The organism is Curtobacterium sp. NPDC089185, assembly GCF_040685235.1.
GTDB lineage: Bacteria > Actinomycetota > Actinomycetes > Actinomycetales > Microbacteriaceae > Curtobacterium > Curtobacterium citri.
In genome coordinates, this window is the sequence record NZ_JBFBHK010000009.1 from 55,422 (window position 1) to 111,742 (window position 56,321).

The window sequence follows — 56,321 nt, forward strand, 5'->3', positions numbered from 1 at the left end:
ATCGCGCGGAGCCGACGTGCGCCGTCGAGCACGACGACGATCTCGGGGGAGAACCGCGACCGGTTCATCCCGTTCTTCTGCCGCTCGGCCCGACGCTCGGCGAGCACCTGGGTCAGCTCGGCCAGGCGGCGACCGATCGTCTCGCCGTCGGCACCGATGAGCGCGAGCGCCTCCTGCCCACCGGTCGGCCGGAGGTGGGGGAGCCAGAGCGTCCACGCCCACGTCGGCACGTGCTGCTGCGCCGTGAGCACGACGAACTGCACCTCGCGCGGGCTCTGCGTGACCGCGAGCTGCCCGAGCACCCACCGCCCGAGCTCCCGCGGGGACTCCCCGGCCCCGGCGATGCCGAGCACGCCGACCTCGGCGAGGGGCACCGTGACGGGCACCCCGCGGGTCGTGCGCGGTTCGTGCGCCAGTCCGTCCAGGTCGCGGTCGTCGACGACCGTCACGCTCGACGGCAGGTCGCCGGTGCCGATCCGCACGTGCAGGTGGTCGCCGTCCGAGGGCCGACGCTCCCACAGCCGCCGCCCGGGGGTGGTCGCGACGACCCGCAGCGACGCGGCGTCGAGCGACGAGGTCCGCCGCTGGTCCCGCTCGTCGAGCACGGCCTGCTCGATCGCCGCCTCGAGCGCCGCGACCCGTTCCCGGTGCTCGGCGAGCTGCTTGCGGTGGCTCTTCTTGCCGGTGCGTCGCGAGCTGATGGTCTGTCCGATGACCATCATCGGCGTCATCGCCGCGAAGAGCAGGTAGAACGGCGAGTGGAAGACCGTCGCCATCACGATGCCGAACATCGCCGGCACGAACACCATGATCCACGGGATGGCCGAGCGCTGCGGGGCGACCGGCGGCTTCGGGATCCGGAAGTCGGTCTTCAAGAACGGCGGGAGCAGCCGCGGCGGCCGGTTGAAGTCGAGCTGCCCGGAGTCCGGTGGCCGGAGCAGCATCCGGTCGACCACCTCGACCGGGCGCACACTGAGCACCGTGTCGCCGAACCGCACCAGGGCCCCGGCGGGCCAGGCGGTCCACGCGTCGGTGACGGACTCGTCCTCGAGCGCCGGCACCGGCTCGTCCGCCGGGCGCGCATCGTCGTCCTCGGCCGGGGCGAGGCGGACCGTCACCGATCCGTCGAACGCGGTGCGTGCCTCCAGGCCGGGTCGTCCGTCGGCGTCGGCTCCGACCGCGGCCGCGCCGTCGTCGGCCAGCGCGATCCGGACCGTGCCCGGCGACAGCCGGCGCACGCGGCCGGCGTCGGCCCCGCCCACCACGAGCAGGTGCACGACACCGTGCTCGGGCTCCGGGCGCACCGCGCCGCCCACGTGCAGGACCGCGCCGTCGACCAGTCCGCTGCGCTCGAACGGGACGTCCCCGTCCGGCGCGTCGGCGGGCATCGGCGCACCGCCGGTCCGGCGGACGAGCGCGTCGACCACCGTCCGCATCGGCGTCCGCCCCGCGGCGTCGACGAGGACGTCCGAGGTGTCACCCGTGCCGTCGTCGACGACGGTGACGACGACCCGCATCAGGCCTCCGCCGGCACGTCGTCGCGCTGCGTCGTGTCGGCTCCCGCGGCCGGGTCGACCGGGACCGACCGGCCGAGGCCGGCCCACTGCAGCGTGCCGAGGACGTCGGAGACGTGCGTGCCGTCGCGTCGCGCCTCGATCGTCCAGCGGGCGAGCGGGTGCGGAGCCACCGCGATGCAGGCCCACCGGCCGCCCGGCCGTTCGAGCAGTCGGGCGAGTTCCCGGCCGTCCTCGCCGGAGGGCACCCGCGACACGACCAGGAGGCCCGGGGTCGCGTCCGCCGTGACCGCCGCGATCGCGTCGCGCACCGACACCGCCGTGCCCGCCCGGGTGCCCGTGCCGACGCCGAGCACGGTGGTGCCGACCGCCCAGGGGGCGGTCTGCACCTGCTCGACCAGGCGCACCAGCAGGGCCTCGCGGGCGGCCGGTTCGCCGCGGAGGGCGAGGATCCCGCCCACGCGGCGCAGGTCGACCAGCACGGTGTCGTCCCGGTCCGTGCCGAACGACACGACCGTCGCGAACTCGACCGGCGCGCCACCCGCGAGCGGCACCGCCTGGAGCGCCCACGTCGGGGCGGACCACGTGCGGCCGTCGGGCGTCGCCGTCCACGGCGCGGGCGGGGCGATCGTCGGCGAGGCGACGTCGATGCGGACGGTGGTCCCGATCGTGATGCGCACCGCGCCCGGGAACAGCACGTTCGCGGCGGCGCACGAGGCGTCCACCGCGCGCAGGACCCGGTCGACCGCCCACGCGGCCGCGGGGTCGCGACGCACCTGGTCGGCCCAGGCCAGGGCGTCCGTCGAGGCCCGGCGGCGGAGCGCGACGATCGTCGGGACCACGAGGGCCAGGGTGGCGAGGAGCACCACGACCGACATGGTCACCAGCAGGTGCGACTCCGGCGTCAGGAAGGACCAGGTCATGCGCGCGCCTCGGCGATCTCGGTGATCCGGCGCTCGAGCGGGGTCGGCTCGGCACCGGGGACGTCGGTCCAGCGGAAGGTGGTCATCACGGCGTCGAACAGCATCACCAGGGCATCGGTGAGCCGGTCGGCTGCCTCCGGGTCCTCCGGGTCCGTCCGGCTGATCGCCGAGAAGGACATGAGCACCCAGCGTCCGGGACGGTGGGGGACCGGGATCGTGTAGGTCACCTGGCGGTCGTCGACGACGGGCAGGTCGTCACCGATGCCGGGCAGCTCGGTCGCGACGTCGGCACGGCGGACGGTCTGCTCGGTGCGGGCCGCGATCCCGCCGTCGACCTCGCGCAGGCCCGTGTCGTCGGGGTCGCGCCGGGTCGGCAGGGCGTCGGCGAGCAGCTGGGCGATGACCTGCTCGGGCGCCTCCTCGCTCTCGTCGTCGACCTCGCACTCGATGATCGACACCGGCGGGGTGTACCCGTCGACCGGCTGGACCGGCATGTAGACGGCGGTCGCGCCGCTGTCGCCGGCCTCGACGACCGCGGACGTCAGGCGCTTGCGCATCTCCTGCCGGAGCGGCTCGGCCCGGTCGCGCGGCAGGTCGTCCGGCAGGGCGCGGGCGATCACAGCCCGGACGGTCTCGCCGAGCTCGGCGCGCTGGTCCTCGCCGGCCGGCAGGCGTGCCCACCCAGGCGGGACGACGACCAGGAACGATGCGGTGGGTCCGGTCATGCGTGCACCTCGTTCTCGACGGCTGCCAGGAGTTCGACGACGACCGGTGCGAACACCGGGACGAGCGCCAGGTCGGTCGTCCGCCACCGCACGTGGGTGTCGACCCCGTCCGCGCGACGCACGGCGGTGACCGTGGCCCAGATCGCCCCGGCGTCGTCGAGGTCGTAGCGGATCACGACGGGGCCCTCGCCGCCGACGTGCTCCGGCAGCTCGTCCACCGACGGGGGCTCGACCGGCAGGCCGCCGGTCGCCCCGGCCAGGTCGAGGAGCTCGGCGGTGCCGCCCTCGGACGGTCCGACGGTCACGACGACCGGCAGCGGCCAGTTGCCGGGCACCACGAGCGAGGCGACCAGGCGCTGCGCCGGGCCGAGCGCCGCGCGGTGCTCCAGCAGCGTCGCGAGGGCACCCGGCCCGTCGAGCTCCGCGGCGGACGACCGTCCGTCCTCGCGGTCCAGCCGTGCCACGGCGTCGAAGAGCTCGAGCGTCTCGGCCCGCCAGGCCGGGTCGGCCTCGTCCGGGTGCGGGACGAGGAGCCAGGTGGCGCCGTCGGTGGTGATGCTCGACGAGACGGTGGCGGTCGTCATGGTGGTCCTCCGGTCGGTTCAGCGCTGCGCGGCGGGCACGGTCGGCAGGTCGGTGACCGGGTGCTTGTGCTCGGCCACCCAGTCCGACCACGGGCGGGACTGGTCCGCACCGATGCCGATCGGACCGATCACCAGGCCGGCGATCGCGTTGCCCTTGCCCCAGGCGCTCATGAAGCCGTTCGCGCCGGCGTGGTACCACGGTGCCGCGGTGACACCCGACCGGAGCCGGTTCAGCTTCTCGAAGTCATGCAAGCGGTCGCGGGTGAACTGGAAGTCGACACCACCCAAACGCTCGCCCCAGTCCTTGAGACCACCACGGGTACCGACCTCGGTCCAGAACTGCTTCTTCACGAGCTTCGCGTCGTTCGCGATCACCTTGTGGATCTTCGTGACGTTCCACCAGTTCGGGTTGTCGGCGAACTTCGCCGCGAACGACGCCTCGGTCCCGATCCACTCCACGTCGACGGCGTCACGACGACCTCGGGCCCGTTCCAGTGCCCGCGTCGCCTTGCTGATCTGTGCCTGCAGCCCGTCGAGCTGCTTCGTGATCGTCTGTGTCTGCGCCGACGACATCGGCTGGTGCAGCCGCCGGTCGAGACTCGCGCGGTCCCGCTTCAGCGCCTGCAGCTGGTCCTTCCGGACGCCGACGGCCTCGTGCGCCTTCTTGCTCGCCCCGGTGAACTTCGAGGTCATCGCACCCTTGGTGGCCTTGATCCCGTTGCTCACCGCGGTCGAGGTGACCTTCGTGATCGCGGTCCCGAGCCCGAGCGTCAGGACGCCGACGACGGCCATCACGAGGTCGAAGACGTTGCCCTCGCCCATCGCGAACGTGGCCGCCTGCGCGATCAGGGTCATCCCCGCGGAGATCGCCCCGAGGATCGCCCCGATGCCGAGGCCCGGGATGAGGAACGCGAACACCGCCAGGACGATCCCGATGATCGTCAGGATCTTGATGAGCATGTGGATGAACTTGTACCAACCGGAGTCGTGCAGCCCGTCGCCCCACGCACCGCGCATGGTGCTCGCGGCCCGCTGACCCGCCGAGGTCAGCTGGTCGCGGGCGTCCTGCAGCTTCCGCTTCGCCGCCGCGACCGCGCCCTCGGCACCGGAGATCCGCTCGGCGCGCTTCTGACTGTCCGAGGTGTCCTCGGGGGTCGGCTCCGTGCCGGCCTGCTTGGCCGCGGCGACCGGGTCGGCCAGCCCCTGCGCCGAACCGAGGTCGCCCTTCGCGGCGATCGCGTCCTGCAGTGCCTGCCAGGAGGTGCCCATCACGGTGCCCGCCGACCGGTCGGCTTCGTCACCGACCGCGTTCGCGAACCCCTGCAGCGCCTCGCCGGCGGCCCGGTAGCGTCCGGTCATCTGCTTGAGGGAGCCCGACACGTCCTTCGCCCGCTTGCGGATGCCGTCGACGGACTCGCCCTTGCCGACGCCCTCGTCGCCGCTGCCGACCTTGTCGAGCGTGGCGGCCGTGGTCTCCATCTTCTCCGCCATGTCGCGGTAGAAGGCCGCGAGCTCGAGCACCTTCGCCGGCTGCGTCGAGATCGGGTCGCCGGCCTCGTCGAGCGCGGCCCAGTCGCCTGCGCGGCCCGCCATCAGGCCGTCTCCTCGTGCGACTGCAGGCCGTCCTTCAGCTGCTGCTGCAGGTCGGTCCAGGTCTCGATCGAGTTCTGCAGGTTCTTGTCGAGCTTGTCGACGTTCTTGCGGATCTTCTCGCGGTGGAGCTTCCAGTCGCCGCTGAAGTCCGAGAAGGCGTCCTGCAGGTGGGACTCGCCGAAGACGCCGTGGTACTGGCCGTCGTCGGACTTCTGGTGTTCGAGCTCGTCGTTGATGGCGTGCACCTTCGCAGCGCTGTCACTGAGCTCCTGGCTGATCACGAGGTCAGGCACGGGTACCTCCGGGGGAGACGGGGTTCGGGAACGGGAACGCCCCGGTCGACGTCGCTGACGGGAGCGTCGACCGGGGCGCAGGACGCGCTACTTGATGGCGTTCGCGAGTTCCTGGTCGGTCTGCTGCAGCGCCTCGGCCGCCTTGTTCAGGTACATCGACATGCCCTCGAGACCCTCGATGGTCTTCGTCGCACCGTCGTTGAACTCCTGGTACGAGCTGCCGAACGCCACCGAGGACTGGTCGGTCACGTAGCCACCGGAGATGAGCGAGTCCACCAGGGCCTTCAGCTCACGCAGCTTCGAGGTGATGTCCTGCTCACCGTTCACGAGTCGGGTCGCGGCGTCCTGCATCTCGCCGTAGGTCACGTTCAAGTTGGGCATGGCCTGCTCCTGTCGTTCGTCGCGCCCCCCGGTCGAGGGACACCGGGAACGTTATTCCAGAGCGGAACGATCTCGGGGGGTACATTTCTCGACGCGGTCCAGTCGGACGTCTGCACAGTGATGTGCACATTCCAGAACATCGGCGTCGTGGCACGGCCGATCCCGAGCGGTATTCACATGCCACCGCGCGGTGGAGACCGGCGGGTATCGGCGTGTCGCGGTGCGGGAACCGGCCCGGTGTCCCCCGGAAGACGGACCGGTTCCCGGACGCACACGGCGCTCACGGCGTGGTGAGCGCTCCCGTCGCGTCCTTGTAGCCCGGCACGCGCTCCTGGTCCGTGCCCCACCCGGTCGGCTTGATGCCCTGCCCGTAGGCGAAGGTGTTCGCCCAGCTGGCGATGACGCGCCCGCCGGACGCCCAGGAGTGCCACGTCGGCGACGCGGCGATCGCGACGCCGTACTTCGACCACATCTCCTTCTGCATCTTCGTCATCTCGATCTGCCGGTCGACGCTGAGCAGCCGTTCCCACTGCCAGCCCTTGCCACCCTTGCCGAAGACGTCGGCGATCTTCGCCTTGTCCTCGTTCCACAGGGCCTTGCCCGGGTGCCACCAGTTCGGCTTCTCCTTGAAGCCGTCGACCACGTTCTTCGTCCTGGCCAGGTCGAGCTTGCCCTCGGCCGCGGTGATGTCCTTCCTGATCGTCGCCAGGCTCTCGCGCGCGTTCTTGAAGGCCGAGAAGTCCTTCGCACCGAGCGCCTCGTCGATCTTCAGGTCGCGAGCACGCTGCAGCCCCTGGAGCTTGGACAGGGTGTCCTTCTGCAGACCCACCGTGCCCTTCGCGAGCCCGGCCGTCTTGAGCGTCGACACCGCCTTCGTCAGGGCGCCCCCGACCCCGACCAGCACGAGCCCCACTGCCGAGGTGATGACGTCGAGCCACGAGCCCTCGCCCATGGCCGCGAGCGTGATGTTCGCGACGAGGGTCACCGACGCCGCGACGGCCGCCATGAAGGTCAGGATCCCGACCCCCGGGATGAGGATCGCGAGCGCCGCGAGGGCGATGCCGATGTAGGTGAAGATCTTGACGAGGATCTTCAGCAGCTTCGAGAAGAACGCCTTGATCTTGTCGCCGAGGGTGTCGTGCAGGCCGTCGTCCCAGGCCGCACGGATGGTCGATGCCGCCTGGCGTCCGGCACCGTTCAGGGTGTCGACGGCCCGTCGGAGCTTCGCGGTCGCGGCGTCGGCTCCCGCGCGGGCGTCGTCCGTCGCGCGGTGCTTCGCGTCGACGGCCCCCTGCTCGTCGGCGGTCAACGGCGGGGCGTCCTGCGCCCGACCCTGCGACGGGTCCGCCATGCTCGCGGCGCGCGATCCCGCTGCCGATGCGTCCTCCGCCTCGCGCAGCGCCGCCGCGGACTCGTCGAGTGCGGTCTCGAGCGACGGCAGGTACCCGGTCAGGGCGTCACGGATGGCGTCGTAGCGGCCGGACATCTTCTGCAGCGACGACGCGACCTCGCCGCTCTTCTTCCGGACCGCGTCGGCGGACTCGCCCTTGAACTGCGACTGGTCGCCCTCGCCGATGCGCTTCAGCACGTCGGCCTCGCTCCGGATCTCGTCCGCGATGGAGCGGTAGTAGTCGACGAGCTCGTGCACGACCTGCGTGTCGGCGACGATCGGGTCCGAGGCCTCGCCGACGAGCGCCCAGTTCCCTCCGCGGGCGGGCATCAGGCGGCCGCCCCGTCGGTCGGGTGCGACTCGGTCGTGAGCTTGTCGTGCAGGTCCTGCTCGAGGGCCGACCAGTGCTCGACGGACTTCTGCATCTTGTCGTGCAGGTCCTTCACGGCGCCCTTCATCTTGTTGCGGTGGATCTTCCAGTCGCCGGAGAAGTCGTGCATCGCCTTCTGCACGTCGTGCTGCCCGTAGACCTCGGTCAGGGCGCGGTCGTCCGACTTCTGGTGCTCGAGCTCGTCCGAGATGTGCTGCAACTTGGTGGCCGAGTCCTCGAGGACGGCCTTGGTGATGATGAGGTCTGCCATGGGTGCTCCCGATCGCTGCCCGTCCGGTGGTCCGGTGGAAGGTGGGACGGGCGGCCCGCGAGGGGGCCGCCCGTCGTCCGGAGCGGTCGGGGACCGACCGCCCGGTGTCCCGCGCTACTTGATGGCGTTCGCGAGTTCCTGGTCGGTCTGCTGCAGCGCCTCGGCCGCCTTGTTGAGGTACATCGACATGCCCTCGAGCCCCTCGATGGTCTTCGTCGCACCGTCGTTGAACTCCTGGTACGAGCTGCCGAACGCCACCGAGGACTGGTCGGTCACGTAGCCGCCGCTGATCAGCGAGTCGACGAGGGCCTTCAGCTCACGCAGCTTCGAGGTGATGTCCTGCTCACCGTTCACGAGTCGGGTCGCGGCGTCCTGCATCTCGCCGTAGGTGACGTTCAAGTTGGGCATGTCGTGCTCCTGGTCTCGATGTCGTTCGCCTCCGGAACCGGAAGCCGAGACGACGGTACCGGCGGGGATGCCCCCGAACGGGGGTGTTCGAGGGTTGTTCACCTGGAGTTCCGCAGCACGCGTCGGCGATGAACTCGACGTGCACACCCGACCGTCCGGCGGACGCGACCCGCGGGCACGACGAAGGGCGGGCCTCCCGGAGGAGACCCGCCCTTCGACGGTGGTGGCGCTGCCCTACTTGGCGGCGACGACCTGGAGGGAGATCACGGCGGTGATGTCCTCGCGCAGGCGGACGGTGGCCTCGTGGTCACCGACGGTCTTGATGGTCGCGGGGACCTCGACCTTGCGCTTGTCGAGCGAGCCGACGCCCTGCGCCTGGACGGCGTCGGCGACGTCGCCCGGACGGACGGAGCCGAACAGACGACCGTCCTTGCCGGCCTTGACGGTCAGCTTGATGGTCGCGTTCTCGAGCTTCATCTTGAGGTCCTGCGCCTCTTCGATGGTGGCGAGTTCGCGAGCGGCACGGGCCGCACGGATCGACTCGACCTGCTTCTCGCCGCCCTTGGACCACGCGACGGCGAAGCCCTGGGGGATGAGGTAGTTGCGGGCGTAGCCGTTCTTGACGTCGACGACGTCACCGGCGGAACCGAGGCCGGAGACCTCGTGGGTGAGGATGAGCTTCGACATGGGAAGTCCTCCGATCAGCGGCCGGAGCCGGCGTAGGGGAGGAGCGCCATCTCACGGGCGTTCTTCACGGCACGGGCGATGAGGCGCTGCTCCTGGACGGAGACGCCGGTGATGCGACGGGCGCGGATCTTGCCACGCTCCGAGATGAACTTGCGCAGGGTCGCGACGTCCTTGTAGTCGATGACGCCGACCTTGATCGACTTCGCGGGAGCGGCGTTCTTGCCGCCCTTGCCGCGAGGCTTCCGGCGGTCGCCGGTGCTCTTTCCAGCCATTGTGATTCCTTAGAGAAGAAGAAGTTGTGTGTCCGTCAGACCGCTGAGGATCAGAACGGGGTCTCGTCGTCGTACGAGCCACCGGGCTGGCTCCACACGTCGTTCGACTGTGCGTTGCCACCCTGCTGGCCGCCCTGGGGCGACCACGGTGCGTCCGACTGACCGCCGCCGCTGTTGTTGCTGTTGCCGTTCCAGCCGCCGCCGTTGCCGCCCTGGCCACCGGAGGCGTTGCCGCCACCGACCTGGCCACGACCGCCACCGGAGCCACCCGCGGCACGGGTGACCTGTGCGGTCGCGTAGCGGAGCGACGGGCCGATCTCGTCGACCTCGAGCTCGATGCTCGTGCGCTGCTGGCCCTCACGGTCCTGGTAGGAGCGCTGACGCAGACGGCCCTGCGCCATGACGCGCATGCCCTTCGTCAGCGAGCCCGCCACGTGCTCGGCGAACTCGCGCCACACGCTCGCCCGGAGGAACAGCGCGTCGCCGTCCTTCCACTCGTTCGCCTGACGGTCGAACGTGCGAGGGGTGGATGCGATGGTGAAGTTCGCCACCGCGAGCCCGTTCTGCGTGTAGCGCAGCTCGGGGTCCGCGGTGAGGTTGCCCACCACCGTGATGACGGTTTCGCCGGCCATGAGCTACTCGGCGGTCGCGGTCGCGTTGGCGGCCTTGCGGGCCGCACGGGCCTCGTCGCGCTGCTTCTGGGCGGCGACCTGGGCGATCGCCTCCTCTGCGCGGAGGACCTTCGTGCGGAGCACGGCCTCGGAGAGACCGAGCTGACGGTCGAGCTCCTTGGCGGCCTCGGGGCTCGAGGTGAAGTCGACGACGGCGTAGATGCCCTCGGACTTCTTCGCGATCTCGTAGGCCAGGCGACGACGGCCCCAGACGTCCACGTTGTCGACGGTGCCACCGTCGTTGCGGATGACCGCGAGGAACTTGTCCAGGCTGGGAGCGACGGTGCGCTCGTCGATCTCGGGGTCGAGGATCGCCATCAGTTCGTACTGGTGCATGCGGAACCCACCTCCTTTGGTCTCGGCGGCTCCGGGCGGTTCCCGGAGCAGGAGGGTTGATGCATGTGTCCGGACACGCAGGAGCGCGTGGACAACCCCACTAGCCTAGCTCACGGCCTGGAGGCGCGCCACCGGCTGTGCAGAGCGGCTCCGGCCCGCCAGGCGGTCGCGTTCGACCCGGCGATCGCGGGCTGTCAGGCGGTCGCGTCGCGTTCGGCCCACCAGGCGCGCAGGCGGGCCTCGGCCTCGTCCGCGCCGAGGGGTCCCTCGTCCATCCGGACCTCGAGCAGGTACCGGTACGCCTCGCCCACGGCGCGTCCCGGCGAGATGTCGAGGATCCGCATGATGTCGTCACCCGTCAGGTCCGGCCTGATCGCGTCGAGCTCCTCCTGGTCGGCCAGGGTCGTGATGCGCGCCTCGAGGTCGTCGTACGCGAAGCCCAGCCGGTCGGCCTTCCGCCGGTTCCGGGTGGTCACGTCGGAGCGGGTCAGCTCGTGGAGCCGTTCGAGCAGGGGACCGGCGTCCCGCACGTACCGGCGCACGGCCGAGTCGGTCCAGGCGCCCTCGGTGTAGCCGAAGAACCGCAGGTGCAGCTCGATCAGGCGGGCGACCGCGGCGATGGTGTCGTTGTCGAAGCGCAGCGCCCGGAGTCGCTTCTTCGCGAGCTTCGACCCGACCAGGTCGTGGTGGTGGAAGCTCACCGCCCCGCCGGGCTCGAGCTTCCGGGTGGCCGGCTTGCCGATGTCGTGCAGGAGCGCCGCGAGCCGCAGCACCGTGTCGGGCGCCTCGCCCGGGTGCCGCTCGGCCTCGTACCCGATGGCCTGCTCGAGCACGGTGAGCGAGTGCTCGTAGACGTCCTTGTGGTGGTGGTGCTCGTCGATCTCGAGCCGCATCGCCGGCAGCTCCGGCAGGAACCGTTCGGCCAGGCCGGTGTCGACGAGGAGCCGGATCCCGGGGACCGGGTCCGACGTGTCGAGCAGCTTGACCAGCTCGTCCCGCACGCGCTCGGCGGAGACGATGTCGATCGAGTCGGCGAGCGCGGTCATGGCGTCACGGACCTCGTCGGACACCGTGAAGCCGAGCTGTGCGGTGAAGCGCGCGGCCCGCATCATCCGCAGCGGGTCGTCACGGAACGACACCGGTGCGGCCTGGGGCGTGTGCAGGCGCTGCGCCAGCAGGTCCTCGACGCCGCCGTGCACGTCGACGAGCTCGCGCTGGGGGAGTCGGAGCGCCATCGCGTTCACCGTGAAGTCCCGGCGGAGCAGGTCGTCCTCGATGGTGTCGCCGAACGCGACCTCGGGCTTGCGCGTCTCGCCGTCGTAGACGTCGCTGCGGTAGGTCGTGATCTCGACCTGCTCGCCGCGGATGCGTGCGGCGATCGTGCCGAACTGCCGACCGACGTCCCAGGTCGCGCTCGCGATCGGCTCGACGATCGCGAGCGTCTGCTCGGGGGTGGCGTCCGTGGTGAAGTCGAGGTCGGTCACGGGGCGGCCGAGGAAGGCGTCGCGCACCGGTCCGCCGACCAGGGCCAGCTCGTGTCCGGCGTCGGCGAACGACCGAGCGAGGAGGGCGACGGGCTCGGTGGCGGCGAGTGCGTCGAGTCGTTCGACGGCCTGGGCAACGGACTGCATGACGGACCTCATCCTCCCAGAAGACCGTCCACGAGTTCTGCACGGACCGAGCGCCCACGGGATCGTCCCCGTCTGCCCCTCGTACACTCGTGCTCGGCCGGAACCGACCCTCGGGCCTCCCTGTATGCAGATCCTCCGCTCCACGCTCGCCGCCGCAGCGACGGCCCTCGTCGCCATCGGTCTCGTCACCACGCCCGCGGCCACCGACGCCGTCCTGGCAGCCGGGACCTCGACGACGCACACCGCGGCGTCCGGCACGACCACCCGCACGGCCGAGCCGACGGCCGCCGACCAGGGTCGGACCACCGTCTCGATCGCACCGGCGCACCGCGGGATCGTCCGTCGCGACGAGGACCTCGAGCTCACCCTCACCGTCACGAACGACACGGACCGGGACGTCCCCGCGGGACGGGCCGAGCTCGACATCTTCCGGTCCGAGAGCACGCGCGACGTCCTCGCCGACTGGCTCGACGACACCAGCACGTCCGGTTACCTCGGCGCCCCGATGGACACGGTGGACGTCCCGGCGGTCCCGGCGCACCGGACGGTGACCCAGACGGTGACCATCGTGCCCGGCAACGTGGCACTCGGCGGGTACTCGTCCTTCGGGGCCCGACGCATCGCCGCCGAGTACACCGCGGGCGACACCACCGCCGTCGCACGGTCCGCCGTCACCTGGTACCCGGACTTCCAGCAGGCCCCGCTCGGCGTCTCGGTCGCGATGCCCGTCACGCTCCCCGCCACCCCCGACGGGGTCATCGGTGCGAACGCCCTGGCCGCCGCGACCTCCGTCGACGGCACGCTGCAGCAGCAGCTCGACGCGGCGGAGGACCACAACGTCGCGGTGGCGGTCGACCCGCGGATCATCGCCTCGATCCGACTCCTCGGGCAGGACGCCCCCTCGACGGCGACGGCCTGGCTCGACCGGCTCGAGGGACTCCGCAACGAGACCTTCGCCCTGCCGTGGGCCGACGCCGACGTCACCGGGCTCCGGCAAGCGGGTGCGGACGGCATCCCGGGCGTCATCTCCCTCGACCAGCAGGTCGACGAGGACCACTTCCCCGGCGCGAGCACCCCGACGCCGACCCCGATGGGCCCCACGGCCTCCGCCACCCCGGGCGACACGGCGTCGCCGTCCGACGTCCCCACCCCGACCGACGACGCCACCGCCGGCAGCACCGGCACCGAGACGGCACCGACCCTCCCCACCACCCGGGAGCTGCTCGACTTCCCCTGGTCGCTCGACGACGTCTCCTGGCCCGTCGAGGGCACCGTCGCCACCGACGACCTGCCCGCCCTGGCGAAGGCCGGCACGGACACGACGATCGTCTCGAGCGGCAACACCTCCGCCGGTCCGGACACGACCGTCGCCGCGTCGGAGCGGATCGGCGACCAGCGCGTGCTCGTCTCCGACCAGGGCATGTCCGCCCTGCTGCGCGACGCGGCCGGGGCCACCGACCAGCAGCGCTGGGACGCGGCGATGGCGGAGCTCACCGCCACCATGGCGACCGCCGCACGGGCCGGCTCCGCCACGAGCCCCGTCCTGCTGACCCTCGGGCGCGACTGGCCGAACGACTCCGCGCGGTTGGGCCAGGCGCTCGACGCCATCGAGGGCACGCCGTGGGTCGCCCCGGCCGACCTCTCGACGGCCGCGAAGGCGACCGCTGGCTCGCTCACCCTCGCGCCGGCCGACGACGGCGAGCAGCGCCTCGCGCAGCTCCGGCGCCTCGTCGCCTCCGAGCGTGACCTGATCGGCTTCGCGTCCGCCGTCGACGACCCGGTCGTGGTCACCGCCCCCGCACGCCTCGACCTGCTCGCCCTCGCCTCGAACGCCTGGCGGGTGGAGCCGGACGCGCTCGACACCGCCGTCGACGCCCAGGTGCAGGACTGGACCCGGACCACGAGCGAGGTGAGCATCCCGGACTCGAGCTCCCTGACGCTCCTCGGGGACCGCTCGTCGTTGCCGGTGTCGATCCGGAACCGGTCCGAGTACCCGGTCACGGTGCGCCTCACCGTGCAGCCGTCGAGCTCCGCCCTGCGCATCGTCCGCAACGACATCCTGGTCGAGCTCCAGCCGCAGTCCTCCACCCGTGCGACGGTCCCGGTCCGCTCCGTCGCGAACGGCAAGGTCACGCTGACGATGTCGTTGACGACACCGACCGGCGTCACGATCTCGCAGCCGTCCACCGTCGAGCTCAACGTGCAGGCGCAGTGGGAGACCGTCATCACCGCCGTCGCGGCGATCGGCCTCGTCGCGCTGTTCGGCTTCGGCATCTTCCGCAGTGTCCGGAAGCGCATCCGCCGCCGCAACGGCGAGCTCGACGACGAGGACGACGACGACCCGAACCGGCCGCTCGAGGTCCAGCCCGACGCCCCCGGTGCGCCCCGCCGGACGGGAGGCACGCCCACCGTCGCGCAGGCGGCTCCCGCCGCCGCTGCGGCCGGCACCACCACCGTGACGGCTCCCACGCGACCCGCACCGCAGCAGGCGGGTCCGCGTCCTGCGGACGCGCCCGTGCACGACGGGGGTGCGCCGCGCCTCCAGTCCGGACCGCGCGACGAACCCGTCGTCGACCCCGACCGTGAACCCGAGGAGCCGACCATCAGCACGCAGCAGCAGCCCGCCGTCGACGCGGAGCCCGCGGCCGAGCGGAACCTCGGACGGGCGAGTGCGATGCTCGCGGCGGGCACGATGCTGTCGCGCGTCCTCGGCTTCGGCAAGACGTTCGTCCTCGCGTACGCGATCGGCCAGGCCCACTCGCCGGGTGCCGACGCCTTCGCGCTCGCGAACCAGCTGCCGAACAACATCTACGCGCTCATCGCCGGCGGCCTGCTCTCCGCGGTGCTCATCCCGCAGATCGTCCGCTCCATGCAGCAGAGCCGCGACGGCGGGACGGCCTACGTCAACAAGATCGTGACGCTCGGCGCCACCGTGTTCGTCGTCATCGCGGTCGTCGCGACGCTCGTCGCGCCGTTCCTCGTCTGGCTGTACAGCCAGCAGGCCGGCGGCGACGGCAAGGGCTTCACGCCGGCCCAGACGGACCTCGCGGTGGCGTTCGCCTTCTGGTGCCTGCCGCAGATCCTCTTCTACGCGCTGTACTCGCTCCTCGGCGAGGTCCTCAACGCGAAGCAGGTCTTCGGCCCCTTCACGTGGGCACCGCTGCTGAACAACGTCATCGCGATCGCCGGTCTCGTCGTGTTCATCGCCATGTTCGGCGGCCAGGAACTGAACTCCTCGGTGGTTGCCTGGACCCCGCTGAAGATCGCGGTGCTGGCGGGCAGCGCCTCGCTCGGGGTGCTGGCACAGGCCGCGTTCCTGCCGTTCTTCTGGAAGCGCGCCGGCCTGTCGTTCCGGCCGGACTTCCGCTGGCGCGGCGTCGGGCTGAAGGCGACCGGCACGGCTGCCGGGTGGCTCTTCGCGATGATCCTCGTGACGCAGCTGGCCGGGATCGTGCAGTCGCGCGTCGCCTCGCTCGGCACGGGGGCCGCGGGCAACGCGGTGCTGCAGAACGCCTGGCTCCTGTTCATGCTGCCGCACTCGATCTTCGCGGTGTCGATCGCGACGGCGTACTTCACGCGGATGAGCCACGACGCCGAGCGCGGGGACCTGGACGCCGTGCGGCGCAACCTGTCGCTCTCGCTCCGGATCGTCGGGCTCTTCACGGTGTTCGCGACCGTGGCGCTGATCGTCGTGTCCGTGCCGTTCGGACGGATGTTCGCCGGCACCTTCGACCAGGCGCTCTCCATCGGCGCGGTGCTCCTCGCCTACATGCCCGGACTCGTGCTGTTCAGCATGCTCTTCATCATCCAGCGGGTGTTCTGGGCGATGCACGACCACCGGACCCCGTTCCTCATGCAGTGCGTGCAGTCGGTGCTGTTCGTCGTCGGCGCGCTGGCCGTCGCCACCTTCCCGCAGTCCGTGGTCGGTGTGTCGATCGCCGCGTGCACCACCCTCGCCGGCACGGCCCAGACGATCGTCGCGCTCGTCCTGGTCCGCCGCCGCCTGGACGGCATCGAGGGTCCGGTCGTCACCCGCTCGCACCTGCAGTTCGTCGTCGCCGCGCTCGTCGCGGGTGTCGCCGGTGCCGGCGTCGTGACCGCGCTCGGCGCCTTCGCGGCGGACGGGTTCGCGATGTCCGACCGCACCGGGGCCTTCGTCACCATCGTGCTCGCTGGCGCCGTCATGGCGGGCGTGTACTTCGGCGCACTCGTCGTCGCCCGCAACGGCGAGGTCTCCGGCGCGGTGTCCCTGCTCCGGAAGCGTCTCGGTCGCTGACCACCGCCTGCGCGCACACCGGATCGGCGGAATGTCCCGCCGCTACCATGGGTTGACCCGGTCAGTACGCAACGGAAGGGCACCAGGCATGCGCCAGCTCATCATCATCGGTTCCGGTCCCGCCGGGTTCACCGCCGGCATCTACGCCGCGCGCGCGGAGCTCAAGCCCCTCATCGTCGCCTCGAGCGTCGAGACCGGCGGCGAGCTCACCAAGACCACCGAGGTCGAGAACTTCCCGGGCTTCCCCGAGGGGATCCAGGGCCCGGACCTCATGATCAAGATGCAGGAACAGGCCGAGAAGTTCGGTGCCGAAGTCCTGTACGACGACGCCGTCTCGGTCGACCTGACCGGTGACGTCAAGAAGGTCACCGTCGGCTCCGGAGAGACGTACGAGGCCCTCGCGGTCATCTACGCCACGGGCTCGGCGTACCGCCACCTCGGCCTCGCCGACGAGGAACGACTCTCCGGCCACGGCGTGAGCTGGTGCGCCACGTGCGACGGCTTCTTCTTCCGCCAGAAGAACATCGCCGTCGTCGGCGGCGGTGACTCCGCGATGGAGGAGGCCACGTTCCTCACCCGCTTCGCGGACAAGGTGACGGTCATCCACCGCAAGGACTCCCTGCGGGCGTCGAAGATCATGCAGGACCGCGCGACGAACGACCCGAAGATCGAGTTCGCGTGGAACAAGGAGGTCACCGCCATCCAGGGTGACTCCGCCGTCACCGGCGTGACGCTCAAGGACACGGTCACCGGCGAGGAGTCGGAGCTCGCGCTCGACGGCCTCTTCATCGCGATCGGCAACGACCCCCGCACGCACCTGATCCACGGCCAGATCGACATCGCGCCCGAGGGCACGATCGCGGTCCAGGGTCGCTCCTCGAAGACGAACCTGCCGGGCGTCTTCGCCGCCGGTGACGTCATCGACCCGACCTACCGCCAGGCCATCACGGCCGCGGGTTCCGGCACCGTCGCGGCGCTCGACGCCGAGAAGTACCTCGCAGAGCTCGACGACGCCCTGACCGACCAGGCCGAGGGCGTCACCCCGGAGTCGCCCGCGACGATCGACGTCGAGGCCGCACGGGTCTGACCCACTCGGAATACCGCAGCGGCGCCGCCGTTGTACCCACTGAACTTCTCGAAGGAGCACACATGTCCAACGCAAAGGCCGTCACCGACGCCACCTTCTCGGACGAGGTCCTCAAGTCCGACAAGACCATCCTCGTCGACTTCTGGGCCGAGTGGTGCGGCCCGTGTCGCGCCGTCTCGCCGATCCTCGACCAGATCGCCGCGGAGCACGCCGACAAGATCGAGATCGTCAAGCTCAACGTCGACGACAACCCGCAGTCGGCCATGAACTACCAGATCACGTCGATCCCGGCGATGAAGGTGTTCAAGGGCGGCGAGGTCGTCAAGACGGTCATCGGCGCGAAGCCGAAGCCGGCGCTCGAGGCCGACCTCGCCGAGTTCCTGGCGTAGTCCACCCCAGCACCACCGGACGGCCCCGTTCTCCCCGGAGAGCGGGGCCGTCCGCCGTTCCCGGGTGCGGGCTGCACGTGGTCTCCGGTGCGGCCTGCGCGGCGTTCCCGGACGCGGGCTGCGCGTGGCAGGGCCACAGCTTCAGGATCGGCCCCCGCCTCCCACCGCGGATCCGGCAACGGATGTCGTAGTGTGGCGGGAATGTCCCACTGAACGGAGTTCACGATGACGAACGGCAACAGCCTCGACCCCTGGTACGACTCCTACGCCCAGCGCACCGCCGGGCTGAGCGCCTCCGAGGTCCGAGCCCTGTTCGCCGTCGCCTCGCGGCCCGAGGTGGTCTCGCTCGCCGGCGGCATGCCGTACGTCTCCGCGCTGCCGCGTGAGCTCGTCACCGGGTCGATCGACCGCGTGATGACCGAGGATGCCGCGATGGCGCTGCAGTACGGCGGGGGACAGGGCCTGCGCTCCCTCCGCGAGCACATCGTCGACGTGATGAGCCTCGAGGGCATCCGTGCCAGCGCCGAGGACGTCGTCGTCACCACGGGGTCGCAGCACGCGCTCGACCTCGTCACGCGGCTCTTCATCGACCCGGGCGACGTCGTCCTGGCCGAGTCGCCCTCGTACGTCGGCGCCATCGGGGTCTTCCGGTCGTACCAGGCGGAGACCGTGCACGTGACGACCGACGAGCACGGCCTGGTGCCCGAGGCGCTCCGCGAGGCCATCGCGAACCTCCGGACCCAGGGCAAGCGGATCAAGTTCCTGTACACGATCCCGAACTTCCACAACCCGGCCGGTGTCACGATGAGCCGCGAGCGGCGCATCGAGGTGCTCGACATCTGCCGCTCCAACGGCATCCTCGTGCTCGAGGACAACCCGTACGGGCTCCTCTGGTTCGACGAGCCCGCGCCGCAGGCCATCCGGTCCATCGACGACGAGGGCGTCGTGTACCTCGGGTCCTTCTCGAAGACCCTCGCTCCGGGCTTCCGCGTCGGCTGGGCCCTCGCGCCGCACGCCATCCGCGAGAAGCTCGTGCTCGCCAACGAGTCGGCCGTCCTCGCCCCGAACTCCTTCGGCCAGTACGTCGTGAACGCCTACCTGGACGCCGCGGACTGGAAGGGCCAGGTCGACACCTTCCGGGGCCTCTACGCGGAGCGCCGGGACGCCATGCTGTCCGCCTTGGGGGAGTTCCTGCCCGACCTGTCGTGGACGAAGCCGAACGGCGGCTTCTTCGTCTGGCTCACGCTGCCCGAGGCCCTCGACTCCAAGGGCATGCTGCCGCGCGCGGTGAAGGAGCTCGTCGCCTACACGCCCGGGACCGCGTTCTACGCCGACGGACGCGGCGGCGGCAACATCCGACTGTCGTTCTGCTACCCGACCCCTGAACAGATCCGTCTCGGCGTCAAGCGCCTCGCGACGGTGGTCAACGACGAGCTCGAACTGCTCGAGACGTTCGGGCACGCCACCCGGCCGAGTGCCGTCCGCGAGGCGCGCACCACGGTCGTCGCACCGCCACCGAACGTCTCCTGACCAGCACTTTCCATTGTAGTACCACCCGGAGGACCCTCGCATGGCCGAGCTCACCCGTCGTCACGTCGTCGTCGTCGCGGGAGGGATCTCGCATGAGCGGGACGTCTCCCTCCGATCCGGGCGGCGCGTCGCGGACTCGCTGACGGGGTACGGCTGGAATGTCGACCTGCGCGACGCCGACGCGACGCTGCTGCCCGCACTCCGTGACGACCGGCCCGACGTCGTGTGGCCGGCGCTGCACGGTGCCTCAGGAGAGGACGGCGCACTGCGGGGCATCCTGGAGGCGCTCGACATCCCGTTCGTCGGCTCGCGTTCGACCTCAGCCCGTCTCGCCTGGGACAAGCCCACCTCGTCGGCGCTCGTCGCTCGTACCGGCGTGCGGACGCCACGGTCCGTCACGCTGTCGCACGACGTCTTCCGGGAGCTCGGCGCGGTCGGCGTCCTCGAGGCCATCGCCGTCGAGCACCCGGTCCCGCTCGCCGTGAAGCCCGCTCGCGGCGGCAGCGCCCAAGGGGTCACACTCGTCGAGGACCCGCACGATCTCCCGCGCGCGATGGTCACGGCCTACACCTACTGCGACGACGTGATCGTCGAGCAGCTCATCCGAGGGACCGAGGTCGCGGTGGGGATCATCGACACGGGTGACGGCCCCGTGGCGCTCTCGGCCGTCGAGATCGTTCCGAAGAACGGCCCGTACGGCTTCGAGGCGCGGTACAACGCGGGGGAGACGACCTTCTTCACACCCGCACGTCTGGCGCCGGAGTTCGCCGAGGCTGCTGCGGACGCAGCGAGGACCGCGCATGCGGCACTCGGGCTGCGCCACCTGTCCCGCGTGGACCTCATCATCGACGGGGCGGGTACCCCGTGGTTCCTCGAGGCGAACGTGTTGCCGGGGCTCACCGAGACCTCCCTCGTCCCGCAGGCACTCAGTGCCTCCGGCTTCGACCTCGGGTGGACCTACGCCGAGCTGGCCGAGCAGGCCATCCGCGACCACCGCGGCTGATCATGCGCCGGCTCGATGTTCCACGTGGAACGCCGATCGCGCGGACAGTCTTGATCGCCGCCGGTGCTCTGAGCGCAGTGCTCGCGTGGGGAGAGGCCGTACACGCGCGGGCACACGCTCGACAGGAGCTCGAGCTCCCCCCGGAGCGTGCATGAACGGCACGGGTCTGTGAGGCTCTAGGAAATCGTCGAGACACCCCTGCGCGGTGCGCCGTCCTCGTGCTCGGCTTCGCCGACCGCGGTCCTCGGGCCCACGCAGTCAACCGCTGGCGGGCTCGTATCGGCGCCCGTACCGCAGCACGACTCGTCGCCGAGGGCTTCGCGGTCGAGGTCGTGGCCTGCGGGGGAGCCGTGCGCGGAGCAGTACCCGAGGCCGACCTCCTGGCCGAGGCGTTGCGGGAGGCTGGCTGGCAGGGCCGAATCCTCCTGGAACGCGAGAGCACGACGACGTGGGAGAACCTCGCGTCAGCGCGTGCACTCGTCGGCGACCTCGACGCGATCAGCATCTGCTCGAACGGTCTGCATGCAGAGAAGGCCCGTGCGTACCTCCGACGCCAGGATCCGGATCTCGGCTCCCGGCTGGTGTCAGCGGACGACTACCGCTTCCCCGAGATGAGTCTGCTCAAGCCGGTGTTCGCCGTCGTCGGCCTGAACAAGCTGCGTCAGCTCTGCCGGGCCGACTCGCACGGCTGAGCGCGTCGCAGCGCTGCAGCATAACGGTCGGTAGTCGGTTCGCTCCTGCGGCGGGTCGAGCGGAAGCTGCCGTTGGTGCGCACGGCCGTCGATGCCGGCGAGCACCGTCGTCACCGATCGCATCAGGATGCTCCAGGCGGTCGCGACCAGACCGCGGCGCCGCGGATCCTCGAACGCGTCGTCGCCCCATGGTCGACCCCGCTGCTGTTCCCTCACGGCCCCTCCTCCGTCGTCGGTGGCTCCCACGCTAGCGGTCGGCCGGGTCCGGGTCGAGAAACATCCGAGCGCCACCTTCGGACGGCCGCGGTCACGGTCAAGGTCACGATCACGGATGGTTCCACGTGGAACATCCGTGACGACGCAACACGTGCCACGAACCTCTCCTGCTGCGGTCCGCTGCACGGCTCCCTGCGGGACGTTCAGCGCGGCAGTCAGCCCGGAGGACGCCCGACGCGCTCGGTCCCGGCAGCGGGGCGTACAGCGCCCCTGACGGGATCACTCCGCGACGTCGCGGATGCCCAACTCTCCGAGGATGCGGTCGAGGTCGTCACCGTTGGCGAAGTCGATCGTCACCGAGCTCTTGCGTGCCCCGACCGCGATCTTCACGCGCGTGTTCAGCCGATCGCCGATCCGCTCCGCCAGGTCATTGAAGTGAGCCTGGCGCTTCGAGGGCTCCGGCTTGGCCTTCACAGGCGTCTTCGTGGCGAGCTGCTGGGCGATGGCCTCGGCAGCGCGGACCGACAGGTCCTCGTTGACGATCTTCTCCGCGAGGTACTCCATCGCCTCGGCATCCGGCGCCGCGAGGATCGCCCGTGCGTGTCCGGCCGACAGGACACCTGCGGCGACCCGACGCTGCACGGGGGAGGGCAGGCGGAGGAGGCGGATGGTGTTGGTGATCTGCGGGCGTGACCGACCGATCCGCTGCGCGAGCTGCTCCTGCGTGATACCGAAGTCTGCGAGGAGCTGCTGGTAGGCCGACGCCTCCTCGAGTGCATTGAGCTGTGCGCGGTGCAGGTTCTCGAGCAGAGCGTCCCGGAGCATCGCGTCGTCCGGCGTCTCCTTGACGATCGCCGGGATCGTGGCGAGCCCGAGCTCCTTCGCCGCGCGCAGCCGCCGCTCGCCCATGATGAGTTCGTACTGCGGCTCGGTACCACCGGCGCCGGGGATCGGGCGCACGACGATGGGCTGCAGCACACCGATCTCGCGAATCGAGTGCACGAGCTCCTGGAGCTCCTCCTCGCGGAACTCCTTCCGGGGCTGCTGCGCGTTCGGCACGACGTCGAGCGGGTTCAGGTTCGCCAGCCGAGCGCCCGGGACGGCGACGAGGTCCTCAGCGGTGCCGCCCGAACTCGGCGCCGATGCCGGCGAGCCACCCGTCGGGAAGAAGACGTCGACGGGTCGGTCCTGCTGGTCCGACACCGTCGGGATCAGCGCGCCGATCCCTCGGCCGAGTCCGGTTCGCTTCGGTGCCATCAGTGCTTCGCTCCTCGTGCTGCGATCTCGGCTGCTGCTTCCAGGTAGGACAACGACCCGGACGAGTTGACGTCGTACGACACGACGCTCTGGCCGTAGCTCGGCGCTTCGCTCACCCGCACTGATCGGGGGATCACGGCGCCCAGTACCTGATCGCCGAAGTGCTCCCGCACATCCGCCGCGACCTGGTTCGACAGGTTCGTCCGGCCGTCGAACATCGTGAGGAGGATCGTCGAGACCCGCAGGTTCGGGTTGAGGTGCCGCTCGATGAGCTCGATGTTCCGGAGCAGCTGGCTGAGGCCCTCGAGCGCGTAGTACTCGGTCTGGATCGGGATGAGCACCTCTTGCGCGGCGACGAACGCGTTGATCGTCAGGAGGCCCAGCGAGGGCGGGCAGTCGATGAAGACGTAGTGGTACGGCTCCTCGAGCGAGGAGAGGTACTGGTCGAGCGCGGTCCGGAGCCGCTGTTCACGCGCCACGAGGGAGACGAGTTCGATCTCCGCGCCCGCGAGGTGGATCGTCGCGGGGACACACCACAGCGTCTCCGACTCGGGGGAGCGCTGCACGGTGTCGGCGATCGGTGCCTCGTCGACGATCACGTCGTAGATGCTCGCGACCTCGGCCTGGTGGTCGACGCCGAGCGCCGTCGACGCGTTGCCCTGCGGATCGAGGTCGATGACGAGCACCCGAGCCCCACCGTGCGCCAGCGCTGCCGCCAGGTTGACCGTGGTGGTGGTCTTGCCGACCCCGCCCTTCTGGTTCGAGACCGTGAAGATGCGCGTCGCATCGGGCAGGGGGAACTGCTGCGTCGCGATCGCCCTGCGCCGGCGGTTCAGGTCGGCGACCTCGCGTGCGAGGGGCGTCGACGAGTCGTAGTTGGTCGATGAACTCAACGAAGGCCTCTTCCCCGGTTCGGTGTTCCACGTGGAACATCGGCATTCTCGCGCCCCGTGGAACCGGGCCGAGCAGCAGCGTCAGTCAACTGTAGCCCGGAAGACGCGGGTGGTCTCCTCGACCACACCGTCCCCGAGCTCGAGGACCTCGACGTCGGCGAGTCGCTTCCGCAGGATGACCTTGCGGGCCTTCTCGATCTCGTCGTCGACCCGGGCGCCCTTCATCAGGATGAGCTGCCCACCGGACCGCACCAGCGGCACCGTGAGCGGGATGAGCTTCGAGAGGGCGCTGACCGCTCGCGCCGTGACCTGGTCGACGACGACGGAGTCGGCGACGTCCTCCGCGCGGCCCCGGAGGACCGTCACGTTCTCGAGCCCGAGGCGGTCGGCCTCGGCGTTCAGCCAGTCGCAGCGTCGCTCCATCGGCTCGATGAGCGTGAAGGACACGTCGGGTCGTGCGATCGCCAGCACCAGGCCGGGCAGGCCCGCACCGGAGCCGACGTCTGCCACGCGGCCGTTCGCCTGCAGCAGCGGCGCCAGCAGCGCAGAGTTGAGGATGTGTCGCGTCCAGAGGCGTGGCAGCTCGAGCGGTCCGATCAGACCGAGCTCCTCGCCACGGCGCGCGAGCTCACCCGTGAAGGACCGAGCCAGCTCGATCCGGTCGCCGAAGAGCGTGACCGCGGCCGCCGGCTCCTGCTCGAGGACCGGCGCAGCGTCGTCCGTCATCGGGTGACGACCGTGTGGCGGTCTCGTCCCTCGCCCTCGGACTCCGAGTGGAAGCCCTTCTCGGCGACCAGGTCGTGGACGAGCTTGCGCTCGTACGACGACATCGGGGGGAGGGCGGCCGTCGCCGAGCCGGCCTCGATGCGCTCGACGGCGGTGTCGACGAGCCGCTGGAGCTCGGTCGCACGGGCGTCCCGCGACCCACCGACGTCCAGGATGAGCCGGCTGAACTCGCCGGTCTCCGCCTGTACGGCGATGCGCGTGAGCTCCTGCAGCGCCGACACCGTGTCCGGCTTCGACAGGACACGCAGGGCGCCGCCCTCGTCGGTCACCGAGAGGTAGACGCGACCGGCGCGCTCCTCGATCTCGATGTCGCCGTCGAGGTCGCAGATGTCGAGCAGCTCCTCGATGTAGTCGGCCGCGATGTCGGCTTCGTCACGAGTGTCGTCATCGACGCTCGTGGCCTCCACGATCGCTGCCTCCGCGGTCGCGGCGTCCTCGGTCGTCTCGGCGGCGGTGTCCTGCTCGGTCACTTACTTCTTCCCGTTCTTCTTGGAGCGGTTCTTGCCCACCGGCTGCTGCCGCTGCGTGGTCACACGGACGGGCTCGACCTCGACGGCGCCGACACCCGCGCCGGCCTCGGCGAGCACCGGGGTGCCGCGTCGCTGTGCCTTCTTGGCGAGACGGGCCTCGCGGGCGAGGGCAGCCTCGGAACCCGGCGTCGGCATGCTGCGGATGACGAAGTACTGCTGCGCCATCGTCCAGATGTTGGAGGCGAGCCAGTAGAACATGACGCCGAGCGGGAAGCTCAGGCCCGAGATCACGAAGACGAGCGGGAGGATGTACAGCATCATCTTCTGCTGCCGGTACATCGGCGACGCCTTGGTCTCCGGCGACATGTTCTTCGCGACGAGCTGCAGCTGGGTGACGAACTGCGACGCCGTCATGACCACGATCATGAAGCCCGCGATGATGCGGACCTCCCACCCGGAGGCGTTCGTGAAGGTCTCGTGCAGGGGCGCTCCGAACAGGGCGGCGTTGCCGAAGTCCTGGGCCAGGGTGTTCGTGAGCAGACCGATGCCGGTCTTGTTGATCTGCGCCTCGTGCAGCACCGAGTACAGCGAGAAGAAGATCGGCATCTGGATGAGCAGCGGCAGGCAGGAGCTCAGCGGGTTCGTCCCGGTCTCCTTGTAGAGCGCCATGGTCTCGCGGCTCATGGCCTCGCGCGAGAACTGGTCCTTCTTGCCCTTGTACTTGTCCTGGATCTTCTTGAGCTGCGGCGCGACCTCGAGCATCCGGCGCTGCGACTTGATCTGGCGCACGAAGATCGGGATCAGCGCGGCGCGGACCACGAAGGTCAGGAAGATGATCGACAGCACCCAGGTCAGACCGGCGGACGGGTCCATGCCGATCGACTCGAAGATCCAGTGGAAGGCCACGAGGATCGCCGAGACCACCCACTTCAGTGGCCAGAGGATCGTTCCGATGAAGTCCATGAGGACGGTCACGCCTTTCGAGTGCGCTGGGGGAGCAGGACCGGGCGACGGGCATCGCCGGACGGCTGTGGGGACGACGAGGACGGGGGGAGCACGAACCCGAAGCGGCTCAGCCGGAAGGGACGGGCGCGCTCACGCACGTCGTCGATCCCGCCGGCTGCCCACGGGTTGCAGCGTGCGATCCGCCAGGCGCCCATCGCCGAGCCGCGGACGACGCCGTACTGCTGGATGGCCTCGAGCGCGTACCGGGAGCACGACGGGTGGTAGCGGCAGACGTTCCCGTACAGCGGCGAGACCACCGCACGGTAGGCGCGCAGCACGACCACGCACACGTTGCGCGGGAGCAACGCGACGACCCAGGCCAGCCGGGTCCACAGGGTGCGGTTCATGCTGCCTTCTCGAGCCCGCGCGCGAGGGAGCGCGAGACGTCTCCGAGCAGGGTAGGCCATGTGGCCTGCGCTGCGGCTGGCAAGGCCCTGATCACCACGTCGTGGCCGGTGGGGACCTCGGTCAGCAGGCCGTGCGCGATCGCCTTGAGCCGTCGTCGCACGCTGTTGCGCGTGACGGCGTTGCCCACGGTCTTCGCGACGATGAAGCCGAAGCGCGTGGGACCGTCGGGCGGGACCTCGGCGCCGGCGGGGCGACGGACCACGGATACGACGACGTGCGCCGTGGCGCTCCTGCGACCACGACGCACGACGGACCGGTAGTCCTCACCGCGGACGATGCGGTTGGCGCGTGCCAACACGATCGCTACCGGGTCCCGATCCGGGACCGGACCGAACGCTGCCCGGATCCGTACCGCGCAGGCCCGGACACCGTGGACGCGTCCAGCGGAGCGGGGTGCAGTGCGGACCGGCGCAGCGCGATCAGGCGCTGAGCTCGGTGCGGCCCTTGCTGCGGCGCGCGGCGAGGATCGCGCGGCCGGCACGGGTGCGCATGCGGGCGCGGAAGCCGTGCTTCTTGGCGCGACGACGGTTGTTCGGCTGGAAGGTGCGCTTGCTCATGATGATCTCCACACGGCTGCGCGCGAGGATGGGCCCGGCGCGAACCGTCACGTATGTCTACAGCCGCTCGACGAGGCCGAACAGCACGATGGGCGCGACCGAATGGCCGCAGTCAACTGGTTAACGGTACGTGACAGCGGCGTGGAGGTCAAACGGTGCCGGGCGGGTGCTCCGCCACCGACCTGCGCACGATCATCATCCACATTGGGGAAAACGTGCGTTCGGTACGACACGCTCCGACCCTTTACAGTGGTGTGATCGATCGGCCCGTTCCGCGGAGCGACGGGGGAGTCACCTCCCCGCCCGCGACCAGGTCGACGTGGACAGGACTGTGGACAACCCTGTGGATCACCGCCCGGGGCGACCGTGACCAGGACCGCGAGGGTGCCGCCCGGACACGACCGCCCGTTCGCCGGGCGCGACCACGTCCGGGGCCGCCCGACAGCAACCGACCACCGACAGCAGACCAGGAGACGAGCGCGACATGACGATGCCGGCCGACCCCGTCGAGGACCTCTGGTCCTCCGTCCTGGGCCTCCTCTCCGAGGACGACCGCATCACCCCGCAGCTGCACGGCTTCCTCAACCTGGTCGAACCGAAGGGCGTCCTCGCCGGCACCCTCTACCTCGAGGTCCCGAACGACCTGACCCGCGGGATGCTCGAGCAGCGCATCCGCATCCCGATCACCGAGGCCGTCTCCCGCGTCGGTGACGACTCGGTCGCCAACTTCGCGATCACGGTCAACCCGGACATGGCCTCTGAGCCCCGCGTCGACCCGGTCGTGCCGAGCCACCTGCCGGAGTACGCCGAACCGGTGCAGCAGCCCGTCGAGCAGAGCGCCGCGCCCCGGCAGTACATCGAGGCGCCGTTCGTCCCGAGCCAGATCGACGCACCGGGCACCAGCGGTCGCCCGGAGTCCCGGCTCAACCCGAAGTACAACTTCGACAACTTCGTCATCGGCTCGTCGAACCGGTTCGCCCACGCCGCGGCGGTCGCGGTGGCCGAGGCGCCGGCCAAGGCGTACAACCCGCTCTTCATCTACGGCGACTCCGGTCTCGGCAAGACGCACCTGCTGCACGCGATCGGGCACTACGCCGAGAGCCTCTACCCGGGGATCCGGGTGCGGTACGTGTCGAGCGAGGAGTTCACGAACGACTTCATCAACTCGATCGCGAACAACCGCTCGAACCAGTTCCAGCAGCGGTACCGCGACATCGACATCCTGCTGATCGACGACATCCAGTTCCTCCAGGGGAAGGACTCCACGCAGGAGGCCTTCTTCCACACGTTCAACACGCTGCACGACCACAACAAGCAGGTCGTCATCACGTCGGACGTCGCGCCGAAGCACCTCACCGGGTTCGAGGACCGGATGCGCTCGCGCTTCGAGTGGGGCCTGATCACCGACGTGCAGGCGCCGGAGCTCGAGACGCGCATCGCGATCCTCCGCAAGAAGGCGCAGTCCGACCACCTGCAGGTGCCGGACGACATCCTCGAGTTCATGGCGTCGAAGGTGTCGAGCAACATCCGGGAGCTCGAGGGCACGCTCATCCGCGTCACGGCCTTCGCGAGCCTGAACCGCACGGCCGTCGACATGGCCCTGGTGCAGACCGTCCTCAAGGACCTCATCACCCTCGACGACGACAACGTGGTCGCGCCGACGGACATCATCAACCACACCGCGGAGTACTTCAAGCTCTCCGTCGACGACCTGTACGGGTCCTCGCGGTCCCAGGCGATCGCGACGGCACGGCAGATCGCGATGTACCTCTGCCGTGAGCTCACGAGCCTGTCGCTGCCGAAGATCGGCCAGCTCTTCGGCAACCGCGACCACACCACCGTGATGTACGCGAACAAGAAGATCACCGAGCTCATGAAGGAGCGTCGGTCGATCTACAACCAGGTCACGGAGCTGACCAGCCGCATCAAGCAGGACCGCCGCTACCGCTGACGCGAGCGGGACCACCCGACGGACGGGAGGCGCGGGGCCAGACGGCACCGCGCCTCCCGTCCGTCGTTCCGTCACCATCCCGTCGACCGCCGTGCGGCAACGCCGCGACCACCTCGGATCGGCGCGCTCGGAGGCGCATCCACCATCTGAGACGGTTCCATGCGCCGAGTTTCCCCCAGTGTGGAAAGCCTGTGGATAACTGTGGATGACACGCGGCCTCGTTGTTCACAGTTCTGCCCCCACCTGTGGAGACTGGGGATGGAAGCGGATAGATGACTTTTCTTCATCCCGAAGCCGTCAACACGCGACTCACAACTCACACGTGTGTAGTTCCCTGTGGAGAAGCGGGATGCACAGAGTTATCCACACTGTGCACAGGCGTTAACACCATTGATCCTGGTTAACGATGAAGTTCAGCGGGCCAACCTTGTGGACGGCGGGATGACAAGAAATCCGGGCCCTGCTCCGCTGTGCCACAATGGGGCGGCCGGACAGTCCGCACCGATCGACAGGGGTCCCAGCTGTGAAGTTCGAGGTCAACCGGGACGTCTTCTCCGAAGCCGTCTCCTTCGCGGTGAAGCTCCTCCCACAGCGCACGACCCTCCCGATCCTGTCCGGTGTCCTGATCCACGCCGAGGGCGACCGGCTCACGCTGTCGTCGTTCGACTACGAGGTCTCGGCGCAGACGTCGATCACGGCGCACATCGAGGACTCCGGCACGGTCCTGGTCTCCGGTCGGCTGCTGAACGACATCGCGAGCCGCCTGCCGAACGCCCCGGTCACCTTCACGACCGAGGAGTCCCGGATCTCGGTCACCTGCGGTTCGGCGCACTTCACGCTGCTGTCGATGCCGGTCGAGGAGTACCCGACGCTGCCCGAGGTCGGCGAGCAGACCGGCGTCATCCCCGGCGACTCGTTCTCGGAGGCCGTGTCCCAGGTCGCCGTCGCCGCCAGCCGCGACGACGTCACCCCCGTCATCACCGGCGTGCAGCTCGAGGTCGGCGACAACGACCTGTCCCTGATCGCGACGGACCGCTACCGCGTCGCCGTCCGGACCATCGCGTGGGACTCCGGCCGTGTCGGCTCGGACCCGCTGCACGCCCTCGTCCCGGCCCGCACCCTGCAGGAGGTCGGCCGCACGTTCGGTTCCGCCTCGACCGTGTCGGTCTCGATCAGCGGCACCTCGGACCGCGAGCTCATCGCGTTCCACGCCGACGACAAGACGGTCACCTCGCTGCTCATCAAGGGCAACTACCCGCCGGTCCGCCGGCTCTTCCCGGAGACGGTCGACGACCACGCGGTGATCAACACCGCGGAGCTGGTCGAGGCCGTCCGACGGGTCTCCCTCGTCCTGGAGCGCGAAGCGGCGCTCCGGTTCTCCTTCTCGGTCGACGGGCTCACGCTCGAGGCGATCGGTTCCGAACAAGCGCAGGCGTCAGAGTCGATCAGTGCGTTGCTGACCGGGGAGGAGACGGTGGTCTCGCTGAAGCCCGCCTTCCTCCTGGACGGGCTGAACGCGGTGCACTCCGAGTTCGTCAGGATCTCCTTCACCAAGACGGAGAACCCCAACAAGCCGGGCCCGGTGCTCATCACCGGCCAGACCTCGCAGGAGGCTCCGGCGACGGACGGGTACCGGTACCTGCTGCAGCCCAATCTCCTGCTGCGATAGCGGCAGCCGTACCACTGCGCTGACTCGCGACGAGCATCAGCGCGACGACGAACAGAAGAGGAAATCATGCACATCGGTCTTGTCGGCCTCGGTCGCATGGGCAACAACATGCGTGCCCGTCTCCGCAACGCAGGCATCGAGGTCACCGGCTACGACGCGAACCCCGCCGTGTCGGACGTCGCCGACCTCGGCGCCCTCGCCGCCGCACTGCCCGAGGGCAAGAAGCTCGTGTGGGTCATGGTCCCGCACGGCAAGATCACCCACGACGTGATCACCGACCTCGCCGAGGTCCTCGGCGAGGGCGACCTCGTCATCGACGGTGGCAACTCGAAGTGGCTCGACGACGAGGTGCACGCGAAGCAGCTCGACGCCAAGGGCATCCGCTACATGGACGCCGGCGTCTCCGGTGGCGTCTGGGGCAAGGACAACGGCTACGGCCTCATGGTGGGCGGTGCCCCCGAGGACGTCGAGTTCGCCATGCCGGTCTTCGACGCGCTGCGTCCCGAGGGTCCCCGCGAGGAGGGCTTCTCGCACGCCGGCGGCGTCGGCGCGGGCCACTACGCGAAGATGGTCCACAACGGCATCGAGTACGCCATCATGCAGGCGTACGGCGAGGGCTACGAGCTCCTCGAGGCCAAGGACATCGTCCACGACGTCCCCGCGGTCTTCGCCGGTTGGCAGCGCGGCACCGTCGTGCGCTCCTGGCTGCTCGACCTGCTCGTGCTCGCCATCAACGAGGACCCGAAGCTCGACGAGCTCGAGGGCTACGTGGACGACTCGGGCGAGGGCCGTTGGACCCTCGAAGAGGCGATCGAGCTCGCGGTGCCGATGCCCGCGCTCTCCGCGGCCATGTTCGCCCGCTTCGTCTCGCGTCAGGGCAGCCAGTCCCCGACGATGAAGGCCGTCGCGGCGCTCCGCAACCAGTTCGGCGGCCACGCCGTCAAGAAGGCGTAGCTCAGGTAACCACCTGAGCTCGTCTCGGCCCGCGTGCACGTCGACCACCTGCAACTCACCGACTTCCGGAACTACCGGGAGGCGGAGGTCGACCTCGCACGCGGGCCGAACCTGTTCGTCGGACGGAACGGGCAGGGCAAGACCAACCTGGTCGAGGCCATCGGCTACCTCTCCACCCTCGGGTCGCACCGCGTGCCGACGGATGCCGCCCTCGTCCGCCAGGGCTGCGACGCGGCGATCGTCCGCGCGCGCCTGGCGCACGAGGACCGCAGCATCCTCGCCGAGGTCCAGATCAACCGGACGGGCTCGAACCGCGCGCAGGTGAACCGCGCCGCGATCAAGCCCCGGGAACTCCCGCGGTACTGCACGAGCGTGCTCTTCGCGCCCGAGGACCTGGCGCTCGTCCGCGGTGAACCGTCAGGCCGCCGACGGATGCTCGACGAGCTCCTCGGCCAGATCGCCCCGCGGATGCAGGGCGTGCTCGCCGACTACGACCGGACGCTCCGGCAGCGCAACACCCTGCTGAAGTCGGCCCGTGCCACCGGTGCCCGCGCCGGGTCGCTCGCGACGCTCGACGTCTGGGACGACCGGCTCGTGGCGTTCGGCTCCGAGATCGTCGCGGCGCGCGACCACCTGACCCGACGGCTCGCCCCGTTCGTGACGGACGCCTACGCGACCGTGGCGGGCGAGCGGCACGAGGCCACGATCGCGGGCGTGCTGAGCATCCGCGGCGGCGACCCCGAGGACGCCGGCGCGACCGACCCGGTCCTCGGGACCCCGGAGGAGCCCGTGTCCGTGGCCGCCGCGGCCGAAGCGTTCCGCGCGGCGCTCGAGCGCCGCCGACGCGACGAGCTGGACCGCGGCCTGACCCTCGTCGGACCCCACCGGGACGACGTGCTCTTCGAGCTGAACGGGTTACCCGCCCGCGGGTACGCGAGTCACGGCGAGTCCTGGTCGTTCGCGCTCGCCGTGCAGCTCGCCAGCGCCGCGGTGCTCCGCGCCGAGTCGACGCTCGGCGACCCGATCATCATCCTCGACGACGTCTTCGCCGAGCTCGACGAGTCGCGCCGGGAACGCCTCGCCGGCGCGGTCGCGGACTACGAGCAGGTGCTCATCACCGCGGCCGTGTTCGGCGACGTGCCCCCGCAGCTCGCGGCGCACACGGTCCGGATCGAGGCGGGCACGATCGTGACCGACGAGGTGGACGCCTGATGCCGAAGCCGTGGCGGCCCACCGAGCCCGCACGGGTCTACCGACACCTGCGGGCCGTCCTCGGCGACCCGTCCCTGCGCACCGTCGACGCTCGACGCCGGCGCTCCCGCGAACTCGACGCCGACACCGTCCCCTACGGCTCCGGGCGCGAACCGCGCGGACTCGGCGACGTCGTCGGTTCCCTCGCCCAGGAGCTCGGCTGGACGGAGCCGCTCGCCCGCTCCGAGCTGTTCGTCGACTGGCCCGCGGTGGTCGGCGAGGAGCTCGCGAAGCACTCCCGCCCGATGACGATCGACGACGGTGCGCTCGTGATCCGCTGCGACTCGACGGCCTGGGCGACGCAGCTCCGGCTCATGCGCGCGACGGTCACGACGACGATCGCTGAACGGCACCCCGAGGCCGGCGTGCAGTCCATCCGGGTTTCCGGGCCGGACGTCCCCACCTGGAAACGCGGCCCCAGGACCGTCCAGGGGCGCGGTCCTCGCGACACCTACGGCTGACGGGACGAAATCGTCCTCGGGGACGAAGAACTCCCGTCCAGCGGCGGAATCAGCCCCGGGGGCGGGGGTCGCTGCGGTAGACTGGCGAGTGCAGTGTGCGGGCGTTCCGCGCGCAGGCAGGAGCAATCCCGACATGACATCAGAATCTGACGACGACCGGACGATCCCGCAGGACGAGACCGAGCAGGCCCCACCGACGGAACCATCGTACGGCGCAGACCAGATTCAGGTGCTGGAGGGGCTCGAGGCCGTCCGCAAGCGCCCCGGTATGTACATCGGTTCCACCGGTCCGCGCGGTCTCCACCACCTGGTGCAGGAGATCGTCGACAACTCCGTGGACGAGGCCCTCGCCGGGTACTGCGACACCATCGACGTCACGATCCGTGAGGACGGCGGCGTCCGCGTCGTCGACAACGGCCGCGGCATCCCGGTCGACGTGCACGCGGCCGAGGGCGTCTCGACGCTCCAGGTCGTGCTGACCGTCCTGCACGCCGGCGGCAAGTTCGGCGGGGGCGGCTACGCGGTCTCCGGTGGTCTGCACGGCGTCGGTTCCTCGGTCGTGAACGCCCTGAGCTCGGAGCTCGACGTCGAGGTCCGCCGGCAGGGCAGCGTCTGGCGCCAGAGCTACACCGACGGCGTCCCGGTCGCACCGGTCTCCCAGGACGAGGCGACCGAAACCACCGGCACGACGATCACGTTCTGGCCGAACGCCGACATCTTCGAGACCGTCGAGTTCGACTACGAGACGCTCCGCACACGCTTCCAGCAGATGGCCTTCCTCAACAAGGGCCTCCGCATCAACCTCACCGACGAGCGCACCCCGGACGAGGGCGAGGACGCACGGAAGGACTCCTTCCGCTACGAGCGCGGGCTCCCCGACTACGTCGAGTACCTCAACGCGCAGAAGAAGGCGGACCTCGTCCACCCGGACGTCATCGCGATCGAGGCCGAGGACACCGAGCGGAAGATCGCGCTCGAGCTCGCGATGCAGTGGAACACCTCGTACCAGGAGAGCGTCCACACCTTCGCGAACACGATCAACACGCACGAGGGCGGCACCCACGAGGAGGGCTTCCGCGCTGCGCTGACGAGCCTCGTCAACCGGTACGCCCGCGAGACGAAGATCATCAAGGAGAAGGACGACAACCTCACGGGTGACGACATCCGCGAAGGCTTGACGGCCGTCATCTCCGTGAAGCTCGGCGAGCCGCAGTTCGAGGGCCAGACGAAGACGAAGCTCGGCAACACCGAGGCGAAGTCCTTCGTGCAGCGCGTCGTCGGCACCGAGCTCACCCACTGGTTCGAGAGCAACCCGGCGCAGGCGCGCGACGTCGTGCGGAAGGCGATCCAGGCCTCGCAGGCCCGGCTCGCCGCGCGCAAGGCCCGCGAGACCACCCGGCGCAAGGGGCTGCTCGAGTCGGGCGGCATGCCCGGCAAGCTCAAGGACTGCCAGTCGAAGGACCCGACGCTGTCGGAGATCTTCATGGTCGAGGGTGACTCCGCCGGCGGTTCCGCCGTGCAGGGCCGCAACCCGATGACGCAGGCGATCCTGCCGCTGCGCGGCAAGATCCTCAACGTCGAGAAGGCCCGCCTGGACCGCGCACTCGCGAACCAGGAGATCCAGTCGATGATCACGGCGTTCGGCGCCGGCATCGGCGAGGACTTCGACCCGGACAAGGCCCGGTACCACAAGATCGTGCTCATGGCCGACGCGGACGTCGACGGCCAGCACATCACGACGCTGCTCCTGACGCTGCTGTTCCGCTACATGCGGCCGCTCATCGAGCGCGGCTACGTGTACCTCGCACAGCCGCCGCTGTACCGCCTGAAGTGGTCGAACTCCGCGCACGAGTACGTCTTCAGCGACCGGGAGCGCGACGCCCTGATGGCGTCCGGCCTGGCGGCCGGCAAGCGCATCCCGAAGGACAACGGGATCCAGCGCTACAAGGGTCTCGGCGAGATGGACTACAAGGAGCTCTGGGACACCACGATGAACCCGGACACCCGTACGCTCCTGCAGGTCACGCTCGAGGATGCCGCCGCGGTCGACAGTGTCTTCGCGACCCTGATGGGTGAGGACGTCGAATCGCGACGCCAGTTCATCCAGCAGAACGCGAAGGACGTCCGCTTCCTGGACATCTGACCCGGGTCCCCGTCTCGAGCCGGACGGGAGGCGCGGTGCCAGCCGCGCTTCCCGGTCCGGACCACCTGTGGTCGCGCCCACCGCGACGAACGTCACCACGGCCTCCAGGCCGTCAGAAAGGGAACGCAAGCCAATGGCTGACGAGAACGAGAACGGCGCCGACGAGCAGCCCGAGATCGTGCACGGCGACAGCGGGGACATCGTCGTCTCCGGCGACCGCATCTCGCAGGTCGACCTGCAGCTCGAGATGCAGCGGTCGTACCTCGACTACGCGATGTCCGTCATCGTCGGTCGTGCGCTGCCGGAGGTCCGCGACGGCCTGAAGCCGGTGCACCGCCGCGTGATCTACGCGATGTTCGACGGCGGCTACCGGCCGGACCGGGCGTTCTCGAAGTGCTCCCGCGTCGTCGGCGACGTCATGGGTCAGTTCCACCCGCACGGTGACAGCGCGATCTACGACGCGCTCGTCCGCCTCGTGCAGCCGTGGTCGCTCCGCTACCCGCTCGCGCTCGGCCAGGGCAACTTCGGTTCCCCGGGCAACGACGGCGCCGCGGCCCCGCGGTACACCGAGACCAAGATGGCGCCGCTCGCCATGGAGATGGTCCGGGACATCGACGAGGACACCGTCGACTTCCAGGACAACTACGACGGCCGCACCCAGGAGCCAGCGATCCTGCCGGCCCGCTTCCCGAACCTGCTCGTCAACGGCTCGGTCGGCATCGCGGTCGGCATGGCGACGAACATCCCGCCGCACAACCTCCGCGAGGTCGCCGAGGGCGCGCAGTGGGCGCTCGCCCACCCGGACGCGACGCGCGAGGAGCTCCTCGGCGCGCTCATGCAGCGCATCAAGGGCCCGGACTTCCCGACCGGGGCGCAGATCCTCGGCACGAAGGGCATCCAGGACGCCTACCGCACGGGCCGTGGCTCGATCACGATGCGTGCCGTCGTGAACGTGGAGGAGATCCAGGGCCGCACGTGCCTGGTCGTCACCGAGCTGCCGTACCAGGTCAACCCGGACAACCTCGCGATCCGCATCGCCGAGGGCGTGAAGGACGGCAAGCTCTCCGGCATCGCCGACATCCGCGACGAGACCTCGGGTCGCACCGGCCAGCGCCTCGTCATCGTGCTGAAGCGCGACGCCGTCGCCAAGGTCGTGCTGAACAACCTGTACAAGCACACGCAGCTGCAGGAGAACTTCGGCGCGAACATGCTCGCGATCGTCGACGGTGTGCCCCGCACGCTGGCGCTCGACGGGTTCATCTCCGCTTGGGTCGACCACCAGATCGACGTCATCGTCCGTCGGACCCAGTACCGGCTGCGCGAGGCCGAGAAGCGCGCGCACATCCTCCGCGGCTACCTGGCGGCGCTCGACGCCCTCGACGAGGTCATCGCGCTCATCCGCCGGTCGCCCGACGTCGAGGAGGCGCGCACCGGCCTGATGGACCTGCTCTCGGTCGACGAGATCCAGGCCCGCGCCATCCTCGAGCTGCAGCTCCGCCGCCTGGCCGCGCTCGAGCGCCAGAAGATCCACGACGAGGCCGACGAGCTCGAGCGCAAGATCGCCGACTTCCAGGACATCCTGGGCTCGGAGACCCGGCAGCGCACGATCATCGGCGACGAGCTCGCGGAGATCGTCGACCGCTTCGGCGACGACCGTCGCAGCGAGATCATGCTCGGCTACGACGGCGACATGTCGATCGAGGACCTCATCCCCGAGGAGGAGATGGTCGTCACCATCACCCGCGGCGGGTACGTCAAGCGCACGCGCAGCGACAACTACCGCTCGCAGCACCGCGGTGGTCGTGGGGTCAAGGGTGCCCAGCTCCGTGCGGACGACATCGTCGAGCACTTCTTCGTCACGACGACGCACCACTGGCTGCTGTTCCTGACCGACCAGGGCCGCGTCTACCGGGCCAAGGCGTACGAGCTGCAGGAGGCGAGCCGTGACGCCAAGGGGCAGCACGTCGCCAACCTGCTCGCGATGCAGCCCGACGAGCAGATCCAGCAGGTGCTCGACATCCGCGACTACGAGGCCGCGCAGTACCTCGTCCTCGCGACCGAGCAGGGCCTCGTCAAGAAGACCGCGCTGACCGAGTACGACACGAACCGCACCGGCGGCATCATCGCGATCAACCTCCGCGAGGGCGACAAGCTCGTCCAGGCGCTGCTGGTCGACGAGACCGACGACCTGCTCCTCGTGTCGAAGCACGGCATGTCGCTGCGCTTCACCGCGACGAACGACACCCTGCGCCCGATGGGTCGCTCGACCTCCGGCGTGAAGGGCATGTCCTTCCGCGGCGACGACGCGCTCCTCGCGGCCCGGGTGGTCTCGGACGACGGCTACGTCTGGGTGATGACCGAGGGCGGGTACGCCAAGCGCACCGCCGTCGAGCACTACCGGGTCCAGGGCCGTGGTGGCCTCGGCATCAAGGTCGCCAAGCTCGCGGCCGACCGGGGCGACCTCGTCGGGGCGCTCATCGTCGGCGCGGACGACGAGGTGCTCGTCGTGCTGCAATCGGGCAAGGTGGTAAGGTCCTCCGTGTCCGAGGTGCCCGCCAAGGGTCGCGACACGATGGGTGTGGTCTTCGCGAGGTTCGCGGAGAACGACCGGATCATCGCGGTGGCTCGGAACAGTGAGCGGAACCTGGACGACCAGGACGACGCCGAGATCGAGCCTGCGGGCCCGGTGGAGACGGTCAGCCCTGACGAAGCGGCCCCGGAACCCGCCGACCCCGCCGACACCGAGCCTGTCGAGGACGAGGCCGGAGAGGACCAGTCGAACAATGAGTAGTGTCGCCGAGAAGCTCCAGAAGAAGGCGAAGCGGCCCGTCGGCACCCGTCAGGTCCGTCTGCGGCTGGTGTACCTCGACTTCTGGTCGATGGTGAAGCTCAGCTTCCTCATCGCCCTCGCCGGGTCGATCGTGATCGTCGTCGCGACGGCGCTGGTGTGGGTCATCCTCAACCAGACGGGCGTGTTCACGCAGATCGACGCCCTGCTGCGGGACGTGACCGGGCAAAGTGGTTACTCGATCATGGACCAGTTCTCCCTCGGGCAGGTCCTCGGGTTCTCCGTCGTGGTCGGCATCCTCAACGTGGTCGTCGGCACCGTGCTCGGCGCGATCGTGAGCGTGCTCTACAACCTCAGTGTGCGGATCACGGGCGGGCTGCTCGTGGGCTTCACGAACAACTGACACACCCGGCCGGATGGGTTCCCACCGCTCGATTTCGTTCTGCGGGATCGTTGGGGTAGGCTTTCATCCGGTCTGAGGGGCTATAGCTCAGGCGGTTAGAGCGCTTCGCTGATAACGAAGAGGTCCAAGGTTCAAGTCCTTGTAGCCCCACCACTTCCCTCCGGGGCCGGTACGCTGGCCCGAACGGGGCCTTAGCTCAGTTGGTAGAGCGCCTGCTTTGCAAGCAGGATGTCGGGAGTTCGATTCTCCCAGGCTCCACTCCCGCAAGCCCCCGGGTGCCACGTCGTGGCCCCGGGGGCTTCGTCGTGTGCTCGCGCTGCTCCGCTCGGCTCCGCGGTGGTGGTGGTGGCGGCTGCTGCGGTGGGGGCTTCCGAGGTTCCGCAATTGCGGCATCTCGCGCGGCTGGCGGGCTCTCCGTGGGACCCGGACGGCGACCGGGCGGCGTGTTCCGGGACCTCGCGGGGTGCATGCGGGCGCGTCTCTGGTGCGGTGCGCCGGACGGGAGGCGCGTGGCGGGGGTGCACCGCGCCTCCCGTGCGACAGACGGTCACCCGTGCGCCGCAGAGGCCGGTCCGCTGTGACGAGCGTCGTCCACTGCGCTTCGCCACGGCTCCCACGGAAGCTGGGCGGGTGATCCTCGCGCCGTGGGTTGCCGAGCGGGCAGGACATGCCGCGTGCGTGGCGCCGAGCGGGCGGTTCCCGTCGCCGTCGACCGCCGAGCGATGCGGAAGCGGCCCGCTCACGGCGGTCTCGGCGGTGGCGCGCAACTCGGGTCCTCGGCCCGGGTATCCGGTTGTCCAGTCGCCGAGCGGGCAGGACGTGCCGCGAGCGTGACGCCGGGCGGGCGCGATCTGTCGGCGGAGGCTGCTGAGAGTGACGGAAAGTGTCCGCTCGCGGCGGCGGGCGGGCCGGCGCGGGACGACGAAGGGCCCCGGCGCAGTGCCGGGGCCCTTCGATCGAACCGGGAGGTCAGGCGGCGGGCTTCTCCGCCGAGTCGGCGTCGTCGGCGACCCAGAGGTCGTCGTCGGCGCGGAGCGTCTGGTACGCGGCATAGGCGGCACCGGCGACGGCGACCACGCCGACGACGATCAGGGCGACCCCGCCGAAGCCCAGCCCCTTCTTCTGGTGGCCGGGCGTGTACTTCGCCGCGACCTTGCCGGCCTTCTTGCCCTTCTTCTGGGCTTCCTTCACGATCTTCTTGACGCGCGGGTCCTTCGCCAGGTCCTTCACGCTCAGCACGGAGCCGGCGGTCGCGACGAGACCGGGGACGACCTCGGTCTGGAAGCGGTGCGAGGCGCTCTGCGCGGCCGACGTCGCGGCGTGCACACCGGTGGCGACCGCGGGGCGGATGCCGTTGTCGATCGCGTTCTGGACACGCGGTGCGATGTCCTTGCGAGCTGCGTCTGCTGCGTGCGAGCGGGCCTCGGCGAGGATCGCGTTCGCGTGCTCGAGGACCTTGCGCTGCTCGCCGAGGAGCGAGGCGGTCTTGCCCTTGAGCTTCTTGATCTGCTTCCGACGCTTGCGCGGGATCTCGATCGTCGTCATCTGGTACCTCCATCGGAACGGCGTGACCCCCATCCTGCCACCGAGCACCCTGACAGGTCACGGATCGTCGGCTGTGTGATCCGTGTCACCGTCGGGAGTACATGCGAGAATCGAGACATGTCTCTGCACACCGCTGTCGCAACGATCCACACGAACAAGGGCGACGTCCGCGTCAACCTGTTCGGCAACCACGCTCCGAAGACCGTCAAGAACTTCGTCGACCTCGCGACCGGCAAGCAGGAGTGGACGCACCCCGGCACGGGCAAGGTCTCGACCGACAAGCTCTACGACGGTGTCGTCTTCCACCGCATCATCAAGGACTTCATGATCCAGGGCGGCGACCCCCTGGGCCAGGGCATCGGTGGCCCGGGCTACCGCTTCGACGACGAGATCTCCCCGGAGCTCACGTTCCAGGAGCCCTACATCCTGGCGATGGCGAACGCCGGCATCCAGGGTGGTCGTGGCACGAACGGCTCGCAGTTCTTCATCACCACCGTGGCCACCCCGTGGCTGCAGGGCAAGCACACCATCTTCGGTGTGGTCGCTGACGACGAGTCCCGTGCGGTCGTCGACGCGATCGAGGGCGTGCCGACCGACGGTCGCGACAAGCCCGTCGACGACGTCGTCATCGAGAGCATCGACGTCGAGGACGTCTGAACTCGGTGACCGACCAGGGCTCCGACCGGGCGAACTACTGCTACCGGCACCCCGACCGGCAGAGCTTCATCCTCTGCCAGCGGTGCGGACGGACGATCTGCACCGAGTGCCAGACGCCGGCCGCCGTGGGTGTGCACTGTCCGGAGTGCGTGCGTGAGCAGCGGGCGCAGTTCCAGTCGAACCGTCGCGCGTCCGGCGCACCGAGCAGCCTGACGGTCGCTCGGCGCCGGTTCGCGATGGTCGACCAGAAGGCGACCGTGGTGATCATCGCCGTCTCCGTCGTCATCTGGTTGGTGAACCTGCTCTCCGGCGGCCTCGTCAACCAGTGGTTGGCCTACTGGACGCCGCTGGTGGGCACGCAGCCGTGGCGCCTCGTCACCGGCCTGTTCGTGCACTCCTCGTTCCTGCACATCGCCTTCAACATGCTCGCGGTGTTCATCTTCGGGCGGATGCTCGAGAACCTGCTCGGCACGTGGCGCTTCCTGGCGCTGTACTTCCTGGCCGGGCTCGGTGGCGACCTCGCCGTCTCCCTGTTGACGCCGGGGACGCCGGTGGTCGGAGCCTCGGGCGCGATCTTCGGGCTGTTCGCGGCGTTCTTCGTGATCCAGCGGAGCCTCGGCAACAACGCCGTGCAGCTCCTGGTCATCATGGGTCTGAACCTGCTGCTCGGGTTCCTGCCCGGGGCGAACATCTCCTGGCAGGCGCACGTCGGCGGGATCGTCCTCGGGTTCGTCACGGGGTTCGTGTTCTCGAAGACCCGGAACATCCGGCAGCGACGGCTGCAGATCGGCCTGCTCGTGGCCGAGGCGGTGGTCCTCGTCGCCGGCATCGGTGCCGCATACCTCACCGTCGGCGGCTACGTGATCGGCTGATCGGCCGCACGGCTCCTCGAACGCCCCGCTCCACCACTCGGTGGAGCGGGGCGTTCGTTCGTTCTCCACACCTCGGGCGCGAGTTCTCCACAACTGGGGACAACTCGGTGAGTTACACCGGTGTGATTATCCCCACTGTGGACTCCGCTGTGGATAACTCGGGGGCCGGGATGTGGATGGCCGTGTGGAATGTGTGGAGAACTGTGGACAAGCGGCCGTCCTGGTGTGGACGAGCGCGAATCCGTGACCGCGGCCCTGTGGAGAGCGCGATCGAGGCCCGGAACGACGACGCCCGCCGTACCGAGGGGTACGACGGGCGTGTGGAGGTGGGGGCGTGGTCAGCGCCACCGGGTGGTCATGAGGAAGCCGACGAACATGATGCCGAAGCCGATGAGGATGTTCCAGGAACCGAGGGTCGGCACCGGCAGGGTCGTGTTCGAGATGTAGAAGACGATCACCCACGCGAGGCCGACGAGCATGAAGCCGAACATGACCGGCTTGAACCACACGGGGTTGGGCTGGTCACCCGCCGTGTCGACCGAGTCGGCTCGGGTCCTCCGGGCGGGCTTGGTGCGGTCCTTGTCCTTGGCCATGGCCGGTATCCTACCGTGACCGCGTGTGTGGGAAGACCCTCAGGAGCCTGCGCACATCCCCCACGAGTACGGTGATCCGACCATGACCAAGATCCTCGTCATCGACAACTACGACAGCTTCGTCTACACGCTGAACGGGTACGTGCAGCAGCTCGGCGCCGAGACCGACGTCGTGCGCAACGACGCCTTCGCCGAGGACGAGATCGCCGAGCGCATCGCCGACTACGACGGCGTGCTGCTCTCCCCGGGTCCCGGCACACCCGCAGACGCCGGGCTGTCGATCCCGACCGTGCACGCCGCGATGGCGGTGGAGAAGCCCCTGCTGGGGGTCTGCCTCGGGCACCAGGCCATCGCCGAGGCCCTCGGGGCGACGGTGACGCACGCCGAGGAGCTCATGCACGGCAAGACGTCGCAGGTCGACCACGACGACAGCGTGCTGTTCACGGGCGTGCCGCACCCCTTCACGGCGACCCGCTACCACTCGCTCGCGATCGTCGACGGCACCGTGCCCGACGAGCTCACCGTGACCGCCCGGACCGGCGGCGGCGTCATCATGGGCGTCGAGCACCGGGACCACCCGCTCTACGGGGTCCAGTTCCACCCCGAGTCGGTCCTCACCGAGGGCGGCTACCGCATGGTCGGCAACTGGCTCGAGACCACCGGTCTCGAGGGTGCCGCGGAGCGGGCGGCCGCGCTCAACCCGCTGATCGCCGAGCACCGCGCCTGAGCGCACCGACCGCCTGCGACAGCAGCGCGTCCGGGGCGCGACGATCGCGCGGGAGGTGCACGGCGGGGGACGGTACCGGCTGACCACGCCGGACCGGCGGGGCGGGCGCGAGCCGTGCCTCCCGGCCGGACCGAGCGGTCGCGACAGCGTGCGCGGACTACTGCCCGTCGCCGCCCTGGTCGCCGCCGCCCTGGCCGCCGTCACCCTGACCACCGTTGCCCTGGCCGCCGTCCTGCGCGGGTGCGGACGGCTGCTGCGACGGCTGCCGCACCGGGGCGGCGCAGTAGGTGAGGACGACCGTGCTGCCCTGGGCGATGTCGCCCTCCGGGGCGCTCTGCTGCGTCACCGTGTTGCCCGTGCAGGTGTAGGTCGGGGACGCCTGCACGTCGAGCCCGAGGTTCGCGAGCGTCGTGTTCGCCGCCGAGATAGGCTGCTGCGTGACGTTCGGCAGCCGGACCTTGCCGTTCGACACCGTCAGGTTGACGACGGAGCCCTTCTCGAGCTGCGTGCTGCTCGCCGGGTCGGTGCTCATGACCGTGCCCTCCGGCACGTCCGGTGAGTAGTCGGAGTTGATCGCGCCGACCTCGAAGCCGGCCGCCTCGAGTGCCTGCTGGGCCGCGTCCTGGCTCTGCTTCGCCACGTCGGGCACGGCGACCTGCTCCGGTCCGAGCGACACCACCACCCGGATGCTCTGGTTGCGGGCCACGTTGGTGCCGGAGCCGGGCTCCGTGCGGATCACGGTGTCCTTCGCGACGTCGTCGGAGTTCTCACCGACCTCCACGGCGCCGAGGTCGCGCTTCTCGAGCTCGCCGCGCGCGGAGTCCCACGTGGCACCGACGACGTTCGGCACCGACACGGACGACGACACGGGGGCCTTGCCCGGCTGGAGGTTGGCGACGAAGAAGACGACGCCGGCGATGACCGCGGCGGTGAGGATGATGCCGAGCCAGATCCACGCGACCGGCGGACGGTTCTGCGTGCGCTGCGGACGGTGTTCCGCGGTGTCGTCGTCGAGCTCGCGGAAGGCGACGGCCGGGTTCGACGTCGTGCGCGGGTTGACGCCGAACAGCATGGTCGAGGCGTCGTGCGCGGCGTTCTGCTGGAGCGTCCGCGTCGAGACCGGGACCCGACCAGCGGCGGCCTGCTGCAGGTCGGTCCGGAACTCGGCGGCGTTCTGGAACCGCCGGGTGCGGTCCTTCACCATGGCGTGGAGGGTCACGGCGTCGAGTGCCGGCGACACTTCCGGCGAGAGGGTCGACGGGGCGACCGGCTGCTCGCTGACGTGCTGGTAGGCGACGGCGACCGGCGAGTCGCCGGTGAACGGCGGTCGGCCGGTCAGGAGCTCGAAGAGCACCACGCCCGTGGAGTAGAGGTCCGTCCGGGCATCGACGGTCTCGCCGCGCGCCTGCTCCGGGGAGAAGTACGACGCGGTGCCGAGGATCGACGTCGTCTGCGCGACCGTGGCGGAGGTGTCGGTGATCGCCCGCGCGATGCCGAAGTCCATGACCTTGACCTGGCCGCTGTGCGTCACCATGACGTTCGCGGGCTTGATGTCGCGGTGCACGACGCCGGCGCGGTGCGAGTACTCGAGGGCGGTGAGGATGCCCTCGGTGATGCGGACCGCCTCGGCCGGGGCGAGCGGGCCGTCGTCGAGGACGTCGGACAGCGCGCGGCCGTCGACGTGCTCCATGACGATGTAGGGCACCTGCACCTCGGCGCCGGAGGGCTCGGTGACCGTCTCCTCGCCGGCGTCGTAGACGCGGACGATGGTCGGGTGCGCCATGCGGGCGGCGGCCTGTGCCTCCTGCCGGAAGCGGATCCGGAAGGCGGGGTCGTTCGCCAGACTCGGCTTGAGGAGCTTGACGGCGACCTTGCGTCCGAGCCGGGTGTCCGTGCCCACGTGCACCGTTGCCATGCCGCCGCGACCGATGACGTCACCGATCTCGTAGCGGTTCGCGAGGAGCGTGATCCCCGCGGTCACACCTTCAGGCACGTACTCCTCCGAATGTCCGTCCGAGTCAGTGTACGGCAGCCCTCTCTGGTGGGAGGCTGACCACGGGGGCCGCCGACGAACCGTTACACAACGGTGTCGACAGCCCCCGTTCGGGTGTCGCTCAGTTCGAGTCCTGCGGACCGCTGCTCGGGTTCGTGCCGTCGGACGGGTCCTGCGTCGGTTCGGCCGAGGCCTCCCACGTCGCGGTCGCCGAGTCGGAGTTCTCCGAGGCGGCGAGCGTGCCACCGGACTGGCTCGTGCAGGTCACGTTGTACGCGAAGACGACCTGGTCGCCCGCGGCGTCCGCCTGGATCGTGACCGCGGTCGACGAGGTGTCGCCGGAGGTCGCGCCCGAGGCGTCCTTGCCGTTCGACACGGTCCACGTGTACTTCGACACCGAGTAGCCGTCCGGGCACGTCGCCGCGGACCAGCTGAAGGTGACCTGACCGGTCTCCGACACGGTGCCGGCGTCCGGGGTGTTCGGCTTGTTGGCCGTCGGCGGGGTCGTGTACTGCGTGATCGTGACGAGTGCGCCCTTGGTCACGCTCCCCGTCGGGGTGAGGTCGGCCACCGTGTTCGCCTGGTCGGCGGACGGTGCCGGGCTGCCGTCCTGCACGGTCACCTCGAAGCCGAGACCGCGGAGCGCCGACGCGGCGTCGTCGGTGGCGCGGCCGACGTAGTCGCTCTTGTTCAGGAACAGGCGCGACGCCGTGGGCGTGGCGCTCGGCGTCTGGCTCGGCGGCGGGGTGGTCCGGGTGGGTGCCGGCCGGGACGACGAGGCACTCGGGTCGGGCTGGCTCGAGCCACCGAGCGCGAACGCCGCGACGACCGCGCCGATGACGAGGAGGGCGACGATGCCGACGACCCACCAGATCCAGGCGCGCTTCTTCCGCGGTTCCTCGTCCTCGGGCCCGACGGGCGAGCCCGGGGTACCGGGCGGACCACCGACCGCGCCACCGGCCTGGGTGCCGATGAGCGCCGTCGCGGCGTCGTTGCCGGCGCCCTGCGGCGGGTTGAACGCGACCGTGCCGTCGCCGCCGATCGCGGGGACCGCCACGGTGGCCGCCGCGACGTCGCCCCGGCGCAGGGCCTGGGCCGCGCGGGCGAGGTTCGCCGCGGTGGCGGGCCGGTCGGCCGGCTTCTTCGCGATGCAGGAGAGCACGAGCGCGGAGACCGGCTCGGGCACGTCGCCGGGCAGCGCGGGCGGCTGCTCGTTGATGTGCGCCATCGCGATCGCGACCTGCGACTCCCCGGTGAAGGGGCGACGGCCGGCCAGCGCCTCGTACGCGACGATGCCCAGCGAGTAGATGTCCGTGGACGGCGAGGCGGGGTGGCCGCTCGCCTGTTCCGGCGACAGGTACTGCACGGTGCCCATGACCTGACCGGTGGCCGTCAGCGGCACCTGGTCGGCGATGCGGGCGATGCCGAAGTCGGTGATCTTCACCCGACCGTCGGGCGTGATGAGCAGGTTGCCGGGCTTGATGTCGCGGTGCACCAGGCCGACCGCGTGCGCGGCCTGCAGCGCGTTCGCGGTCTGCGCGACGATGTCCAGCACCTTGTCGACCGGCAGCGTGTGCTCCCGCTCGATCATGGTCGACAGTGCCTCGCCCGGGACGAGCTCCATCACGAGGTAGGCGCTGCCGTCCTCCTCGCCGTAGTCGAAGACGTTGGCGATGCCCTCGTGGTTGACGAGGGCGGCGTGCCGGGCCTCGGCGCGGAAGCGCTCGAGGAAGCCCGGGTCACCGAGGTACTCGTCCTTCAGGATCTTGAGTGCGACGGTCCGGCCGATGACGAGGTCGGTCGCCTGCCACACCTCGCCCATGCCGCCGATCGCGACCCGGGAGGAGAGCTGGTACCGCCCACCGAAGGTGAGTCCGCTGGTGGGTCTCATTTGTTCAGCACCGCCTCCATGACCTTCTTCGCGACCGGAGCCGCGACCGTGTTGCCGACGCCGGACTGCCCGAGCCCGCCGCCGTTCCCGACGACGACCGCGACGGCCACCTCGGGGTTCTTCGCCGGGGCGAACCCCGTGAACCAGAGCGTGTACGGGTCACCCGTACCGCCTTCCGCCGTCCCGGTCTTCCCGGCGACGTCGACACCGTCGATCCTGGCATTCGTGCCGGTCCCGCTGCTGACGACGCTCTGCATCGCCTCGGTCAGGTCGGCTGCCTCGGAGCCGGACAACGGATCGCTGTACTGCTTCGGCGAGAAGGACTGGACGGTCTTCAGGTCGCTGGTCGTGACCGAGTCGACGAGCGTCGGCTGCATGACCTTGCCACCGTTGGCGATCCCCGCCGAGACCATCGCCATCTGCAGCGGCGAGACGCGGACGCTGGCCTGGCCGAAGGCGCTCAGCATGAGCTGGGCGGTCGAGTCGACGTCGGGGTACTGGCTCGCGGTCGCGCGCATCGGGACCTCGATCGCGTCACCGAAGCCGTACTCGTCCGCGACGGACTTGATGGCGTCGTAGCCGAGCTTCTGGCCGAGCTCCGCGAAGGGGATGTTGCACGAGTTCTGGATCGCCGTGCGCAGCTTGACCGTGTCGCCACCGCCGCAGGAGCCGCCCTCGGCGTTGTTGATGTACGACGAGGTGCCCGGCAGCTGCAGGCGTGACGGGTTCGGGAACTCGGAGTCGAGGTCGTACTTGCCGTCCTTGAGGGCCGCGGACGCCACGATGAGCTTGAAGACCGATCCGGGCGTGTACAGGTCGCCGCCGATCGCGCGGTTCTGGAGCGGCGTCGGGGTCTGCTGGAGCAGGGCGTCGTACTGCGCCTTGACCTCGGCGGTGTCGTGCGAGGTGAGCGCGTTCGGGTCGTAGTCGGGCTTCGACACCATCGCGAGGATCTTCCCCGTCGACGGCTCGATGGCGACGACCGCGCCCGTGTTCGTGCCGAGCGCGTCGTACGCCGCCCGCTGCACGTCGGGGTCGATCGTCAGGTTGACGTTGTCGCCCTGGACGTCCTGTCCGGTCAGGATGGCGTTGAGGTTCTGGAAGAACGACGCGTCCGAGTTGCCGGAGAGCACGGCGTTCTCGGCGCTCTCGATGCCGGCGTTGCCCTGACCGATCGTGAAGTACCCGGTGACGGCCGAGTACAGCCCGCCGTTCGTGTACTCGCGCTGGTACTGGTACTGGTCGTCCGAGGGGGTCGACTCGGCGATCGGGCTGCCGTCGACCAGGATCGCGCCGCGCTTGGTCGAGTAGCTGTCGAGGATCGTGCGCGAGTTCCGTGAGTCGGCGCGCAGCGAGTCGGCGGCGAAGAACTGGATGGACGTGGTCGACACGAAGAGCGCGACGAACATGAGCACGATGACGGTCGACACGCCGCGGAGCTGTCGGTTCACCGGGTGCGCTCCTTCCTGGACGATCCGCGACCGCGAGCGGCGGCCGGGATCGCGCCCTGCTGGACGCGTTGTTCGGCGGGGATCGCGTCGGTGAGGCGCAGCAGCATCGCGGCGATGATCCAGTTGGCGATGAGCGACGATCCACCCGCGGCCATGAACGGTGTCGTGAGACCCGTGACCGGGATGATCCGGGTGATGCCGCCGACGACGACGAAGACCTGCAGCGCGATGATGAAGCCGAAGCCGACGCCGAGGAGCTTGCCGAAGTCGTCCTGCGCCATGAACGCGACGCGCAGGCCCCGGGATGCCAGGACGATGAAGAGCGCGAGGATCGCGAAGACGCCGATGAGCCCGAGCTCCTCGCCGAGCGACGCGACGATGTAGTCCGCGTTGGCGACCGGGGTGATGTACGGACGCCCCTGCCCGAGGCCGGTCCCGGTGATGCCGCCGTTCGCGAAGCCGAACAGGCCCTGGACCAGCTGGTAGCTGCCCTGGGTCTGCCGGTCGAAGATCGTCTGGTCGAACGGGTCGAGCCACTGCTCGAACCGGCCCCGCACGTACACGAGGACCGACTGCGCGACGAGGGCGCCGCCGACGAAGAGGCCGAGGCCGATCACGACCCAGCCGAGCCGGGCCGTGGCGACGTAGATCATCACGAGGAAGAGCCCGAAGTAGAGCAGCGCCGTGCCGAGGTCGCGCTGGAACACGAGGACGGCCATCGCGGCGGCCCACATGACGAGGATCGGGCCGAGGTCGCGCGCTCGGGGGAACGTCATCCCGGCGAACTTCTTGCCCACGATCGACAGCGAGTCGCGCGCGGTCACGAGGTACCCGGCGAAGAACAGCGCCATGGTGATCTTCGCGAGCTCGCCCGGCTGGAACGAGAAGGGGCCGATCCGGATCCAGACGCGCGCACCGCCGACGTTCGACCCGATGCCCGGCAGCATCGGCAGGAGGAGCAGCGCGATGGTGGCGGCCATGAAGATGTAGCGGTACCGCTGCAGGAAGCGGTGGTTCCGCACGGCCAGGAGCGTGATCGTCGCCAGGACCATGGCGAGCATCGTCCAGACGATCTGCTTGACGCCGATCGCGTCCCAGCCGGTCAGGCCGTTGTGCACGTCGATGCGGTAGATCTCGGCGATGCCGATGCCGTTGAGCACGAGCGCGATCGGCAGGACGAACGGGTCCGCGTTCTTGGCGACGACCCGGAGCACCACGTGCATGACGAGCGCGAGTCCGAGGATGCCGCCGCCGACCCACAGCACGCCGGTGTCGAACAGGCGTCCCTTGGTGCCGAGCTGCACGAGCACCATCGCGCCGGCGCAGATGCCACAGGCGATGACGAGCAGCACGAGCTCGAGGTTCCGGGCGCGGGCGGGCTCGCGCAGCTTGATCGTGATCGCCTGCGTGAACGACTGCGCGGTCGCGGCGCTCACCGGCGGGCTCCCGGGGACGCGGACGGCGAGGCGCTGCCCGACGGCGCGGCGGAGCGGGACGGCGTCGGCGTGGGTGACGACGATCCACCGTCCCCACCGGTGCCGGCCTGGTCCTGCCCGGTCTCGGCGGCCTTGCGCAGGCGGTCGACGATGTCGCGCGCGTCGGACAGGGACTGCGCGTTGATCGTCGAGCGGACGTTCTCCCGCGTGTAGTCGGGCAGCGACGAGACGGTGACGTCGGTGTCCTCGTACACGTCGGAGAGGGCGATCGGACCGATCGACTGCTGCACGCCGCGGTAGATCGCGACGGTGCCGCGGTCGGTCCCGACGTAGTAGTGCGCCTGGGTGATCCGCCAGCCGAGCCAGACGGCGCCGACGAGGGCGGCGACGGCGACCACGAGGGCGATCGTCCACGCGATCCGGCGACGGATCCGACGCCGGCGGTCCTCGGCGATGAGCTCGGCGAAGAACTGGTCGGACTCCGGCTCGAAGTGCGAGTCCTCGGGGGCGGTGGAGACCTTGAGCGGGTGGAGCAGGATCGTGGGGAGGCGGATCGGCTTGCGGCCGGTCGACGCCTCGAACGTGAGCGGAGCGGCCGCGGACCCGACGGTCGTCGCGGCGTCGTCGTCGTCCTCGGGCTCGGTGTCGGTGACGTCCATCACGACGACGGTGACGTTGTCCGGGGCGCCGTGGTCGAGCGTCTCCTTGACGAGTCGCTGCGTCACCTGGTTGGCGTCCATCGTGGACGCCAGCGCGTGCCGGATCCGCTCCTCGGCCAGGTACGACGACAGACCGTCCGAGCAGAGCAGCCAGCGGTCCCCGGTCTGGATGTCCATGACGGCCGTGTCGACCTCGGGCGCGGCGTCGACGTCGCCGAGCACGCGCATGAGCACCGACCGGCGCGGGTGCACGGCCGCCTCCTCCGGCGTGATCCGGCCGCTGTCGACCAGCCGCTGGACGAACGTGTGGTCCGACGTGATCTGCTGCAGCTCGCCGTCACGCATCCGGTAGATGCGCGAGTCGCCGATGTGGGCGATGGCGATCTGCTCGCCGACGCGGATGAGGGCGGACACCGTGGTGCCCATGCCGGTGAGCTCCTGGTGCTCGAAGACCGTCTCGGTGACGAGCTGGTTCGCGGCGATGAGCGCGGACTGCAGGGCGAACTCGGCGTCGTGCGCGGAGGGGAACTCGCGGTCGACCTCGCGGATCCGGCGGATGGCGATCGCCGAGGCGACGTCGCCACCGGCGTGCCCGCCCATGCCGTCGGCGACGGCGAACAGGTGCGTGCCGGCGTACCCGGAGTCCTGGTTGTTGGAGCGGATGCGCCCCACGTGGGACACAGCGGCGCTCAGCGTGCGAGCCGTCATGTCCCGGTTACCGCCGCAGCTCGAACGTCGTCGTCCCGATCGTGATCGGCGTCCGTTCCGCGACGTGCACGGGAGCGGTCACCTTCTGACCGTCGACGAACGTGCCGTTCGTGGACTCGAGGTCGGACAGGACCCAGCCGTCGGCCCGGAGGTCGAGGCGGGCGTGGTTGGTCGAGGTGTAGTCGTCACGGATGACGACGTTCGACTCGCTGGAGCGCCCTATGGTGATGGGGCCGCCGCCGAGGGGCATCTCGAGGCCCTCGCGCGAGCCCTCGGTGATGACGAGCCGCGTGGGCGTGCCCGTGGCGGACGGACGCTGCTGTCCGCCGGCGGGCTGGCCGATGATCTCGGTGAACGCACCCGCCCCGGCGGGAGCCGCGGCGGCCGCTGCCGGCACCGTCGGGGTCGTCGGACCGGACGCGCCGGCCTTCGGATCGGTCGGGACGGTGCGGACGCGTTGGCCGAACAGGTCGCTCCGCAGCGCGAAGACGATCACGAAGACGAACAGCCACAGCACCGCGAGGAAGGCGAAGCGCAGGACGAGCAGGGTCAGGCCTGTGGTCATCGAGCACCTCCGTCGCTCTCGGGGATCACCCGGAACACCATACGGGTACGACCGATCTCGATGGTCGAGTCCGGCTCGACGATGGCCTGCTCGAAGCGCTGCCCGTCGAGCTTCGACCCGTTCGTGGACCCGAGGTCGTTCGCCTGGGCGTGCTCGCCGTCCCAGATGACCTCGACGTGCTTCCGGCTCGTCCCGGTGTCCGCGACGGTGATGTCGGCGTCGGTCCCGCGCCCGATCACGGTGCGGCCGCGTCGGAGCCGGTGGCGCTGCGATCCGATGTCGAGCACGGCGATCCAGGCGACGTCGCGCTGCACGGTCGAGGCGTCGATCTCGAGGAGACCGGTCGAGAGCGTGCCGTCCTGCTGCAGCCGGATCGAGACCGGGCCGGAGAACGAGTAGTTCTGCGCGACGGCGTGCTGCTGCACCATCTGCGTCAGTTCGTCGATGAGCGGCTGGCCGACGTCGTGCATGCGCGAGTGGTCCGGCGGGGCGAGCCGCACGGTGAACTCGTTGGGCACGAGGATCCGCTCGCGGGAGACCACGGCCGCCTTCGTGTCGAGCTCGCGGCGCAGGGCGCTCGAGATCTCCACGGGCTGCACGCCGGAGCGGAAGGTCTTCGCGAACGCGCCGTTCACGGCGCGCTCCAACCCACGCTCGAAGCTGTCCAAGAGGCCCATGTGTCTTCCCGGTCGTCGGTCAGGGACCCCTGCATGGTAGTGGCTGGCGCTCCTGCTCGTCTGTGCGTGGTCACGGGCACCGTCCGCCGCGTGCTAGTGTTGCCGGGCTGGCGCGAGTGGCGGAATTGGTAGACGCGCACGGTTCAGGTCCGTGTGCTGGAAACGGCGTGGGGGTTCAAGTCCCCCCTCGCGCACCAGGTGAGGAACGGCCCCCGGGAGGAATCCCGGGGGCCGTTCCGCGTTCCCGCCCGGTCGTGTCGACCCGGAAGACCCGGCCTGGAGGCTCGCCCCGCCCCCGACTCGTCGGTCACCCGGTCGGTCGGCACGGTCCGGCGCACGGCCGGGTCGAGCGGAGCGCTCGGTGCCCGGGCAACGGGGTCGACACCCGGACGGGGCATCCCGGGTCGGGGGGTTGACCACCCCGCGGAGCGTTGCGCACACTGATCGGCGTCGCTCCGGGTCCGTCCGGTGCTCGTGCCCCAGGAGGACCATCGTGCGGACGCCGTCCGTGACCGCTGCCGCGGTCGCCCTCTCGACCGTGCTCGTCGCGATCGTCTCCACGTCCGTCGGGGTCGCGCCCGCCGAGGCCGCGTCGACGTGCAGCGGTGACCGTATCACCGTCCGCGACCTCGGCCGCGGGTGCGCCGTCGAGCGCGGCACGGTCACGCTGCCGGACGGCCGCCGCTTCGTGGTGCCGTCGCCCGGCACGACCGTGTCGGCGCTCCCGGTCGCGGCCGCGGGCGCGGTCGACCCCGGGGACGTGTCGATCACGAACACGGGTCGCTCGGGCGTCGCGGTGGCGGTCGAGGGCGAGTGGTCCGGTGCGCCGGCGGCGATCCGGAAGGTCCGGAGCCTGCACGAGCGGCTGACCGCCGGGGGTACGACCGCGCACCCGATGGCAGCGACCGCGACGAAGCCCGCTCCCGCGTCGAGCTGCACGAACCGGACGTACGCGCTGCTCGGGTACCGGTGGACGACGCCCGTCCGCTGGTCGTCGAACCCGTCCGGGGCCCGGGCGACGGACGCCGCGGCGCTCAGGGCGGCCGCGAACGCCTGGACCGGGACCCTGAAGACCTGCGGTCGGACCATCACCTCCGGTGCCGCGAACACGTACCTCGGTACGACCACGCAGGCTCCGGCCGTCACGGCGAACGGCGGGTGCGGTTCGCCGAGCGGTGCGAGCGTCACCGGGTGGGGGTCGCTGCGCTCGGGCACCCTCGCCACCACGTGCGTGTGGTCGCGTTCCGGTGTCGCGGTCGAGATGGACCAGCGGTACACGACCTCGTACGCGTGGTCGTCGTCGGCGACGTGCTCCGGCGCGAGGTTCGACCTGCGCGGCGTCGCGACGCACGAGTGGGGGCACGCCTACGGGCTCGGCCACACGGCGCAGGCGTCCGGGCTCGTCATGAAGCCCGCGTCGTCGCAGTGCGACCTGGCGCAGCGCACCCTCGGGCTCGGCGACGCCCTGGGGATCGACGCCGCGAGCTGACCTCAGGCGGGGGCCGGTCCGTCCTCGCGGGCGCCGGCCAGCCCGTGGTCGTGCGCGTAGACGACGAGCTGCACCCGGTCGCGCAGCGCGAGCTTGCCGAGGATGCTCGAGATCTGCGTCTTCACGGTCGACTCGGTGACGAACTCCCGGGCGGCGATCTCCGCGTTGGAGAGCCCTCGGGAGGCCCATCCGAACACGATGCGCTCCCGGTCCGTCAGCGTCTGGAAGGCCTCGGGCTGCGGGGCCGGTGCCCGGTCGACGTCCGCGCCGAACAGCTGCGACAGGTCGTTCGGCGCGATCACCGAGCTGCCCTCGTGGACGGCCCGCACCGCCGCGAACAGGAACGGCGGGGTGGTGTCCTTGAGCAGGAAGCCGCTCGCGCCGAGGCGGATCGCCGTCGCCGCCGCCGGGTCCAGGCCGAAGGTGGTGAGCACCACCACACGGGGGAGCGGTCCCTCGACCTCGCCGGAGAAGAGCCGACGCACGGTCTCCACCCCGTCGACGCCCGCCATCCGCATGTCGAGCAGGACCACGTCGGGGTGGAGCTCGCGGACGCGGTCGAGTGCCTCGGCGCCGTCGGAGGCCTCGCCGACCACCTCCATGTCGGGCTGTGCGTCGAGCACGACGCGCAGCCCGGCGCGGAAGAGCGCCTGGTCGTCGGTGAGCAGGATGCGGATCGGGTCGGTCATCGTGTCGTCCCCCCTCGGACGTCGAACGGGATGCGGGCGCGCGCGACGAACACGGCGTCCAGCACGGCGGCGTCGAACGACCCGCCGATCGTGGTCAGTCGGGTCTGCATGCCGGTCAGCCCGCGCCCGGAACCGCGGGTGCCGGCGACCGTCGGCTGCTCGCCGGTGACGGGGCGCGCGGCGAGTTCCTCGAGTCCGAGCTCACCGCCGACGGGCAGGGCGGCGGTCGGCACGGCGTTCTCCACCTCGAGCACGAGGTCGGCCGAGCGCCAGGTCTCGCGGACCTCGACGGAGCCGCCGGGCACCCCGTGGCGCAGCGCGTTCGTGAGCATCTCCTGCAGGACCCGCCGTGCCGCCGTGCCGTGCACCGCGCCGAGGGGCCGGGCGACACCGCGGACGGCGTGCTCGACGTCGACGCCGGCCTCGCGGATGCCGCGGACGATCTCGTCGAAGGACGTCGGGTCCGCTGCGGCCTCGGACCCGTCGATGTGCCCGAGCACCTGCCGGACCTCGACGAGGGAGCTGCGGGCGGTGCTCGCGATGGTGGCGCTGACCTCGCGGATGCGGGCCTCGTCGTCGAGGAACGGCACCGAGTCGGCCTGCGCGATGATGACCGCGAGCGAGTGCCCCACGACGTCGTGGACGTCACGGGCGATGTCGGCGCGGATGCGTTCGGCCTCGGCCTCGTCGACCGCGCGGGTGGCGACGGCCTCGGCCCGGTTCGCCACGGCCTCGGCGCGGCTCGCGGCCGCCTCGGCCTCGGCACGCCGTGCGGCCTCGGCGACCTGCGAGCGGACGGCCCGCCCGGCGAGTCCGCCGGCCCACACGGAGAGCAGGACGAGCGACGGGGCCGCGAGGACGAGGGCGACCTGGTCACTCGGCCCGTTCAGCAGCAGGGCGTAGCGGTAACCGGTCGTGGAGAGGTACATGGATGCCGAGACCCCGGCGACCACGGCGAGCATGCCGGCGACCACGGCCTCGGTCCGGGTGCCGAGGACGGCGGCGGTGCCGATCACCACGGCGATGGCGAGGTCGACGAGGGAGGGGCGCTCGCCGCCCGTGACCTGCACGGCCCCGAGGACGACCGTCATCACCATCGCGCCGCTCGGCGTCAGGCGGCGCAGGGCGATCGCGGCGCACGCGGCGACGACCGCGAGCAGGCTCGCGCGCTCGAGCTCGAGCTCGATCGGCGCGGTGAAGAGCAGCGCGGCGAGTGCGGCCCAGACGAGGTCGGCGACGATCGACCGGGTCCGCATCGGCCGGAGGAACGTGCGCCGGTCCGTCACGGCTCGATCATCGCACGCCGGCCGCGCGGACACCGGCTCACGGGACGGGCGACATCGCGACGAGCGCGACGGCGGTCACCACGACGATGGCGGCACAGGTGGCGAGGGTGGCGATCACGTGCTTGGTCGAACTCTCCATGCCACCGAGCCTCGCCGACCGCCCGGTACAGGGCATCGGGCGGAGGGACGAAGGCCGTCGTCCTGCAGGACGAAGCGAGCAGGGCTCGTGACCTGCCACGCGTCGGACGGGAGGCCCGTGGCGGCCGCACCGCGCGCCTCCCGTCCGGCACGGCGTCCCGTCAGATCGGTGCCCCGTCAGATCGTGAGCTGCCCGAGCACGCGGTGCGCGATCGACACGGACTCGCCGCTCACCGCGGACCGCGGCGAGGCGAGGAACGCGACCAGGTCCGCGATCTGCTGCGGGCTGGACTCCCCACCGGCGCCCCGCTGCACCTCGGCGGCCGGCTCGTCCGTCACGGAGCCGGGGTTCACGACGTTGACGGCGACGCCCGTGCCGGCCACCTGGTCGGCGAGGTTCTTCGCGATGATGCTCGTCGCCGCGTTCCGGAGCGACGTCGTGACGTTCCCGGCGAGGTAGGCGTTCTGCCCGCTGATCACCACCACGCGCCCGGACCCGGCCGCGCGCTGGTGCGGCAGCACCGCGTTCGCGACCCGCAGGAAGCCGAGGGCCTTGCCGTCGATCGCCGCCGCGACCTGCTCCGGGTCCGACGCGCGCTCGGGGTCGAGGGTGCCGGCCGCCGGCGCCGCGGTCACGACGAGGACGTCGATGCGGCCGTGCTGCTCGAGCACCCGGGCGACGGCCGCGTCGACCGACTCCTGCGAGG

At 70.4% G+C, this 56,321-nt stretch carries 53 protein-coding genes and 3 tRNA genes (2 of these 56 cut by a window edge); 21 read left to right on the top strand and 35 right to left on the bottom strand.

Features of this window, described 5'->3' with window-relative positions; translation table 11 throughout:
- From AB0N84_RS11140 to AB0N84_RS11210, 15 genes are all read right to left on the bottom strand, one after another.
- Nucleotides 1-1,517, bottom strand: the 5' portion of a protein-coding gene (locus tag AB0N84_RS11140; RefSeq protein WP_363546224.1) for an FtsK/SpoIIIE domain-containing protein. Its footprint begins 2,914 nt before the window's first position; only the first 1,517 of its 4,431 coding nucleotides appear in the window; it begins with the start codon at nt 1,515-1,517; the stop codon falls past the left edge of the window.
- A complete protein-coding gene (locus AB0N84_RS11145; protein ID WP_363546227.1) occupies nt 1,517-2,437 on the bottom strand; it encodes a hypothetical protein in 921 nt (306 codons plus the stop codon). The genes AB0N84_RS11140 and AB0N84_RS11145 overlap by 1 nt, the downstream gene beginning before the upstream one ends.
- Nucleotides 2,434-3,162 (bottom strand): hypothetical protein, encoded by a 729-nt coding sequence (locus AB0N84_RS11150; protein ID WP_182045202.1) that lies wholly within the window; start codon nt 3,160-3,162, stop codon nt 2,434-2,436. Before AB0N84_RS11150 ends, AB0N84_RS11145 begins: the two co-directional genes overlap by 4 nt.
- The gene (locus AB0N84_RS11155) at nt 3,159-3,746 is read right to left on the bottom strand and encodes a hypothetical protein (RefSeq protein WP_363546230.1); all 588 of its coding nucleotides are present in this window, start codon (nt 3,744-3,746) and stop codon (nt 3,159-3,161) included. The genes AB0N84_RS11150 and AB0N84_RS11155 overlap by 4 nt, the downstream gene beginning before the upstream one ends.
- 18 nt (nt 3,747-3,764) lie before the next feature.
- Entirely contained in the window at nt 3,765-5,339 is a 1,575-nt protein-coding gene (locus tag AB0N84_RS11160) for a hypothetical protein (RefSeq protein ID WP_363546233.1), read from the bottom strand.
- Nucleotides 5,339-5,632 (bottom strand): hypothetical protein, encoded by a 294-nt coding sequence (locus tag AB0N84_RS11165; RefSeq protein WP_069712626.1) that lies wholly within the window; start codon nt 5,630-5,632, stop codon nt 5,339-5,341. The genes AB0N84_RS11160 and AB0N84_RS11165 overlap by 1 nt, the downstream gene beginning before the upstream one ends.
- 87 nt (nt 5,633-5,719) lie before the next feature.
- Nucleotides 5,720-6,013, bottom strand: coding sequence for a WXG100 family type VII secretion target (locus AB0N84_RS11170; RefSeq protein WP_058748771.1), 294 nt, complete (start codon nt 6,011-6,013; stop codon nt 5,720-5,722).
- A gap of 280 nt (nt 6,014-6,293) precedes the next feature.
- On the bottom strand, nt 6,294-7,733 hold the full coding sequence (locus AB0N84_RS11175; RefSeq protein WP_182045199.1) for a hypothetical protein: 1,440 nt from the start codon (nt 7,731-7,733) through the stop codon (nt 6,294-6,296).
- Nucleotides 7,733-8,044 carry a hypothetical protein gene (locus AB0N84_RS11180; protein WP_182045198.1) on the bottom strand — a complete coding sequence of 104 codons (312 nt, stop codon included), beginning with the start codon at nt 8,042-8,044 and terminating at the stop codon, nt 7,733-7,735. The genes AB0N84_RS11175 and AB0N84_RS11180 overlap by 1 nt, the downstream gene beginning before the upstream one ends.
- Before the next feature lie 114 nt (nt 8,045-8,158).
- The gene (locus tag AB0N84_RS11185; RefSeq protein WP_058748771.1) at nt 8,159-8,452 is read right to left on the bottom strand and encodes a WXG100 family type VII secretion target; all 294 of its coding nucleotides are present in this window, start codon (nt 8,450-8,452) and stop codon (nt 8,159-8,161) included.
- Between the two features lie 234 nt (nt 8,453-8,686).
- Nucleotides 8,687-9,139, bottom strand: coding sequence for a 50S ribosomal protein L9 (rplI, locus tag AB0N84_RS11190; RefSeq protein WP_069712629.1), 453 nt, complete (start codon nt 9,137-9,139; stop codon nt 8,687-8,689).
- 14 nt (nt 9,140-9,153) lie between these two features.
- The gene (rpsR, locus tag AB0N84_RS11195; RefSeq protein ID WP_017887834.1) at nt 9,154-9,411 is read right to left on the bottom strand and encodes a 30S ribosomal protein S18; all 258 of its coding nucleotides are present in this window, start codon (nt 9,409-9,411) and stop codon (nt 9,154-9,156) included.
- 50 nt (nt 9,412-9,461) lie between these two features.
- On the bottom strand, nt 9,462-10,043 hold the full coding sequence (locus AB0N84_RS11200) for a single-stranded DNA-binding protein (protein ID WP_363546240.1): 582 nt from the start codon (nt 10,041-10,043) through the stop codon (nt 9,462-9,464).
- A 3-nt stretch (nt 10,044-10,046) separates the two neighbouring features.
- The gene (rpsF, locus tag AB0N84_RS11205) at nt 10,047-10,418 is read right to left on the bottom strand and encodes a 30S ribosomal protein S6 (protein ID WP_069712631.1); all 372 of its coding nucleotides are present in this window, start codon (nt 10,416-10,418) and stop codon (nt 10,047-10,049) included.
- Nucleotides 10,419-10,612: 194 nt separating this feature from the next.
- A complete protein-coding gene (locus tag AB0N84_RS11210; protein ID WP_069712733.1) occupies nt 10,613-12,049 on the bottom strand; it encodes a CCA tRNA nucleotidyltransferase in 1,437 nt (478 codons plus the stop codon).
- Between the two features lie 124 nt (nt 12,050-12,173).
- Here AB0N84_RS11210 and AB0N84_RS11215 point away from each other — a divergent pair, with 124 nt between their 5' ends.
- The 6 genes from AB0N84_RS11215 to AB0N84_RS11240 all read left to right on the top strand — a co-directional run bounded on the left by AB0N84_RS11215 (nt 12,174) and on the right by AB0N84_RS11240 (nt 21,026).
- Nucleotides 12,174-16,325 (top strand): DUF6049 family protein, encoded by a 4,152-nt coding sequence (locus AB0N84_RS11215; protein ID WP_363546244.1) that lies wholly within the window; start codon nt 12,174-12,176, stop codon nt 16,323-16,325.
- Nucleotides 16,326-16,413: 88 nt separating this feature from the next.
- Nucleotides 16,414-17,412 (top strand): thioredoxin-disulfide reductase, encoded by a 999-nt coding sequence (gene trxB, locus AB0N84_RS11220; protein ID WP_069712632.1) that lies wholly within the window; start codon nt 16,414-16,416, stop codon nt 17,410-17,412.
- Nucleotides 17,413-17,474: 62 nt separating this feature from the next.
- Nucleotides 17,475-17,801, top strand: coding sequence for a thioredoxin (gene trxA, locus AB0N84_RS11225; protein WP_022832611.1), 327 nt, complete (start codon nt 17,475-17,477; stop codon nt 17,799-17,801).
- Between the two features lie 225 nt (nt 17,802-18,026).
- Nucleotides 18,027-19,331, top strand: coding sequence for a PLP-dependent aminotransferase family protein (locus AB0N84_RS11230; RefSeq protein WP_363546248.1), 1,305 nt, complete (start codon nt 18,027-18,029; stop codon nt 19,329-19,331).
- A gap of 40 nt (nt 19,332-19,371) precedes the next feature.
- Nucleotides 19,372-20,334 (top strand): D-alanine--D-alanine ligase, encoded by a 963-nt coding sequence (locus AB0N84_RS11235; protein ID WP_363546251.1) that lies wholly within the window; start codon nt 19,372-19,374, stop codon nt 20,332-20,334.
- Between the two features lie 218 nt (nt 20,335-20,552).
- The gene (locus tag AB0N84_RS11240; protein ID WP_363546254.1) at nt 20,553-21,026 is read left to right on the top strand and encodes a YdcF family protein; all 474 of its coding nucleotides are present in this window, start codon (nt 20,553-20,555) and stop codon (nt 21,024-21,026) included.
- Between the two features lie 495 nt (nt 21,027-21,521).
- Here the strand turns inward: AB0N84_RS11240 and AB0N84_RS11245 are convergent, their stop codons facing one another.
- The 8 genes from AB0N84_RS11245 to rpmH all read right to left on the bottom strand — a co-directional run bounded on the left by AB0N84_RS11245 (nt 21,522) and on the right by rpmH (nt 26,618).
- Complete coding sequence (locus tag AB0N84_RS11245; RefSeq protein WP_363546257.1) at nt 21,522-22,499, bottom strand: ParB/RepB/Spo0J family partition protein; 978 nt, start codon at nt 22,497-22,499, stop codon at nt 21,522-21,524.
- The gene (locus AB0N84_RS11250; RefSeq protein WP_069712637.1) at nt 22,499-23,392 is read right to left on the bottom strand and encodes a ParA family protein; all 894 of its coding nucleotides are present in this window, start codon (nt 23,390-23,392) and stop codon (nt 22,499-22,501) included. The genes AB0N84_RS11245 and AB0N84_RS11250 overlap by 1 nt, the downstream gene beginning before the upstream one ends.
- A gap of 81 nt (nt 23,393-23,473) precedes the next feature.
- Complete coding sequence (gene rsmG / locus AB0N84_RS11255; protein WP_289458295.1) at nt 23,474-24,118, bottom strand: 16S rRNA (guanine(527)-N(7))-methyltransferase RsmG; 645 nt, start codon at nt 24,116-24,118, stop codon at nt 23,474-23,476.
- The gene (locus tag AB0N84_RS11260) at nt 24,115-24,588 is read right to left on the bottom strand and encodes a R3H domain-containing nucleic acid-binding protein (protein WP_363546331.1); all 474 of its coding nucleotides are present in this window, start codon (nt 24,586-24,588) and stop codon (nt 24,115-24,117) included. Before AB0N84_RS11260 ends, rsmG begins: the two co-directional genes overlap by 4 nt.
- A gap of 60 nt (nt 24,589-24,648) precedes the next feature.
- Complete coding sequence (yidC, locus tag AB0N84_RS11265) at nt 24,649-25,611, bottom strand: membrane protein insertase YidC (RefSeq protein WP_182045844.1); 963 nt, start codon at nt 25,609-25,611, stop codon at nt 24,649-24,651.
- A gap of 8 nt (nt 25,612-25,619) precedes the next feature.
- Nucleotides 25,620-26,000 (bottom strand): membrane protein insertion efficiency factor YidD, encoded by a 381-nt coding sequence (gene yidD / locus AB0N84_RS11270; protein ID WP_182045845.1) that lies wholly within the window; start codon nt 25,998-26,000, stop codon nt 25,620-25,622.
- Complete coding sequence (gene rnpA, locus AB0N84_RS11275) at nt 25,997-26,359, bottom strand: ribonuclease P protein component (protein ID WP_182045846.1); 363 nt, start codon at nt 26,357-26,359, stop codon at nt 25,997-25,999. Before rnpA ends, yidD begins: the two co-directional genes overlap by 4 nt.
- A gap of 121 nt (nt 26,360-26,480) precedes the next feature.
- Entirely contained in the window at nt 26,481-26,618 is a 138-nt protein-coding gene (rpmH, locus tag AB0N84_RS11280; RefSeq protein ID WP_019181680.1) for a 50S ribosomal protein L34, read from the bottom strand.
- Nucleotides 26,619-27,108: 490 nt separating this feature from the next.
- On the opposite strand from rpmH, the gene dnaA reads away from it, so the two are divergent.
- The 10 genes from dnaA to AB0N84_RS11330 all read left to right on the top strand — a co-directional run bounded on the left by dnaA (nt 27,109) and on the right by AB0N84_RS11330 (nt 38,496).
- Nucleotides 27,109-28,569, top strand: coding sequence for a chromosomal replication initiator protein DnaA (gene dnaA / locus AB0N84_RS11285; protein WP_223246597.1), 1,461 nt, complete (start codon nt 27,109-27,111; stop codon nt 28,567-28,569).
- 523 nt (nt 28,570-29,092) lie between these two features.
- Nucleotides 29,093-30,238, top strand: a complete 1,146-nt coding sequence (dnaN, locus tag AB0N84_RS11290) for a DNA polymerase III subunit beta (RefSeq protein WP_069712643.1) — start codon at nt 29,093-29,095, stop codon at nt 30,236-30,238.
- A gap of 66 nt (nt 30,239-30,304) precedes the next feature.
- Nucleotides 30,305-31,192: a phosphogluconate dehydrogenase (NAD(+)-dependent, decarboxylating) gene (gene gnd / locus AB0N84_RS11295; protein WP_182045847.1), complete on the top strand. Its 888-nt coding sequence runs from the start codon at nt 30,305-30,307 to the stop codon at nt 31,190-31,192.
- Between the two features lie 33 nt (nt 31,193-31,225).
- Nucleotides 31,226-32,404: a DNA replication/repair protein RecF gene (gene recF / locus AB0N84_RS11300; RefSeq protein ID WP_182045848.1), complete on the top strand. Its 1,179-nt coding sequence runs from the start codon at nt 31,226-31,228 to the stop codon at nt 32,402-32,404.
- Nucleotides 32,404-32,904, top strand: a complete 501-nt coding sequence (locus AB0N84_RS11305) for a DciA family protein (protein WP_182045849.1) — start codon at nt 32,404-32,406, stop codon at nt 32,902-32,904. The genes recF and AB0N84_RS11305 overlap by 1 nt, the downstream gene beginning before the upstream one ends.
- 133 nt (nt 32,905-33,037) lie before the next feature.
- The gene (gene gyrB, locus AB0N84_RS11310; protein WP_182045850.1) at nt 33,038-35,047 is read left to right on the top strand and encodes a DNA topoisomerase (ATP-hydrolyzing) subunit B; all 2,010 of its coding nucleotides are present in this window, start codon (nt 33,038-33,040) and stop codon (nt 35,045-35,047) included.
- A 133-nt stretch (nt 35,048-35,180) separates the two neighbouring features.
- Entirely contained in the window at nt 35,181-37,838 is a 2,658-nt protein-coding gene (gene gyrA / locus AB0N84_RS11315) for a DNA gyrase subunit A (protein WP_069712648.1), read from the top strand.
- A complete protein-coding gene (locus tag AB0N84_RS11320; RefSeq protein ID WP_182045852.1) occupies nt 37,831-38,238 on the top strand; it encodes a DUF3566 domain-containing protein in 408 nt (135 codons plus the stop codon). Before gyrA ends, AB0N84_RS11320 begins: the two co-directional genes overlap by 8 nt.
- Nucleotides 38,239-38,314: 76 nt before the next feature.
- A tRNA-Ile gene (locus AB0N84_RS11325) sits at nt 38,315-38,391 on the top strand.
- A gap of 32 nt (nt 38,392-38,423) precedes the next feature.
- Nucleotides 38,424-38,496: transfer RNA gene (locus tag AB0N84_RS11330), tRNA-Ala, on the top strand.
- Between the two features lie 711 nt (nt 38,497-39,207).
- Here the strand turns inward: AB0N84_RS11330 and AB0N84_RS11335 are convergent.
- Complete coding sequence (locus AB0N84_RS11335) at nt 39,208-39,783, bottom strand: hypothetical protein (RefSeq protein ID WP_182045853.1); 576 nt, start codon at nt 39,781-39,783, stop codon at nt 39,208-39,210.
- Between the two features lie 117 nt (nt 39,784-39,900).
- Between AB0N84_RS11335 and AB0N84_RS11340 the strand changes: the two genes are divergently transcribed.
- Together AB0N84_RS11340 and AB0N84_RS11345 are read left to right on the top strand one after the other, a co-directional pair.
- Nucleotides 39,901-40,440 (top strand): peptidylprolyl isomerase, encoded by a 540-nt coding sequence (locus AB0N84_RS11340; protein ID WP_069712650.1) that lies wholly within the window; start codon nt 39,901-39,903, stop codon nt 40,438-40,440.
- Nucleotides 40,441-40,445: 5 nt separating this feature from the next.
- Nucleotides 40,446-41,312, top strand: a complete 867-nt coding sequence (locus tag AB0N84_RS11345) for a rhomboid family intramembrane serine protease (protein ID WP_069712651.1) — start codon at nt 40,446-40,448, stop codon at nt 41,310-41,312.
- Between the two features lie 338 nt (nt 41,313-41,650).
- Here the strand turns inward: AB0N84_RS11345 and AB0N84_RS11350 are convergent, their stop codons facing one another.
- Entirely contained in the window at nt 41,651-41,905 is a 255-nt protein-coding gene (locus tag AB0N84_RS11350; protein WP_069712652.1) for a cell division protein CrgA, read from the bottom strand.
- Between the two features lie 82 nt (nt 41,906-41,987).
- Here AB0N84_RS11350 and AB0N84_RS11355 point away from each other — a divergent pair, with 82 nt between their 5' ends.
- Nucleotides 41,988-42,632, top strand: a complete 645-nt coding sequence (locus AB0N84_RS11355; protein WP_069712653.1) for a gamma-glutamyl-gamma-aminobutyrate hydrolase family protein — start codon at nt 41,988-41,990, stop codon at nt 42,630-42,632.
- A gap of 157 nt (nt 42,633-42,789) precedes the next feature.
- On the opposite strand, the gene pknB is transcribed toward AB0N84_RS11355, so the two are convergent.
- The 7 genes from pknB to AB0N84_RS11390 form a co-directional block, all read right to left on the bottom strand.
- Nucleotides 42,790-44,625, bottom strand: a complete 1,836-nt coding sequence (gene pknB / locus AB0N84_RS11360; RefSeq protein ID WP_363546272.1) for a Stk1 family PASTA domain-containing Ser/Thr kinase — start codon at nt 44,623-44,625, stop codon at nt 42,790-42,792.
- Nucleotides 44,626-44,746: 121 nt separating this feature from the next.
- Nucleotides 44,747-46,516, bottom strand: a complete 1,770-nt coding sequence (locus AB0N84_RS11365; RefSeq protein ID WP_289458317.1) for a protein kinase — start codon at nt 46,514-46,516, stop codon at nt 44,747-44,749.
- On the bottom strand, nt 46,513-47,967 hold the full coding sequence (locus AB0N84_RS11370) for a penicillin-binding protein 2 (protein ID WP_363546275.1): 1,455 nt from the start codon (nt 47,965-47,967) through the stop codon (nt 46,513-46,515). Before AB0N84_RS11370 ends, AB0N84_RS11365 begins: the two co-directional genes overlap by 4 nt.
- Nucleotides 47,964-49,403 (bottom strand): FtsW/RodA/SpoVE family cell cycle protein, encoded by a 1,440-nt coding sequence (locus AB0N84_RS11375; RefSeq protein WP_182045857.1) that lies wholly within the window; start codon nt 49,401-49,403, stop codon nt 47,964-47,966. Before AB0N84_RS11375 ends, AB0N84_RS11370 begins: the two co-directional genes overlap by 4 nt.
- Nucleotides 49,400-50,770 (bottom strand): Stp1/IreP family PP2C-type Ser/Thr phosphatase, encoded by a 1,371-nt coding sequence (locus AB0N84_RS11380; RefSeq protein WP_363546278.1) that lies wholly within the window; start codon nt 50,768-50,770, stop codon nt 49,400-49,402. The genes AB0N84_RS11375 and AB0N84_RS11380 overlap by 4 nt, the downstream gene beginning before the upstream one ends.
- 7 nt (nt 50,771-50,777) lie before the next feature.
- Complete coding sequence (locus AB0N84_RS11385; RefSeq protein ID WP_182045859.1) at nt 50,778-51,335, bottom strand: FHA domain-containing protein; 558 nt, start codon at nt 51,333-51,335, stop codon at nt 50,778-50,780.
- Nucleotides 51,332-52,012: a DUF3662 and FHA domain-containing protein gene (locus AB0N84_RS11390; RefSeq protein ID WP_363546281.1), complete on the bottom strand. Its 681-nt coding sequence runs from the start codon at nt 52,010-52,012 to the stop codon at nt 51,332-51,334. The genes AB0N84_RS11385 and AB0N84_RS11390 overlap by 4 nt, the downstream gene beginning before the upstream one ends.
- 110 nt (nt 52,013-52,122) lie before the next feature.
- On the opposite strand from AB0N84_RS11390, the gene AB0N84_RS11395 reads away from it, so the two are divergent.
- Both AB0N84_RS11395 and AB0N84_RS11400 read left to right on the top strand, forming a co-directional pair.
- Nucleotides 52,123-52,209, top strand: a tRNA-Leu gene (locus AB0N84_RS11395).
- Between the two features lie 296 nt (nt 52,210-52,505).
- The gene (locus tag AB0N84_RS11400; protein ID WP_363546284.1) at nt 52,506-53,501 is read left to right on the top strand and encodes a matrixin family metalloprotease; all 996 of its coding nucleotides are present in this window, start codon (nt 52,506-52,508) and stop codon (nt 53,499-53,501) included.
- A 2-nt stretch (nt 53,502-53,503) separates the two neighbouring features.
- Here the strand turns inward: AB0N84_RS11400 and AB0N84_RS11405 are convergent, their stop codons facing one another.
- The 3 genes from AB0N84_RS11405 to AB0N84_RS11415 form a co-directional block, all read right to left on the bottom strand.
- The gene (locus tag AB0N84_RS11405; RefSeq protein WP_069712661.1) at nt 53,504-54,190 is read right to left on the bottom strand and encodes a response regulator transcription factor; all 687 of its coding nucleotides are present in this window, start codon (nt 54,188-54,190) and stop codon (nt 53,504-53,506) included.
- Nucleotides 54,187-55,476, bottom strand: coding sequence for a histidine kinase (locus tag AB0N84_RS11410; protein WP_182045863.1), 1,290 nt, complete (start codon nt 55,474-55,476; stop codon nt 54,187-54,189). The genes AB0N84_RS11405 and AB0N84_RS11410 overlap by 4 nt, the downstream gene beginning before the upstream one ends.
- A gap of 315 nt (nt 55,477-55,791) precedes the next feature.
- Nucleotides 55,792-56,321: the 3' portion of an SDR family oxidoreductase gene (locus tag AB0N84_RS11415; protein ID WP_363546287.1), read on the bottom strand. Its footprint extends 154 nt past the window's final position; 530 of the gene's 684 nt are visible here — the last part of the coding sequence; its start codon lies beyond the right edge, outside the window — the gene reads right to left on this strand; it ends in the stop codon at nt 55,792-55,794.

Bases quoted from the DNA above. Each gene is read 5' to 3' on its own strand.
- AB0N84_RS11145 (WP_363546227.1), bottom strand. From the start codon at position 2,437: ATGACCTGGTCCTTCCTGACGCCGGAGTCGCACCTGCTGGTGACCATG.
- AB0N84_RS11380 (WP_363546278.1), bottom strand. From the start codon at position 50,770: ATGACGGCTCGCACGCTGAGCGCCGCTGTGTCCCACGTGGGGCGCATC.
- rplI (WP_069712629.1), bottom strand. From the start codon at position 9,139: ATGTCGAAGCTCATCCTCACCCACGAGGTCTCCGGCCTCGGTTCCGCC.
- yidC (WP_182045844.1), bottom strand. From the start codon at position 25,611: ATGGACTTCATCGGAACGATCCTCTGGCCACTGAAGTGGGTGGTCTCG.
- rpsF (WP_069712631.1), bottom strand. From the start codon at position 10,418: ATGCACCAGTACGAACTGATGGCGATCCTCGACCCCGAGATCGACGAG.
- AB0N84_RS11200 (WP_363546240.1), bottom strand. From the start codon at position 10,043: ATGGCCGGCGAAACCGTCATCACGGTGGTGGGCAACCTCACCGCGGAC.
- AB0N84_RS11170 (WP_058748771.1), bottom strand. From the start codon at position 6,013: ATGCCCAACTTGAACGTGACCTACGGCGAGATGCAGGACGCCGCGACC.
- trxA (WP_022832611.1), top strand. From the start codon at position 17,475: ATGTCCAACGCAAAGGCCGTCACCGACGCCACCTTCTCGGACGAGGTC.
- AB0N84_RS11365 (WP_289458317.1), bottom strand. From the start codon at position 46,516: ATGAGACCCACCAGCGGACTCACCTTCGGTGGGCGGTACCAGCTCTCC.
- AB0N84_RS11390 (WP_363546281.1), bottom strand. From the start codon at position 52,012: ATGGGCCTCTTGGACAGCTTCGAGCGTGGGTTGGAGCGCGCCGTGAAC.
- AB0N84_RS11155 (WP_363546230.1), bottom strand. From the start codon at position 3,746: ATGACGACCGCCACCGTCTCGTCGAGCATCACCACCGACGGCGCCACC.
- gnd (WP_182045847.1), top strand. From the start codon at position 30,305: ATGCACATCGGTCTTGTCGGCCTCGGTCGCATGGGCAACAACATGCGT.
- AB0N84_RS11320 (WP_182045852.1), top strand. From the start codon at position 37,831: ATGAGTAGTGTCGCCGAGAAGCTCCAGAAGAAGGCGAAGCGGCCCGTC.
- AB0N84_RS11230 (WP_363546248.1), top strand. From the start codon at position 18,027: ATGACGAACGGCAACAGCCTCGACCCCTGGTACGACTCCTACGCCCAG.
- AB0N84_RS11335 (WP_182045853.1), bottom strand. From the start codon at position 39,783: ATGACGACGATCGAGATCCCGCGCAAGCGTCGGAAGCAGATCAAGAAG.
- AB0N84_RS11405 (WP_069712661.1), bottom strand. From the start codon at position 54,190: ATGACCGACCCGATCCGCATCCTGCTCACCGACGACCAGGCGCTCTTC.
- yidD (WP_182045845.1), bottom strand. From the start codon at position 26,000: ATGAACCGCACCCTGTGGACCCGGCTGGCCTGGGTCGTCGCGTTGCTC.
- AB0N84_RS11150 (WP_182045202.1), bottom strand. From the start codon at position 3,162: ATGACCGGACCCACCGCATCGTTCCTGGTCGTCGTCCCGCCTGGGTGG.
- AB0N84_RS11355 (WP_069712653.1), top strand. From the start codon at position 41,988: ATGACCAAGATCCTCGTCATCGACAACTACGACAGCTTCGTCTACACG.
- AB0N84_RS11180 (WP_182045198.1), bottom strand. From the start codon at position 8,044: ATGGCAGACCTCATCATCACCAAGGCCGTCCTCGAGGACTCGGCCACC.
- gyrA (WP_069712648.1), top strand. From the start codon at position 35,181: ATGGCTGACGAGAACGAGAACGGCGCCGACGAGCAGCCCGAGATCGTG.
- AB0N84_RS11160 (WP_363546233.1), bottom strand. From the start codon at position 5,339: ATGGCGGGCCGCGCAGGCGACTGGGCCGCGCTCGACGAGGCCGGCGAC.
- AB0N84_RS11235 (WP_363546251.1), top strand. From the start codon at position 19,372: ATGGCCGAGCTCACCCGTCGTCACGTCGTCGTCGTCGCGGGAGGGATC.
- rsmG (WP_289458295.1), bottom strand. From the start codon at position 24,118: ATGACGGACGACGCTGCGCCGGTCCTCGAGCAGGAGCCGGCGGCCGCG.
- AB0N84_RS11385 (WP_182045859.1), bottom strand. From the start codon at position 51,335: ATGACCACAGGCCTGACCCTGCTCGTCCTGCGCTTCGCCTTCCTCGCG.
- dnaA (WP_223246597.1), top strand. From the start codon at position 27,109: ATGCCGGCCGACCCCGTCGAGGACCTCTGGTCCTCCGTCCTGGGCCTC.
- AB0N84_RS11175 (WP_182045199.1), bottom strand. From the start codon at position 7,733: ATGCCCGCCCGCGGAGGGAACTGGGCGCTCGTCGGCGAGGCCTCGGAC.
- AB0N84_RS11305 (WP_182045849.1), top strand. From the start codon at position 32,404: ATGCCGAAGCCGTGGCGGCCCACCGAGCCCGCACGGGTCTACCGACAC.
- gyrB (WP_182045850.1), top strand. From the start codon at position 33,038: ATGACATCAGAATCTGACGACGACCGGACGATCCCGCAGGACGAGACC.
- AB0N84_RS11185 (WP_058748771.1), bottom strand. From the start codon at position 8,452: ATGCCCAACTTGAACGTCACCTACGGCGAGATGCAGGACGCCGCGACC.
- AB0N84_RS11210 (WP_069712733.1), bottom strand. From the start codon at position 12,049: ATGCAGTCCGTTGCCCAGGCCGTCGAACGACTCGACGCACTCGCCGCC.
- AB0N84_RS11350 (WP_069712652.1), bottom strand. From the start codon at position 41,905: ATGGCCAAGGACAAGGACCGCACCAAGCCCGCCCGGAGGACCCGAGCC.
- rpmH (WP_019181680.1), bottom strand. From the start codon at position 26,618: ATGAGCAAGCGCACCTTCCAGCCGAACAACCGTCGTCGCGCCAAGAAG.
- trxB (WP_069712632.1), top strand. From the start codon at position 16,414: ATGCGCCAGCTCATCATCATCGGTTCCGGTCCCGCCGGGTTCACCGCC.
- AB0N84_RS11215 (WP_363546244.1), top strand. From the start codon at position 12,174: ATGCAGATCCTCCGCTCCACGCTCGCCGCCGCAGCGACGGCCCTCGTC.
- AB0N84_RS11245 (WP_363546257.1), bottom strand. From the start codon at position 22,499: ATGGCACCGAAGCGAACCGGACTCGGCCGAGGGATCGGCGCGCTGATC.
- rpsR (WP_017887834.1), bottom strand. From the start codon at position 9,411: ATGGCTGGAAAGAGCACCGGCGACCGCCGGAAGCCTCGCGGCAAGGGC.
- AB0N84_RS11340 (WP_069712650.1), top strand. From the start codon at position 39,901: ATGTCTCTGCACACCGCTGTCGCAACGATCCACACGAACAAGGGCGAC.